Origin of the sequence: Streptomyces sp. NPDC085946, assembly GCF_044540485.1 — a bacterium.
Classification (GTDB): Bacteria; Actinomycetota; Actinomycetes; order Streptomycetales; family Streptomycetaceae; genus Streptomyces.
Genome location: NZ_JBITSF010000006.1, coordinates 56,566 through 114,236 on the forward strand (window position 1 = coordinate 56,566; position 57,671 = coordinate 114,236).

Consider the following 57,671-nt stretch of genomic DNA (forward strand, 5'->3'; position numbering starts at 1 on the left):
TCGCGGGCGAAGGTGTTCGCCAGGTGCTGGAGCAGTTCGTTCAGCGGGGTGGGGACGCCGTGCAGCCGCCCCAGCAGGACGATCTCCCCGTTGAGGTAGTCGGCCTCGATGGTGCCGGTGGCGCGGCTGAGGGACTGCCAGGAGGAGCCGCCGCCGCGCGGGGCGCCCGCCAGCGGCACCTCCCGGATCTTGTCGCCGCGCACCCGGCGCTGCTCCTCCGGGCTCGCGTGGGCGATCCCGGCGGCGTCCAGCACCGCCTCCCCCTCGGCCCGCACCCGCGCGTACAGCGCCCGGGCCTCCTCGCCGTCGCGGGCGCCGGCGACGGCCTCCAGCGCGTTGGCGAGGTTGCCCAGCAGTTTGGCGTACTGCCAGCGGGCCACGTCCGGCACGACCGGGGCCTCGAAGCGCGCCGCCTCCAGGTCGGCCGCGATCAGCCGGGCGGTGTCGTCCGTGCCGTGCGGGTGGCGGCCCAGGTGCAGCACACCGGTGAGCGGGGTGCCGGCGGCGGAGACGACGCCCGGTTCGACGTGGGTCGCCGGCAGCCAGACGCAGACGCCGTAGACGCGGCGGAAGCGGCGCAGGGCGAGGCGCTGGCTCTCCACGCCGTTCTGGGCGCAGACCAGGGGCAGGCGCTCGGCCGCCGTGCCGCCGCCCGCGACCGGGGCCGGGCCCCAGGCCCGCAGCGCGGCCTCGGTGTCCTGGGTCTTGACGGCGAGGACGAGGACGTCGTCGGGCCGCAGCGCGCCGAGCGCCCCGGGCCCGTCGACGGTGGGCAGCCGGTACGTCAGCTCCCCCTCCGGCACCCGCAGCCGCAGCCCGTGCTCCCGCAGCGCGTCGTGGTGCGCGCCCCGCGCGACCAGGACCACCTCGCGCCCGGCCTGGGCCAGCCGCCCGCCGACGGCACCGCCGACGGCCCCCGCTCCGATGATGATGTAGCGCATGGGACGAGCCTGGCACAGCCGGGTGTACCCTCCGGCAAATGATCGATCAAGTTTTCGCGCTCGGCGGCGAGTTGACGGTCCGGCGCCTCGGCTACGGCACGGCCCAGCTCACCGGCCCCGGCTACTGGGGCCCGCGGGGCGACGCCCGGGACGCGGTGGCGGTGCTGCGGCGGGCGGTCGCCCGCGGCGTCACCCTGATCGACACGGCCGACAACTACGGCCCGTCGCTCGCCGAGGAGCTGGTGGCCGAGGCGCTCCGGCCCGGTCCGCCCGGCGTGGTGGTCGCCACCAAGGGCGGGGTGGTGCGGACGAGCGAGCGCGCCTGGCACGTCGACGGGCGGCCGGAGCGGCTGCGGGCGATGTGCGAGGCGAGCCTGAGGCGGCTGCGGCGGGACACGATCGACCTCTACCAGCTGCACCGGCTGGACCCCGCGGTGCCGCTCGCCGAACAGCTGGGCGCGCTGCAGGAGTTGCGGGCCGAGGGCAAGATCCGGCACATCGGTCTGGACACCGTCACCGCCGAGCAGTTGTCCGCCGCCCTGGAGCTGGCGGACATCGCGTCCGTCCAGAACCGCTACCACCTCCTCGACCGCTCCTCCGAGCCGTTGCTGAAGCTGTGCGAGGCGCGCGGCATCGCGTTCCTGCCCTGGTTCCCGCTCGGCAACGGGGCGCTGACGGCCGACCCGGTGTGCGCCTCGGTCGCCGCCGCGCACGGGGCCACGCCGGGCCAGGTCGCCCTGGCCTGGCTGCTGCACCACTCCCCCGTGCTCTGCCCGACACCCGGCACGGGCTCCCTCGCGCACCTGGAGGAGAACCTGGACGCGGCGGCCCTGCGGCTCGCCCCGGAGGAACTGTCCCGCCTGGACGCGCTGGGGGCCTGAGGCGGAGGGCGGCCCCGGCCGGGCGGTCAGGTCCGCGGGGCGTCGAACGGCGTGGCCTGGTGGAAGTACAGCAGCCAGCCGTCCCCGGTCAGCCGCCACAGCGAGCTGCGGTGCGCCCGCCTGCCGTGGTGTTCGGTCGCGAAGGTCAGGTGGACGACGTCGGGGGCGAGCTGCACGCCCCGCGGGCGGGAGATGACGACGGGCGCGGTCCCCGGGCCGGTCTCCCCGCCCTCGGTCAGCGCGGCGATGACCGAGGCGCGGTCCCAGTGCCGCCCGGACGCGCCGAACTCGTGGAAGTCGGGGTGCAGCAGCGCTCCGAGCCGTGCGGGCGAGCGGCGCACCTGCGGGTCGAGCAGGGCCAGTTCGCGCCGGACGGCGGCGTCGACGGCCGCGGTGGGCTCAGGCACCGGTCATCTCCACGAGCTTGACGACGGTGTTCCAGTTGCGGGTGGTGGCGATCAGGCCCTCGGTCGTGCGGGGCCGGGCGAGGAGCCCGGCGAGCCGGGAGCGGCCGAGGCCGTCGGGCGCGTAGAGGTACAGCGCGCGGTCGCCGAGCCGGAACTCCTCGGGGAGGCAGGCGGCCCGGTCGATCTCCGCGAAGCGCCCGGCGTCGACGGGGGCGGAGAAGTAGGTGACGTGCAGTTGCCTGGGCCGCAGGTCGGCGGCCGGGAACGGGCAGGCGTCGGCCACCGCCTTCAGATAGGCGTGGTCGCGCACGATCACGTCGGCGCGGAAGCCGAAGTGCCGCTCGATCGCCCCGGAGATGCCGGCGGCCAGCGACGCCTCGTCGCCGCGGCCGGTGGTGAACACGGCCTGGCCGCTCTGCAGGTAGGTGCGGACGCCGCCGTGGCCGAGGCCCTCCAGGAGCGTGCGCAGCTCCGCCATCGGGACCTTCCTGCTGCCTCCGACGTTGATCCCGCGCAGCAGCGCCGCGTATGTCGTCGTCATCCGCCCACGATAGGCGGCCGTCGTGCCCCGTGGGGGCGGGCACGACGGCCGCCGTCCGCGCGGGGCGGACTCCCGGAAGCCTGGCCGACCGGCGGGGTGTGGATCAACCGCTTCACGCGCCTGTGACTTATTCAACAAGCCTGTGCAACGACAAAGAGGATCTTCGCCGCCGGACCGGACACCCCCGTCCGGCGGCCGTCCCTCACGCGCGGCCCCGAGGTGCCCGGATAGGTGTAAGGGGCTCCGGTCCTCCCCAGTGCTGAGGGCGCGGGGGCCGAGGGGATGACGAACGGCCGTGCCGGGTCACCGGGCAGCACGACGAGATGTCCTTATCCGGTCCCTACTGTCGGAACGGAGGGTGGCGGCAGGGGGCCGGCACCGCGGACGAGGGGGCAGCCCGTCATGGGGAACGGAGATACACGGGTGCGGGGCATCGCCGCGCGGGCCGGCGGTTGGAGCGCCCGGCACCGATGGGCGGCCGTCGGCATCTGGGTGCTGTTCGTGGTCCTGGCCATGGGGCTCGGTTCGGCGGCCGGCCGCGTCGACGTCAGCGACAGCGACCAGCTCAAGGGCGAGACGCACACCGCCGCGAAGATCGTCGAGGACGCGGGGATCGACGAGCCGGCCGGCGAGACCGTGCTGGTGCAGGCCAGGGACGGCGGCATGCGGGCCACGGACGCCGAGTTCCGGGCCGCCGTCACCGCGGTCGTGCGGGCGGTGGAGGAGACCGGCGAGGTCACGGACGTGGCGTCGCCGTACGACACGGGCACGATCTCCGAGGACGGGCACAGCGCGCTGGTGCAGTTCGACATGCGCGGCGACGCCGACACCGCGGGCGAGCGGGTCGAGCCGGTGCTGAAGGCCGTCGAGGACGTCCAGAAGGACCACGGGTCGCTGCGGATCGAGGAGATCGGCGGCGCCAGCATGATGAAGACGTTCGACGACGCGTTCGGCGACGACTTCAAGAAGGCCGAGTACTCCGCGGTGCCGGTGGCCCTCGGCATTCTGCTCATCGCCTTCGGCGCGCTGGTGGCGGCGCTGCTGCCGGTGCTCCTCGCGATCACCGCGATCATGGCGACGATGGGCCTGATGGGCGTGGTCAGCCACGTCATGCCGATGAGCGACACCGCCAACTCGGTGATGCTGCTGGTGGGTCTGGCCGTCGGCGTCGACTACTGCCTGTTCTACCTGCGCCGGGAACGCGAGGAACGGGCGGCCGGCCGGGACGCGCAGACGGCCCTGCGGATCGCCGCCGCCACCAGCGGCCGCGCGATCGTCGTCTCCGGTGTCACGGTGTGCGTGGCGATGGCGGGCATGCTGTTCACGGGGCTCGCCGAGTTCGAGGCGATGGGCCTGGCCTCGCTGATGGTCGTCGCGGTCGCGATGGTCGGTTCGGTGACCGTGCTGCCCGCGCTGCTGTCGCTGCTGGGCGAGCGGGTCGAGAAGGGCCGGCTGCCGTTCCTGCGCCGCCGCCGGACGAGCGGCAGCGGCGACAGCCGGTTCTGGACGGCGGTGCTGCGGCGCGTGCTCGCCAGGCCGGTGGTCTCGGTCGTCGTCGCGACCGGCGCGCTGCTGGCGGTCGCCGCTCCCGCGCTCGGCATGAAGACGCAGAACCTCACCCTGGACCAGGAGTTCGGCGACTCGCTGCCGATCGTCCAGACGTACAACCGGGTCAACGAGGCCTTCCCGGGCGGCTCGGAGCCCGCCGAGGTGGTCGTCAAGGCGGACGACATCAACGCGCCGGAGGTGAAGGCGGCGCTCGCCGACTTCCGTGAGCGGGCGATCGGTTCGGGCGCCTCGCGCGGCCCGGTGGAGATCAAGCTGCACGACGCGCAGAACGTCGCCTTCGTCTACGTCCCGCTGGTCGGCGGCTCCGACCAGGACAAGGCGGGCGCGAGCCTGGAGAAGCTGCGCGACGAGGTCCGGCCGGCCATGCTCGGCAAGGTCGAGGGGCTCCAGGCGCCGATCACCGGCCAGGTCGCGGGGTCGCACGACTTCAACGACCAGCTGGTCGGCTCGGTCGTCCCGGTCTTCGTCTTCGTCGTGGTCTTCGCCTTCCTGCTGATGCTGCTGTCGTTCCGCTCGCTGACCATCGCCGTCACGTCGATCGTGCTGAACCTGCTGTCGGTGGGCGCGGCGTACGGCATCCTCGTCGGGGTCTTCCAGCACGGCTGGGGCGCGTCGCTGGTGGGCGCGGAGGGCGTCGGCGCGATCATCACCTGGCTGCCGCTGTTCCTCTTCGTGATCCTGTTCGGCCTGTCGATGGACTACCACGTGTTCGTGGTCTCCCGGATCCGCGAGGCGCGGCTGCGGGGCCGGACGACCAGGGACGCCGTCCAGCACGGCGTGGTCACCACCGCCGGGGTCGTCACCAGCGCCGCGGTCATCATGGTCGCCGTGTTCGCGATCTTCGGGACGCTGTCGATGCAGTCCATGAAGCAGATGGGCGTCGGTCTCGCGGCGGCGGTGCTCATCGACGCGACGATCATCCGGGGCGTGCTGCTCCCGGCGGTGATGGCGCTGCTCGGCGAGCGCAACTGGTACCTGCCGAAGTGGCTGCACCGGCTGCCGGACCTCACGCACGACGAGACGCCGGAGGCCGTCGTCGCGGCACCCGGGGCACGCGGCGAGGGCGAACCGCTGAAGGTCTGATCCCGCCCCCTTTCCGAGGGCCCGCCGGTTCCTGCCGGAACCGGCGGGCCCTGCCGTGCGCTACGCCCTCCGGCGGCCGGGCAGTTCCGCCTCGATGAGGTCGGCGGCCCGCCGGGTGCCGCCCTCCCCGGCCATCCCCGCCCGGACCTCCGCCAGGCGGCGGGCGACCTCCGGGTCGTCGACGAGCGCGAGGGCCGCCGCGCGCAGCGCCTCGGCGGTGGCCTCCTCGGCGGGGAGGTGCCGGGCGACGCCGAGCGCCTGGAGCATGTCCGCGTTGCCGAACTGGTCCACGGCCTGCGGCACGGCGATCATCGGCGTGGCGGTCGCGAGGCCCTCCTGGCTGCCGCCCGCACCGGCGTGGGTGACGAACAGGTCGGCCTGCCTCAGGATCGCCAGCTGCGGGACCCAGGAGTGCACTTCGATGGTGTCCGGCACCTCCCCCAGCTCGGCCGGGTCGATGTGCCGGCCGATCTGGAGCACCACGTGCCAGCCCGGCAGCCCGCCGAACGCCTCGACGCACGCCCGGTAGAAGCCGGGCTGCTTGGTGAAGGCCGACCCGAGCGAGACGAGCACGACCTTCTCCGCGTCCGCGGGCCGCCGCCAGTCGCCCTCGGCGGCGCGGTCGCCCTGGCAGGCGCCGACGAAGGTGTACACGGTCTCGTCGACCCGGTCGGCGTGCGGCTGCAGCACCCTGGGGATCAGGACGAGGGAACGGGCGGGCCGGCCTACGAACGGGTCGGGGTGCTCGGTGATCCCGTTCTCCTCCAGCCACGCCCGGAAGCGGGCGTAGTAGGCGCGGCCGCGCTCGGTCTTCTTCGGCTCCGCCCACATCGGCTCGGCGACCTCCTCCTCGTACCCCTCCCAGGCCACCAGGTTCGGCGACAGGGAGACGGCGGGCACGCCCCAGCGGTGGGCGAGGACGCGGGCCGGGTACGAGGTGATGTCGTGCAGGACGAGGTCCGGCTCGTCCCCCTCGTACGCCTCGATCAGCTGCGGCAGCGCCTGGATCGCGTCGTCGAGGAAGGGCTCCACGTTGTCCAGCAGCGTGCTCCCCCACGCCTCGGGGTCGTCGTCGGGCGAGGGCAGGGTGGAGGTCCACAGCCGCGGCTCCGCCCCGGTGGCGGCGACCTTCTCCGCGAAGACGGGCGGGATCGCGTACGTCACCCGGTGGCCGCGCGCGACGAGCTCGCGGATCACCTCCAGACTCGGGTTCACGTGGCCGTGGGCGGCGATGGAGAACATGGCGATGTGCGCGGGACTGGTCATGCCTCCGACCGTAGACGAGACGATACGTCTCGTACAAATCTTTTTCGCGTCCGGTCCGCCGGCGTCTCGTGCGGCCGCAGCCAGGACCGCTGAGCCCCTCCTCGACGAGCCCGCCCGGGTCCGGGCGGGCGGCCCGGGACGCCGCGTCCACCCGGCGCCGGAGGAGCCCGGCTCGGCGAGGTCCCGCCGGCCGCGCAGGACGGGGCGTCCGGCAGGGGGTGCGGCGGCGTTCGCTGCGGAGGATCCCGGCGTCGGCGCGCGGCACCGGCCGGACCGCGTGGCGGCCGACCCGGCCGCCGGCCGTGGCGGGGCCAGGTCAGGACCGCGGGCAGCGTCCACCGGCCGTGGCCGCCGGTGCGCCCGCGGGCGTCCGCCGGCCGGGCGATCGGCGGGGCATCGGCCGGGGCGGGCGCGGGCCGGCGACGGGTCTTCCGGCGGGGGCGCCCCGCCGGGCGGGGGCGGCGCCCGTGCCGGCGGCGGGCTTCCCGTCCGGGCGGCGCCTCAGCGCTGGTAGCGGGCGAGCACCAGGTTGCCGTCCTCCTCCAGCCGTTCGCGCAGGCCGGCCAGGCCGATCGCCCCGCTGTAGTACTCCTGCAGGGCCGGGGTCGCCACCTTGTCCTTCCACTCGGGATAGCCCCGCACGGTCTGGGCGGGCGCCGGGCGCAGGTGGGCGGCGAGGGCGGTGCCGGTGGCCCAGCCGTGCTCGGCGGTGCGCAGCGCCGGGTCCCTCAGCGCCTCGGTGCCGGTGGGCAGCATCCAGTCGCCGAGGGCGAGGCGGACCATGTTGCGGGGCTGGAGCAGGAAGTCGAGGAAGGCGGCCGCCTCCTCCTTGTGGGGGCAGTCCTCGGCGATGGAGAGCGTCTGCGGGCTGACGCCCTGGGTGAGTCCGCCGGCGCCGGCCGGGGCGGGCAGCACCTGCCAGTCGAAACCCTCCGGGGCCTGCTGCACGATCTGCTGGCGGTAGGAGAAGCCGAGCGGGACCATCGCGTACCGGCCGCCGAAGAAGCCGGGCAGGGTGTCGGAGCCGCCGCTGCCCAGCGTCGACGGGGACGCGCTGCGGTCGGTGTTGACCTGGTCGTGCAGGGTGCGCGGCACCACCTGGTCGGCGGCCTCGAAACGGACGGTCACCTTTCCGTCGGGGCCGCGGTGGAAGAGCCGGCCGCCCGCCGACAGCGACAGGTTGAGCGTGGCGGACACGGGGTCCTTCAGCGGCCAGGCGATCCCGTACCGGCCGTTCCCGCTCAGGTCCTTGGTCACCTGCCGGAACTCCGCCCAGCTCCACGGCCGTTCGGGGGTCGGGATGCGCACGCCGGCCTCCCTGAGCCGGGTCGCGTCGGCAACGAGCACCCGCGGTTCCTGGAGGAAGGGCACGCCGTAGATCCCGTCCCCGAACGTGGTGGTCCGCCAACTGCGCTCGGGGATGGCGGACTTCAGCCGCGCGGGCAGCAGGCCGGTGAGGTCGGCGAGGTGACCGCCGTAGGCGAAGTCGGCGAGGTCGTCGGAGGCGTCGTGGATGACGTCGGGTGCCTCGCCGCCCTCGAAGGCGGTGAGGAGCTGGTCGTGGACGCTGTCCCAGCTGCCCTGGACGTACTCGACGCGGACGCCGGGACGGGCGGCGTTCCACTCGGCGACCAGTTCCTCGGTGACCCGGACCGACTCCTCCTGCCAGGCCAGGGACTGGAAGCGCAGGGTGATCCGGCCGTCGTCGGGCGCACCGCCCGGGGTGCAGCCCGCGAGCAGCAGCAGGACGGCGACCACCACGGCCGGCACGCGGGCGCGCATCAGCCCTTCACCGCCCCGGCGAGCAGGCCGCCCGTGATCCGCCGCTGGATGACCGCGAAGACCACCAGCGAGGGCAGGGTCGCGAGGAACGCGGCCGCCGCGAGCGGGCCGAGGTCCGCGACGCCCTCGGCGCCGATGAAGTGGGTCAGCACGACCGGCAGGGTCTGCTTCTCCGGCGTCTTCAGCAGCACCAGCGCGAAGAAGAACTCGTTCCACGCGGTGACGAACGCGAACAGGGCCGTCGCGACGATCCCCGGCGCGAGCAGCGGCGCGGTCACCGACACCAGCGTCCGCAGCCGCCCGGCCCCGTCGACCGCGGCCGCCTCCGCCAGCTCGGCCGGCACCGCCCTGACGTACCCGACGAGCATCCACAGCGCGAACGGCAGCGCCCACACCACGTACACCATGACCAGGCCGGGCACGGAGTCCACCAGCCGGAGGTTCTTCAGCACCAGGAACAGCGGGATGATCAGCAGCACGAACGGGAACGCCTGGCCGGCCACCACCCATCCGGTGGCCGCCCGGGCGAGCGCGGTGCGGTGCCGGGCCATGACGTACGCCATCGGGGTCGCGACGGTCACGGCGATCACCGCCGCGCCGAGCGCGGCGAGCAGGGAGTTGAACCCGGCGCGCAGCAGCGGCTGTTCGTCGAAGGCCTGCCGGAAATGGGCGAGGGTGGGGTCGCGGGGGATCCAGGCCGGGTGGAGGGCGGCGAGTTCGCGCGGCGGTTTGAACGCCGTGGAGATCAGCCAGAGGAACGGCAGGGCGAGGAACGCGAGGTACGCGAGCAGGGCGGCGTACTGGGCGACGCGCACGCCGGTACGGGTCCTCACGCGTCGTCACCTCCCTTCAGCCGGCCGGCGAGGAAGACGGCCAGCAGGACGGAGACCGCGGCGACCATGACGCAGCCCATGGCCGCCGCGTACCCGAACTGGCCGTAGCGGAAGGCCTCTTCGTAGGCGAAGAGCATGGGCAGGCGGGTGCGGCCGCCGGGACCGCCGCTGGTGAGCACGTACACCAGGGCGAAGGAGTTGAAGTTCCAGATGAAATTGAGCGCGGTGATCGCCAGGGCGACGGGGCGCAGGGCGGGCCAGGTGACCGCGCGGAAGCGGCGCCAGGCTCCCGCGCCGTCGACGGCGGCCGCGTCGTGGAGTTCGCGCGGGGTGTTCTGGAGTCCGGCGAGCAGCGCGACCGTCGTCTGCGGCATGCCCGCCCAGACGCCGACGACCACGACGGCGGGCAGGGCGGTGGCCAGGCCGCTGAGCCAGTCGCGTCCGCCGCCGAGGCCGAGGTCGCGCAGCGTCTCGTTGAGGACGCCCGCGTCCGGATGGTAGACGAGCCGCCACATCACGCCGACGACGACCTCGGGCATCGCCCAGGGGACGATCGCCAGCGCGCGGGCCAGCCAGCGCAGGCGCAGCTCCTGGCCGAGCAGCAGGGCGAGGCCGAGCGCGAGCAGGAACTGCGGCACGGTGACCCCGACCGCCCACACCAGGCCGATGCGGAACGACTCCCAGAACAGCGTGTCGTGCAGCAGGTCCCGGAAGTTGAGGAGGCCGATCCACCGCGTGGGCGTGGTGCGGCCGGACTGCGCGTCGGTGAACGCCAGCGAGACGCCGTACAGCAGCGGCCCGACGCTCAGCACGAGGATGGGGAGCAGGGCGGGCAGGACGAGGAACCAGGCGCCGAAGCCGGTGCCGGTGCGCCGCGCCCGGTCCGGGCCGGGCGCGGGGCGGGCCGACCGTCTCCGCTCGGTCAGCGGCGTCACGCGATCAGCCCTTCTGCGCGGCTCGGGCGGACCTCGTCATGGTCGTGAACGCCGGGTGCCCCGTCAAGGCACCGCGCACCGCTGCGACCTGTACGAATGCGACACTGGCCGTCGGATGGCCGGAACGTGACGGCCGTCCGGGCAGGGACGCGAGGTCGAGGACGGCACGGAGGCGGACGGATGGACGAGGCACGGGCCCGGGAGGTACTGGCCGTGGCCGGGGTGCTGCCCGGCGCGGCACGGGAGGCGCGGCTGATCGCCCTGGGCGAGAACGCGGTGTTCGCCGCCGGTGACCTGGTCGTCAAGGTGGGCCGGGACGCCGCGCTCCTGGAGCGGGCCCGCCGCGAGCTGGCCGTCGCCGCGTGGCTCGCCGAGGCGGGCGTGCCGGCGGTCCGGGCGGCCGCGCCCGAGGCACTGCTGGCTGAGGGGCACCCGGTGAGCGTGTGGCACCGCCTGCCCGATCCCGTACGGCCCGCCGAGCCGCGGGACCTGGCCGGACTGCTGCGGGCCGTCCACGCGCTGCCCGCGCCCCCGTTCGCGCTGCCGCCGCGCGATCTGCTGGGCGGGGTGGAGCGCTGGCTGCGGCTGGCGGGCGACGCCGTCGACCCGGCGGACGCGGCGTACCTGCGGGAGCGCCGGGACGGTTTCGCCGCCGCGGCCGCCGCGCTGACGCCGCATCTGCCGCCGGGCGTCATCCACGGCGACGCGCTGCCCCGCAATGTGCACGTCGGCCCCGACGGGCCGGTCCTGGTCGACCTGGAGACCTTCTCCGCCGACCTGCGCGAGCACGACCTGGTGGTCATGGCCCTCTCCCACGACCGCTACGGGCTCCCCGAGGAGGCCTACGACTCCTTCGTCGCGACGTACGGCTGGGACGTGCGCGGGTGGGAGGGCTGCCGGGTGCTGCGGGGCGCCCGGGAGACGGCCAGTTGCGCGTGGGTCGCGCAGCACGCCCCGGGCAACCCGAAGGCGCGGGCCGAGTTCGAGCGGCGCGTGGCGTCCCTGCGGGAGGGGGACGCGACGGTGCGCTGGTACCCGTTCTGAGCGGTCGTGCCGGGACGGCGTGCCCGGCACGCGGCGCCGCCCGCCGTCCCGCGCCGGGTGGCGGCGGGACGGCGGGCGGCGGCCGGGGTCACATGGTGTGCGGGCAGTTGCCGCGGTACTCCTCGATCGTCAGGCTCGGCCGCGGCAGCGGGCACAGGAACTGGTCGTAGCGGGTGTCGTTGTCGATGTACCGCTTCAGCCAGCTGATGCTGTACTTCGCGATCGTCGTGTCCGACGTGTTGGGCGTGAAGTGGGTGGCGTTGTTCAGCTCCAGGTACGCCCGGTCCAGCGAGGACGGCAGGGTCTGGTAGAAGGGCTCCGAGTGCGACGAGACCGGGGCGATGCTGTCGCCGTCCGCCCCGATGATCAGGGTGGGCGTCTGGATCTCCGGCCAGGTCTTGTCCAGGTTCCACGGCGTCAGCGGGATGGCGGCCTGGAGCGAGGGCCGGTCCTTGGCCGCCTCCAGCGAGCCGCCGCCGCCCATCGAGTGGCCCATCACGCCGAGCCGGGTGCTGTCCACCCGGCCGCGCACCGAGCTGCGCTGGGTGAGGTAGTCCAGCGCGGCCAGCAACTGGTCGCCGCGGGAGGCGGGCTGGTCGGAGGTGGTGTTGGTGTCGATGGTGAACACCACGAAGCCCTGCGAGGCGAGCCGCGGCCCCAGCCAGGCGATCGAGGACTGCCGCGCGGTGTACCCGGGGGAGATCGCCACGGCGCCGAACGTGCCGTCGGCGGTGCTGGTCGGGTAGTAGATGGTGCCGCCGCCAAAGCCGGTGACGGAGAGCGAGGAGACGCTGGTCTGGGAGACGGCGTACGGGCCGCGCGTGGCCGTGACGCTGCTCTCGGTGGGCGCCGGGCCCCGCTCGTAGGGGTTCTCGGCGGCGTTCGCGCCGCCGGTGAGCGTGGTCGCCAGGCCGGCGAGCGCCGCCGCGGACGCGAGGAGGCCCAGGAGCGGGCCGCGGGACCGGCGGCGGTGCCGCGCGGGGCCGTCCGCCGGGACGGGCGTGGACGACCGGGGAGTTGCCTGCATGAGCGGTTTCCTCTCACCTCGTCCCCTGACGGCGGGTGCGCGGGCGGGCCCGGAGCCGGGCGCCCACGGGTCGCTGACACGTGTCGCCGGCCGTGCACCGCGCCGTCGAGGAGGTCGAGGAGGACGGTGGTTCGTGGTCGTGCCGGCGTCCGGGCCGTACGCGGCGGCAGGGGCGTGGGGCGCCCCTGGTCCGCACGGGAGATCGCCCGGTCGGACGCCGTGCGGCCGGTTCCCGGGCCGTCCCGGGCCGACCGGCCGCGCTCAGCGTAGGAGCCCGGCCGCCTCCTGGGCATCGGTGGAATCACCGGTCTCACAGCCCACGCTCAGCGAACCGGCCGCGCGGCCCGGTCCCCGCCGGCTTCCGTCTCTTCCCGTGTGAGAAGCGGCCGTCCGCGCTGCGTACTTCTTCGCCGTACCTCCCTCTCGTTTTCACCGTGACGTCTCCGAACCCTCTGTTACGCTGCGCAAACGCAGGACAGAAAGCGGCGCTGAACGTGGACGATCAGACAGCCGGCGCGGTCTGCGACCGGGCCTCGCAGTTGCTGAGGGCCGCCGAGCGTGCCCGGCACGGCGGGAACACCCGCCGGGCGCTCGCCCTGGTCGTGGCCGCCCAGGGCACGGCCGGTGACGACGCCCCGCTGCGCGCCCGGGCCGAACTCCTGCGCGGCACGCTCCTGCTGGGCGACGGCCCCGCGGCCGACGCCCACCAGACCCTGCTGCTCGCCGCCGAGTCGCTGGCGCCGTACGACACCGAGGGCACGCGGCAGGCCCTCGCGGCGGCGGCCGAAGCCGCCTGGGCCGCGGGCGACCTCACCGGATACCTCCAGACACTGGACCGCTCCGCCGAACGTCCCGCGCACCCGGCGGCCGCCCGTCCCGAGGACACCGGCCCGGACGACGGGCCGTCGCCGTGGAGCGCCTTCCGCGCGGGCATGCGCCACGTGGTGCTCGGCGACTTCGCCCGGGCGGCGGTGGAGCTGGAGCCGCTGCTCGGCGCCGCGGCGCGGACCCGGGAGCCGGACGACCTGCTGGGCGCCGGCCGCGCGGCCCTGGTGCTGGGCGACATCCCCGCCGCGCGGCGGCTGCTCGGCCGGGCCCTGGCGGCCGCCGGCGCCCGGGGCGTGTCCTGGCCGGCCGCCCGCATCCTGGAGTACCTGGCCTACGCCGAACTGCGCGCCGGCCGCCACCAGCAGGCCCGCGCCCACGCCGAGGAGGGGCTGCGCGCCGCCCGCCGGCTCGGACAGCGCAACGTCGCCGCGCAGCACCACGCCCTGCTGGCCCTGGTCTTCTCCCTGGTGGGCGCCGACTCCGCCACGGAACACCACGCGAAGGCCGCCCTGTCGGTCGCCCGGCCGCACGGGCTGGTCCAGGTGAGCACCCTGGCGGAGTGGGCCCGCGCCCGCGCCGACCTGGGCCACGGCCGGGCCGAACAGGCCGCGGTCCGTCTCGCCCCGCTGCTCAGACCGGGGCCCCGGCGCGGACACTTCGGCTTGTGGATGCTCGCGGTGCCGTGCCTCGTCGAGGCGACGGTCCTGGCGGGGCTCGACGAGGACGTCACCGACATGGTCGACCTGTACGCGGGGTGGGCGGCCCTGGGCGCCGATCCGCAGGCCCCGGCCCAGCTGACCCGCTGCCGGGCCCTGACGGCGGCGCGGGACGAGGACTGCGACGCGCTGTACCAGCGGGCCCTGGCGGAGCACGAGGCCGCCGACGGCCAGTTCGAGCACGCCCGCACGCTCCTGTCCTACGGCATGTGGCTGCGCCGCCGGCGCCGGCCCCTGGAGGCCCGGCAGCGGCTGCGGGCCGCCCTCGTGGGCTTCGAGCGCTGCGGCGCCCTGCTGTGGGAGAAGCGCACCCGGTCCGAGCTGCGGGCCGCCGGCGACAGCGCGGCCGGCGACGACGCCGGCGCCCTGGGGCGGCTGACCCCGCAGCAGTTGCGGGTGGCGGAACTGGTGGCGTCGGGCGCCACCAACCGCGAGGTGGCCACGCGGCTGTCGCTCAGCCCCCGGACCGTGGACCACCACCTGCGCAACGTCTTCAGCCGGCTGGGCGTCCGCTCGCGGGTCGAGCTGGCCCTGCTGATGAACGGCGGCGCGGCGGACCGGGGCGGCGGCAGCGGGGCCGGGGACGCCTGACCGGCGGCGGCCCGCCGGGGCCGGCCGCCGGCGGCGCACCGGGGCTCGCCGGCCGCCGGAGCAGGATTCTCAGGAGCCGGGGCCGCAGGAGCCGGGGCCGCCGGGCCGGGACCGTCAGCCCTGTCGGATCCCCTGGTCCGCCAGCTCCCGCACCGGCCACGTCCCGTCCACGACCGCGTCCGCCTCTCCCTTGCCGCGCAGGAAGCTCTGGAAGTCCGCCGCCCACTGCGCGTACCACTCGATCTGGCGGCGGTGCAGCTCCGCCGGGCCGAGGGCCGCGATCTTGGGGTGGCGGACGGCTATCGCACCGGCCAGGCGGGCGGCGGCGAGCGCGTCGGCCATGGCGTCGTGCGCGGTGTCGAGGGCGACGCCGTACTCCGCGCAGACCGCTTCGAGGTTGCGCTTGCCGCGGCGGTAGCGGTCGACGGAGCGGTCGATGGTGTAGGGGTCGATGACCGGGGCGGGATCGACCCCGCCGAGGCGGTCGCGCAGCGACGGCAGGCCGTGGCGCCGCAGTTCGGCGGAGAGCAGGGTGAGGTCGAAGGCCGCGTTGTACGCGACGACCGGCACCCCGGTCCTCCAGTGGGCGGCGAGGACGTCGGCGATGGCGTCGGCGACCTGGTCGGCCGGGCGGCCGTCGGCGGCCGCCCGCTCGTTGCTGATGCCGTGCACCGCCACCGCGTCCGCCGGGATGGGCACCCCGGGGTCGGCCAGCCACTCCTGGCGCCCCATCGGCTCCCCGTCCCGGACCTCGATCACGGCGCCCGTGACGATGCGCGCCTCGCGCGGATCGGTCCCCGTCGTCTCCAGGTCGAAGCCGATCAGCAGCTCCCGGTGCCAGCCCATGGACGGCCCCCTTCTCGTGGTGCGTTCCCCCGGTGGCCTCCACCTTCGCACGGGCCACTGACAACCAGGGGGCCGCGCCCCGCTTGTGCCCCGGAACCACCGGATGGCACGGGCGGTTCACGACACCGGCCGCGAATCCGCCCACATCACTTCGAATTCCTCACGATAGGTGGGGAAAAGTCCGCCTTCGTCCACTTGATCCGATGTGACGACTCTGGTGCCGTTGCGCAGGACGAGGACGGGCGCCTCCATCCCCCGCGTACGGCGCAGGTAGTTCTGCACCACCGCGATGCCGTCCGCGCCGTCGCCGTCGACGAGGTACGCCGTGAAGCGGGGGGTCTCGTCGAAGACCTGGATCTCGAAGGCGCCCGGATCGCGCAGCCGGGCCCGGACCCGGCGCATGTGCAGGATGTTCATCTCGACCGCGCGGCCGAGCTCGCCGCGCTTGATGCCGAGTTCGCGCTCGCGCCGCTTGACCGCGCTGGAGGCCGGGTTGAGGAACAGCAGCCGTACCCGGCAGCCGGACTCGGCCAGCCGCACCAGGCGCCGCCCGGAGAAGTTCTGCACGAGCAGGTTGAGCCCGATGCCGATGGCGTCCAGGCGGCGGGCGCCGTCGAAGATGTCCTCCGCCGGGAACTGGCGCAGCAGCCGCACCCGGTCCGGGTGGACGGCGACCACGTCGGCGTACCGGTCGCCCACCAGGTCCTCGACGGCGTCGGTGGGCAGCCGGCGCGCGGAGGGCACGTCGCCGCCCGCGCCGAGCATCTCCAGCAGCCGGGCCGAGGCGCGCTCGGCCTGGCCGAGGACCGCCTCGGACAGGGCCCGGTTGCGGGAGACGACGTTGCGGGTGACCTCCAGCTCGTCCAGGGCCAGTTCGACGTCCCGCCGGTCGTCGAAGTACGGCGCGAAGCACGGCCAGTGCTGCACCATCAGCTCGCGCAGCTGCGGCAGGGTGAGGAAGCTGAGGACGTTGTCGTCGGCCGGGTCGAGCAGGTAGCCCTTGCGGCGGCTGACCTCGCGGACCGCGACCGCGCGCTGCACCCACTCCTGCCCGGCGGGTCCGGCGGCGGCGACCACCCAGTCGTCGCCGTGCACCGGTTCGTAGACGGGGCGCAGCACAGCGGCCACGACCGCGCGCAGCCGCTGTTCGACGAGGTTCAGCCAGATGTAGGCGCGGCCGGCCCGCTGGGCCCGGGTGCGCACCTCGCGCCAGGCGTCGGCGCCCCAGTCCAGTTCCGGACCGATCGAGCCCGCGTCCATCGGCCGCGCCAGGGACACGGCGCCGGGCGGGACGTCTGCGGAGTTCCCCTCGTGACCCTCGTCACCAGGGGGCAGCTCCAGCCCTCCCGAGCCCACCCGCGCACCGCCTTCCGCTCCCCCGAGCACCCACCGTCCCAACGATCAAGGAAGGGTACTCCGCGAGCGGTGCGCGGTGCAGCCCGATGGACAGGCTCGTTGCCTCAACTGCCGTCCCGGGGCCGTCCGTTCTGGTCCGCCAGCTCCTTCGGAGTGAGCGGATTCATAGCGGTGACGTCACGCGGTGCGAGGGAGAATCCCTGCCAGTGCACCGGCATCGGCTGCTGGTCCTCGTCCCGCGCGACGTGGTGGAAACCGATGTTCATCCAGACCACGGGGTGGGTGAGGGTCTGCCCGTCGACCCACTTGTCGACGGACCTGCCGTGCCCGGCGCCGCAGTTGCCGGGGTTGTTGCTGGCGTACTGCTCGCACTTGGCGTACTGGGTGAAGTACACGTCGTGCTTGGTGTAGCTGCGGCCGGGGTACTTGGTGGTGGCGCCGGGGACGAGTTCGTAGCTGCGCGGGTGGCCGTCCTTGTTCTTGCCGGTGCCGCTGACCACCCGCCACCAGCGCATGTTCTTCGCGTCGCCCGCGAGTTCCTTGGTGATCCTGGTCCGGGTGGTCTTGTTGGTCGGCGCCTCCTGGCCGCGCGCGGGCGGGCTGACCTTGGAGTCGTACTGCTCGATCTTCGTCTTGGAGGAGCCGTCCAGGGCGAAGTTGAGCCGCCAGAAGACGTTGTGGCTGTGGCTGGTGGCGTACGCCTCGGCACCCTTGCCGAGGGGCCAGCCGCGGCCGTCGCCGGCGTCGTAGTCCACCGGCGAGAGGCTGCCGGTCGCGCCGACGTTGGTGGTGATGGTGCCGTCGTCCTGGAAGCGCCACTCGGTGATGTACTCGTACCAGCCGACCTGGTTGACGGTGTAGACGAGCAGGTCCTTGCCCTGCGCCTGGTAGACCTTGGCCGCGCTGTCGCCCTGCATGCGGTAGGCGTGTCCCCGCGCACGCGTGGTGGTGCACAGGCCCTTGACGTCCGCGTCCTGCGGGTCCCAGGCGTCGGGGACCCTGACCGTCTTGATGGTGCCGCCGGGGCACTCGCCCGGCGCCAGGTCCATCAGGCCCTTGCCGAAGTCGTAGCCCGTGAGGTCGTCGTACTCGACGTTGCCGTCGTCGTACGGCACGTGGATCTGGGCGAGCTTGGCGCTGGTGAGGACCTTGATCGGGCGGGTCTCGCCGGGCGGCTGGTAGGAGATGTCCTCCAGGACGAGCCCGGCCTTGCTCTCGTAGTGCCAGCACATCCGCCAGGTGGTGCCGGAGGCGAGCTTGCGTTCGATGCGGTAGGCCGCGCTGCAGTCGGCGGCCGGGGCGGGGGCGGCCTGCGGGCGGGCGGGTGCCGCGGCCGGCTGGGCGGCGGCCGGTCCCGCGCCGGCGGCGGCCCCGGCGGCCAGCGCGCCCACGGCGAGGGCCAGGGCCGCCCGGCTGCGGGCACGGCTGGTTCTCGGCGCCCGGAGGGCGCCGGTGGAGGACTTCACGGGCATGACGGAGTGACTCCCCTGCAGGAGGTACGGACGGCGGACGGGGCGGGACCGCGGCTCAGCGGTCGAGGCGGGCGACCTTGCCCGCGCTCAGGTCGATCACCAGCGAGCGGGCGTCGATCCAGGGACCGTTCTTCACCTTCGGGAAGAGCCGCGCGCAGCGGTGCTCGCCGCACCGGGCGACGGCGGCGTCCCCGGCGCCGGGGACGGCCCGGTAGATCATGGCGGACAGCCGGAGCTGGTCCGGTGAGGTGAGCTCGTCGCCGGTGGCGTCCTGGTAGTCCGCCTTCAGGCCCGCGCCCAGCGGGTCGGCGATCAGCAGCCGGGCGGCCTCGGTCTGCTCGGCGCGGCTCAGCGGCGGCTGGACGCCGCGCTGGGTGCCGGTCCGCTCGACCTTGCCGGTGTCGAGGTTCACGGTCCGGGTGACGAGGGTGTCGTCGTCGTAGTCGTAGAAGGTCACGTCGGCCCGGCGGGGCGCGCCGGGCGTGTCGAGCTCGGCGGCCTCCGGTTCGGCCAGCTCGACGCCGAGCCGCTGCGGGCCCCGGTCCCCGTCCACGTCCTCGCTCGCCCGGAACAGCTCCCGGTTCAGGGCGATCTTCGCCACCCGTTCGATCTCGTCGCCGGTCAGCGGGTCGCGGCCGGTGCCGCGCTCGCCCTGCTCGGGCGGTGCCTCGACGACGCCGGGCGCGACGGCCGCGCCGTTCTCCCCGGCGGCGGCCCCGTCCGGGCCTCCCCGTTCCTGGTCCCCCCGCCCCTGGGCGGCCGGCCGGTCCGCCCGGCCCTGCGCGGGCCCGGTCTCGCCGGCCCCCGCCGTGCCCGGCAGGGTCACGGCGATCATCGCGGCGGTCGCCGCCACCGCGACGCCCGCACCGGCCACCACCTTGCCCAGGTGGCGGTGCACTATCGTGCGCACATCATCCCCCTACTTCCCGAATGCCCCGGAAGTGTCTTGTCGTCCCACTGGTTCGGCATACCGCGTATGCACTGGTCGATCGGTAAGAGGGATGTAAGTCATAGGTGGTTCCTTCACTTTCCGGGAGACTCGGGGTCAAGGCGTCCCCACCGGCGCCGCTCACCTGAAAGAGTCGTATCCATGCAGGTCTGGCCTGGAGAGGCGTATCCACTCGGTGCCACGTACGACGGCGCCGGCACGAACTTCGCGGTCTTCACGGAGGCCGCGGACCGAGTAGAGCTGTGTCTGCTGCACGACGACGGCTCGGAGACCGCGATCGAGCTGCGCGAGAGCGACGCGTTCGTCCGGCACGCGTACCTGCCCGGCGTGATGCCGGGGCAGCGGTACGGGTTCCGGGTGCACGGCCCGTACGCCCCCGAGCGGGGGCTGCGGTGCAACTCCGCGAAGCTGCTGCTCGATCCGTACGCGCGTGCGATCAGCGGTTCGATCCGCTGGGGCGAGGAGGTGTACGGCTACCACTTCGACGATCCCGACCGGCGCAACGATCTGGACTCGGCGCCGCACACGATGACATCGGTCGTGGTCAATCCGTACTTCGACTGGGGCGACGACCGGCTGCCGCGGATCGACTACCACCACACGGTGATCTACGAGGCCCACGTCAAGGGCCTCACCATGCGGCACCCGGGGCTGCCGGAGGAGCTGCGCGGCACCTACGCGGCCCTCGCGCACCCGGCGATCATCGAGCACCTGACGAAGCTCGGGGTCACGGCGCTGGAGCTGATGCCGGTCCACCAGTTCGTCAACGACCACCGCCTGGTCGACATGGGCCTGAACAACTACTGGGGCTACAACACCATCGGTTTCTTCGCCCCGCACAACGCGTACGCCTCCTGGGGCGACCGCGGGCAGCAGGTCCTGGAGTTCAAGTCGGCGGTCAAGGCGCTGCACGAGGCCGGGATCGAGGTGATCCTCGACGTGGTCTACAACCACACCGCCGAGGGCAACCACCTGGGCCCGACGCTGTCCTTCAAGGGCATCGACAACCCGCGCTACTACCGGCTCACGGACGACCCCCGTTACTACATGGACACGACAGGGACCGGGAACTCCCTGCTCATGCGGTCCCCGCACGTGCTCCAGCTGATCATGGACTCGCTGCGGTACTGGGTCACCGAGATGCACGTCGACGGGTTCCGCTTCGACCTGGCGGCGACCCTGGCCCGGCAGTTCCACGAGGTGGACCGGCTGTCGTCGTTCTTCGACCTGGTCCAGCAGGACCCGGTGGTCTCCCAGGTGAAGCTGATCGCCGAGCCCTGGGACGTCGGCGAGGGCGGCTACCAGGTGGGGAACTTCCCGCCGCTGTGGACCGAGTGGAACGGCAAGTACCGGGACACCGTGCGGGACCTGTGGCGGGGCGAACCGCGCGCGCTGGCGGAGTTCGCGTCCCGGCTGACCGGCTCGTCCGACCTGTACCAGGACGACGGGCGGCGCCCGCTGGCCTCGATCAACTTCGTGACCTGTCACGACGGCTTCACCCTGCACGACCTCGTGTCGTACAACGAGAAGCACAACGAGGCCAACGGCGAGGACAACCGGGACGGCGAGAGCCACAACCGGTCCTGGAACTGCGGCACCGAGGGCGAGACCGACGACCCGGACGTGCTGCGGCTGCGGGCCCGGCAGATGCGCAACTTCATCGCGACGCTGATGCTGTCCCAGGGCGTGCCGATGATCAGCCACGGCGACGAGTTCGCGCGCACCCAGCGCGGCAACAACAACGCCTACTGCCAGGACAACGAGCTGGCCTGGCTGGACTGGCCCGAGCTGCCCGACGACGAGGAGGCCCCGGGCGACCTGCGCGGGGACCTGCTGGCCTTCACGCGCGCGATGGTGTGGCTGCGCAGGGACCACCCGGTCCTGCGCCGCCGCCGCTTCTTCCACGGGCGGCCGGTGGAGGGCACCCACGACGACCTGTCCGACATCGCCTGGTTCACCCCCGAGGGCCGGGAGATGACCCAGCGCGACTGGGACTCGGCGCAGGCGTCGGCGCTGACGGTGTTCCTCAACGGCAACGCGATCTCGGAGCCGGGCCCGCGCGGGGAGCGGATCACCGACGACTCGTTCCTGCTGATGTTCAACGCCTCGCCCGAGCCGCTGGAGTTCGTGGTGCCGGTCAACCACGGCCGCCAGTGGGAGGTCGTGGTGGACACCGCCCGCGCGGACGGCGTGCCGCCCGGCACGAGTGCGAAGGTGCAGGCCGGGGACCGGCTGACCCTGACCGACCGGAGCCTGACCGTGCTCCAGCGGCCCGTGTAGCACGGAACGCGCGCGTACCCGGCGGGCACGCGCGCGCGACGGCCCTCCTTCCGCGCCGGCCGCCCCCGTGGCGGCCGGCGCGCCACTCGTCCGGGCGACGCGCGGCGCACCTGGAGCGGGCGATGACACGAAATCCGGCGGGGCGGGTACGTACGTCTGCATGACACCTGAGCGACCTGACCCGACGGTGCCCACGGCCACGTACCGGCTGCAGCTCCAGCCCGAGTTCCCCTTCGCGGCCGCGGCGGCGGCCGTGCCCTACCTGGCGTCGCTCGGCGTCTCCCACCTGCACCTGTCCCCCGTCCTGGAGGCCGTGCCGGGCTCGCTGCACGGCTACGACGTGGTGGACCACGCGCGCGTGCGCGCCGAGCTGGGCGGCGAGGAAGGGCTGCGCGCGCTGTCGCGCACCGCGCGGGAGCACGGCCTGGGCCTGGTCGCGGACATCGTCCCGAACCACATGGCGATGGCCCCGCGCCACAACCGCGCCCTGTGGGAGGTGCTGCGGGAGGGACCGAAGTCGCCGTACGCGCGCTGGTTCGACATCGACTGGGAGGCGCAGGGCGGGCAGGTGCTGCTGCCGGTGCTCGGCGGGCCGCTCGGCGAGGTGATCGGCGAGCTGCGGGCCGACGGCGACGTCCTGCGCTACTACGACCACGTCTTCCCGCTGCGCGAGGGCACCGAGGACCTGCCGCTGCCCCAGCTGCTGGACGCGCAGTGGTACCGCCCGGTGTGGTGGCGGCTGGCCCGCACCGAGCTGAACTACCGGCGGTTCTTCAGCATCTCGGAGCTCATCGGGGTGCGGGTGGAGGACCCGGAGGTCTTCGAGGCCACCCACGCCACGATCCTGCGGCTGCTGCGCGAGGGCGTGATCGACGGGCTGCGCGTCGACCACCCGGACGGCCTCGCCGACCCCGACGCCTACCTCACGCGGCTGCACGAGGCGACCGGCGGGCGCTGGACGGTCGTGGAGAAGATCCTGTCCGACGGCGAGCACCTGCCGGCCGCCTGGCCGGTGGCGGGCACCACCGGCTACGACGCCCTGCGGCACGTCGACGGGCTGTTCACGGACCCCGCGGGGCTCGGGGAGCTGCTGGACGGCTACCGGCGCTTCGCGGCCCCGCAGACGGACCGGGGCGGGCAGTGGGAGGCGACGGCGCGGCGGGCCGCCTACAAGGTGCTCACGCACGAGCTGGCCGCCGAGGTCGACCGGCTGGTCCGGGTGGCGAACCGGCTGTGCGCCACCTCGCCGGACCCGGCGCTGCGCGACCGGGCGCCCTGGGCGCTGCGCACCGCGCTGCAGGAGCTCCTGGTCCGCCTGGAGGTGTACCGGCCGTACGCCTCCGTCGACGCGGGGTCCGTCGTGACGGAGGAGGCGGCGGCCGAGGCCCGGCTGGCGTTCGTCGTGCCCGAGGAGGCCGGCGCGGTCGGCGTCGTGCGGGACCTGCTGCTGGGGCGGTACGGCGACGGGCCGCAGCAGGTGGAGTTCCGCACGCGGTTCGCGCAGACGGCGTCGGCGCTGCGGGCCAAGGCCGTCGAGGACACGGCCTTCTACCGCTACGTGCCGCTGCTGTCGGCGACCGAGGTGGGCGGCAACCCGGGCAGCCCGGCGGTGTCCCCGGAGACCTTCCACGCGTACTGCGCGCGCCTGCAGCGCGACTGGCCGGCCACCGGGACGGTCGTCTCCACGCACGACACCAAGCGCAGTGCCGACGTGCGGGCGGCCCTGCACGTGCTCACCGAGTGCCCGGACCGCTGGGCGGACGTCCTGGCGGAGGTCACCCGCGACGGCGAGGGCGTCCCGGACGCGCAGCTGGCGTGGGCGGCCTGGCAGACCGTGTTCGGGCTCGGGCCCGCCGACGAGGAGCGGGTGCAGGGGGCGCTGCTCAAGCACGTGCGCGAGGCGGGGCTGTACACGAGCTGGACCGAGCAGGAGCCGCCCTACGAGGAGGCGGTGGCGCGGTTCGTGGCGCAGGGGCCGTGCGGGGTGCCGGGCGAGCGGGTGGCCGCGTTCCGGGAGTCCCTGGAGCCGCACGTCCGGGCCAACGTGCTGGGGACGGCGCTGGTGCACCTGACGATGCCGGGGGTGCCGGACGTCTACCAGGGCTCCGAGCACGAGTACCGGGCGCTGGTGGACCCGGACAACCGGCGGAGCGTGCGCTTCCCGGCCGGGGCGGCCGACGAGGCGTCCGGCGGGACGGAGGGGACGTCCGCGCAGAAGGCGGCGCTGACCCGGGCGGCGCTGCGGCTGCGCGCGCGGCGGCCCGGCGTCTTCGGCGGCACGGCGACGTACGAGCCGCTGGCCGCCGAGGGTCCGGCGGCGGCGCACTGCGTGGCGTTCGTGCGCTCCGGCGAGGTGCTCACGGCCGTCACCCGGCTGTCCCTGCGGCTGGCGGAGGCGGGCGGCTGGCGGGAGACCCGGCTGTCGCTGCCGCCGGGCCGGTGGGCCGACGTCCTGGAACCGGGCCGGGAGTTCACGGGGCACGCCCGCGTGGAGGACCTCTTCGGCCGGCTGCCGGTGGTGCTGCTGGAACGGATCGGCGAGGGGTGAGGCCGGGCTGCCGGCGGGGGGCTGTCCACGGGGGACCGCCCCTGCCGCGCGGGTCTCACGGACCGCGCGGGGGCGTTCCTGCCGCGCAGACCCTGCGGCACCCCGGCGGACCACGCGGGCCCGCCCCGCCCGCCGGAAGCACGGCACCGGCGTCCGGGCGGGTGCTCGCCCGGCTGCTGCCGGCCGCCGAGGTGCGGGCGGACGGCGTACGGGCGGGCGGACGGCGTACGGGCGGACGGACGGCGTACGGGCGGACGGACGGCGTACGGGCGGACGGATGGCGTGCGGGCGGACGGCGTGCGCGCACACGCGCCCGCACCCGGCGCTGTCCGAGGCGGGCGGCGAGCTTTTCCCGGCACCGGCGGGGCGCGGGAGGGGTCGGCGGTGGGAGCGCCGGGGCGGACCCGGGCCTGGCGTCCGCGGGCGGAGTGCCGCCCGCCGCCTTCGTGGCGGCGGGCGCATCCGGGCGCCCCTTGGCGCCTCCCCCGCCGCGCCCTTGACAGCGCTCCGTGGCCATGGGGTACTGCGACTTGCGATGTCGGGCGGATGTGACGGGGGTGAGTCTCCTGCCGGAGCTGCGCTACCCGACGGTGGCCGAAACGGTCTCCTCCGCCCGGGCCCTGGCCGTGCAGCGGCCCGGCGCGTGCACGCTGAGACAGGTGGGTTCCTCGCGCGCGGGACGGCCCCTGTACCTGCTGTCGGTGGGACGCGCCCGGCGTGCGGTGCTGGTGGTCGCCGGGGCCCACGCCAACGAGCCGACCGGCGCCCGCACCTCGCTGTCGGTGGCGGAACGGGTGCTGGCGGAACGGGAGTTGCGCGACGGCGTGTCCTGGCACTTCCTGCTGTGCGCCGACCCCGACGGCGCGAGCCTGCACATGGCGCCGTCGCCGCGCAGCCTGTTCGACTACCACCTCGGCTTCTTCCGTCCGGCCGGCCCGGAGCAGCCCGAGTGGGCGCCGTCCCTGCTGCCGCCGGACCGGCTGCCGCCGGAGACCCGGGCCCTGACCCGGGTGATCGACGAGCTGCGCCCCTACCTCCAGGTCTCGCTGCACGGCACCGACCTGGGCGGCAGCTGGGTGCAGCTGACGCGGGACGTGCCGGGCCTGGCCGAGCCGTTCGCCAAGTCCGCGGCGGAGCTGCACATCCCGGTGGAGACGGGCGCCTCGGACGCCGCGGGCTGGCCCGCGACGGGGCCCGGGGTGCACGTGATGCCCGCCCCGGAGGTCCGGCCGGCCTACCCGAGCCTGCCGGACGACGCCCGGCACAGCACCTGGTACCACGCCCACCGGTACGGCGGGCTGACCGCGGTGGTCGAGGTGCCGATGTGGGCGAGCGACCTGGTGGACGACCCCGCGCCGCACCCGGCCCCGGCCGCGGCGATCCGGCGGCTCGCGCACCGGCTGCTGCGGGACACCCGGGAGGTCCGGCAGGTGTTCGAGGACGCGCTGCCCCGGCTGGAGGGCGTGGACGGCCCGCTGCTGCGGGCCGCCCGGTGGGGCATGGACCTGGTGCCGGGACTGGCCGCCGACCTGATCCACACCCCGCCCGCCGACGGCACGCGCGCGTACGTCGGCAGCGTGGACGCCTTCGTACGGCGGGTGCCGCTGCGGGTGGCGGCCATGCTGCGGCGGGTGCTGGAGCAGACCGACGAGGACGCGGCGGCCCGGCTGGAACGGCTCGTCGCCACCTGGAGCGACGCCTTCGCCGTGCGCTTCCGGGCCCGCTGGGTGCCGCTGGAGAACCAGGTCGAGCACCAGTCCCGCACGGTCGTGGCGGCGGCCCTCCACGCACGCGACACCGAGCCGTAGGCCGGGCCGGGCGCCGCCGGGGTCAGAGCGTGGTGCCGGACGCGAATACCTGTCCCGTCCGCGCCGCCATCACGCACGGGTTCGGGAACGTCCGGGTGTACTCCAGCGGCCGCCCCCGCCACTGTCCGGTGGCGTGCACGGTCACCGGCGCGTACGACATCGGGCAGAACACGTCCTTGGCCGGCACGGCGGCGATGTCGCCCCCCGCCGCGTCGAGCTCGGCGCACGCGCCGGTCGCGCGGCCGTGGCCCGCGGGCGGGTCGCACAGCAGCAGGGTGCCCCGCGCCGAGGCGGACGGGGTCTCGCCCGGGGTGACGGTGAAGTAGAGCCAGTTGGCCGGGACGGGCTCCCGGACGGCGGCCTGCGCCGGGGCGGCGCAGGCGACGAGGAGGGCGGCCGCCGCCGACAGGGCGCCGCCCGCCGTTTTCGCTGAGGTGTACGTCATTCCCGGTGCATCGGCACGGCGGCCCCGCAACCCCACCCCGGCTCACCCGAACGGGACCACGGGTGCGGGCCCCGTGCCGCCAGCTCGAAGGCGGCGAGCACCACGCGCGTCTGGTACTCGCACTGGCGTGCGACGGGTATCCAGCGGGCGGCGCAGCCGTCGCGGTAGTCGGCGCACCAGGCGTCGATGAGCCGGTCCAGCTCCGGCAGCACCCCGGCCGGGTCGTGGCCGGCGTGCCGGACGAGCTGGTGCAGCAGCCCGGCCGTCCGCAGCGCGAGCCGCCGCCCGGCGATGCGCAGGGCGGCCAGGCGGGCGGTGCTGAGCGGCGGGAGCGGGCGCCGCGCCGCGGCCCCGGCGTCGGGGTCCCAGGCGTCGGCCAGCCGCGGGCAGACCAGGAGGTAGTCGTCGACCGGCGCGAGCAGGCGGGCCGCGTCGGGCGCGGCGGCCAGGTGCGGCCGGACGAGGGCGAGCAGGTGCCGCAGGAGCGCGGTGTCGTGGCGCAGCGTGCCGCTGACGGTCCGCAGCGTCGCCTCCGCGTCGGCGGGCGGGGAGCCGTCCGCGACGGCCGCCACGCCCCACATGGGGGCCTCGACGACCGCCGTGACGGTGCCGTGCCGGTGCGGATGGAACCACGTCGACTCGACGGCGGCCTCGGTGATGGCCGCGGTGAGGTCGCCCCGGCGCGGCGGCGGGATGCGGTAGACGGCGGGCCCCAGGCCGGGCCAGTACAGGGCGTCGTAGGCGCCGAGCTCGCGGGGGACGCCCAGGCGGGCCGCGGCGTGGGCGAGGCGCCGGGCGATGCCGGGCAGGTCGCGGGTGAGCTCGACGAAGCCGCCGCCGACGTCGACGCCGTGCAGGGAGCACTGCAGGACCGGCCGCAGCTCGTCCTGGAGGCGGAGCAGGGCGCGGGTCTCGGGCAGCGCGGCGGCGGCCGCCCCGTCGGGCAGCCACTCGGGCTGCTCCAGGAAGCCGGGCCGGAAGAAGTTCCGGAAGTAGCGCCCGAGGGTGTAGGGGCCGGTCAGCCAGCCCTCGTTGCGGCGCAGGCCGTCGGGGTCGAGGCACAGCAGCAGGTTCCAGGTGGCGTCGGCACCCTCGGTGAGCCGCGGGTCGGCCAGGGCCCGCTCGGCCAGGCGGAGCACGGTGGCGCCGCCGACGGGTTCGTTGGCGTGCGGTCCGGCGACGACGAGCACCTGGCGGCCGCCGCGGCCGACGGAGAGCAGCCACAGGGGGGTGCCCGCGCGGGAGGTGCCGACGCGCCGCAGCCGGACGTCCCGGGGATGCCGGGCCGCGAGGTCGGCGGCCCGGGTGCCCAGTTCGTCGACGGTGGGGTAGCGCAGGAGGCGCGTCAGGGCACACCTCCGTGGCGCGGTGCCGTGGGTTCACTGGACGTGCAGGGTGCACGCACAGTCAGTCACGACTTGGGGGGTACGTCAACACCGCGCCCGTCACGGACGGGTGAAGCGGGCTCCCTGTTCACAGTGCGTGAAGTCCAGGGCAGGGGCGGGCTCTGTCCGGCCCGGCCGTGCCGGTCAGCCGCGGCCCGCGTCGAGCCGGAAGAGCATGTTCCCGAAGCCGACCTGGTCGCCCTCGCGGACGACGGCCGCGCCGACCACCCGCCGCCCGTTCACGGTGGTGCCGTTGGTCGAGCCGAGGTCCCGCAGGACCCACCGGCCGCCCTGGTGGCGGAGTTCGGCGTGCACGCGCGAGACCGTCTCGTGGTTGAGCCGCAGCCCGCTCGCGGGGTCGCGGCCGATGCGCAGCGGGTGGCCGCCCGCCGGGTGCGGCAGCAGCAGCTTGGGCAGCCGCTCGGCCCGCCAGGCGCTGCGCAGCCGTACCGTGAAGCCGGATATCGCCTCGACGCCGCCGAACACCAGGCGCGAGAAGCGGCCCTCGGTGGGCAGGTCGGCAGTGAGCGCGGCGAGCTCCTCGGAGCGCCGGGCGGCGAGCGCCAGCTCCATCCGGCGGACGAACGTGTCGTGGGACAGCCGTCCCAGGGCGACGCCGTCCCGGAGCACCTGCAGCGCCTTGTCGCGCTCCGCGTCGGAGAGCCGCGCGGGGTACGTGTTGAACTCGAAGGACGACGTCACGCACGTGATTGTCGGTCAGGAGCCCCGGGGTGTCCAGAAAGCGGGAAAAGGCCGCCGCGCGCGCGTGCCCGGCCGCACCGGTTGCGACACCGCCCGCAAAAGGGAAGATTCAAAAGCGGATTGATCTTTTTTGACGCACCATGGACGGGCTACATCACGGTGAGCAGACGAAGGGGAACCGTCCGTGCAGTTCGAGGTGTGGGCACCACAGGCCGGCCGCGTGACGCTCCAGTGCAACGGCGTCACGCGCGCGTTGGAGCGCGATCCCGGACGGGAGGGATGGTGGCGGGGGGAGGCCGAGGCGCACGACGGCTCCCGGTACGGCTTCGCGCTGGACGGCGGTCCCGTGCTGCCCGATCCGCGCTCGCGCCGGCAGCCGGACGGCCCGGACGGGCTGAGCGCGGTCGTCGACCACGCCCGGTACGCCTGGCGCACCGAGTGGGCGGGACGGCCCCTGCCCGGCGCGGTCCTGTACGAGCTGCACGTGGGCACGTACACGCCGCAGGGCACCTTCGACGCGGCCGCCGAGCGGCTCGGCCATCTCGCGGAACTGGGCGTCACGCACGTGGAGTTGATGCCCCTGTGCCCCTTCCCCGGCACGCACGGTTGGGGGTACGAGGGGGTGTCGCTGTGGGCGGTGCACGAGCCGTACGGCGGCCCCGAGGGACTGAAGCGCTTCGTCGACCGGGCCCACGAGCTCGGGCTCGGCGTGGTCCTCGACGTGGTGCACAACCACTTCGGCCCGTCCGGCAACTACCTGCCCGTCTTCGGGCCCTACCTCACGGACACCCACCACACCCCCTGGGGCGCCGCGGTCAACCTGGACGCGCCCGGCTCCGACGAGGTGCGCGCCTACCTGATCGGCAGCGCGCTGGCGTGGCTGCGGGACTACCGCCTCGACGGGCTGCGCCTGGACGCCGTCCACGCGCTGGTCGACACGCGCGCCTGCCACTTCCTGGAGGAGCTGTCCGAGGCCGTGGACGGGCTGGCCGCCGAGGTGGAGCGGCCGCTGTTCCTGATCGCCGAGTCGGACCTGAACGACCCGCGGCTCATCACCCCGCGCGAGGAGGGCGGCCTCGGTCTGCACGCGCAGTGGAACGACGACTTCCACCACGCCCTGCACACCGCGCTGACCGGCGAGGCGCAGGGCTACTACGCCGACTTCGCACGGGCTCCGTTCGCCGCGCTCGCCAGGACGCTGACCGGCGGCTACTTCCACGACGGCACGTACTCCAGCTTCCGGGGGCGGCACCACGGCCGCCCCCTGGACCGCACCCGGGTGGCCGCGCACCGACTGCTCGGCTACAGCCAGACCCACGACCAGGTGGGCAACCGCGCCCAGGGCGACCGCCTGTCGGCCCTGGTCCCGCCCGGGCTGCTGGCCTGCGCGGCCACGCTGGTCCTGACGGCCCCGTTCACGCCGATGCTGTTCATGGGCGAGGAGTGGGCGGCGGGCACGCCCTGGCAGTTCTTCACCGACCACACCGATCCCGAGCTCGCCGAGGCGGTCCGGCGCGGCAGGCGGCGGGAGTTCGCCGCGCACGGCTGGCGGGAGGAGGACGTGCCCGACCCGCAGGACCCGGCCACCCGCGACCGGTCCTGCCTGGACTGGTCCGAGCCGGAGCGCGAACCCCACGCGCGCGTGCTGGCCTGGTACCGGCGGCTGATCGCGCTGCGCCACGAGCAGCCGGACCTCACCGATCCCGACCTCGCCGACACCAAGGTGGCCTACGACGAGGAGCGGCGCTGGATCGCCTTCCGGCGCGGCGACGTCCAGGTGGCGGTGAACCTCGGCGAGGAACCGGCCGCGATCCCGCTCGGCGATCCCCACGCGCGCGTGCTCGCCGCCTGGGAGCCCGTGGACGGCCCGGGGGCGGACGGGGTGCTGCACGTGCCCGGGCGGTCGGGCGTGGTGCTGCTGCAGCCCTGACGGCCGCTCCTCGGCGAGGCCCGCACCGGCCCCGGCCGGGCCTCGCCCCTGGCCCGCTACAGGGCGTCGTCGGCGTCCCCGTCCCGCAGGTCCGTCACCCGCTCCAGCAGGATCGCCTCCCAGGCGTGGCGCAGCTGGGCGCGCAGCAGGGGCACGGGCCCGGGGGCGCGGCCCGCGAGGGCCTCGGCCAGGCGCAGGACGGTGTCGCAGCGGGCCAGCCACAGGCCGCGCAGGCAGGGGCGGGCGCCGTAGCCGGCGAGGGTGGCGGCGCGGACGGCGGCCGGTGAGCCGACGGCGCGGGCGAGCCCCGCGATGTCCTCGGCGGGGTCGCCGAGGACCGCGTCGGCCCAGCCGAGGACGCCGCGCACCCGGCCGTCGGCGCTGACCACGAGGTGGTCGCCGGTCAGGGCGTGGTGGACGAGGACCGCCGCGCCCGGCTGGGCGGCGAGCTGGACCGCGGCGGGCTGGGTGAGCTGGGCCAGCCGCACGGGGTCGAACTCGTCGGCCCCGGCGAGGCGTTCGGCGGCCCGTCCGGCGGCCCGGCGCAGCTGCTCCAGGGAGCGCGGGGCGACGCGCGGCACGCCGAGCCCCTCGGCCTGCCGGACCGGGACCTCGCGCAGTCCGGTGAGCAGCCCCGCCAGGTCGGCCTCGCCGACGGCGGACACGTCGTGCCGCTCCCCCGAGCCGCCGGGCACCTTGGTGTCCAGGGTGTAGGTCAGCCCGGGCGTCCACTCGCCCTGCGCCACGCTCACCGGCACCGCGACCGGCACGTGCGGGCGGACCAGATCGCGCAGCCGCAGCTCGCGGCGCTGGCGTACGGCGGCCTCGCGGTCGGGGGCGAGGCGCAGCACGTGGCGGGCGCCGACCCACCACGTGGCGTGCCCGGCGTCCCCCGTGACGGGCCGCACGTCCGGGCCGGCTCCGGAGGCCGGACCGTCCTGCCCGCCCCGGGCCGCCCGCGCGCCCCGGCCGCCCCCGGTGTCCTCGAGGAGCGCGCGGACGAGCCGGCGGACGGTGTCCGCGGTGGGGGTCGGTACCTGGGTCATGGTCGTGCCGTTGCCGTTCGGGAGGCGTGGTGGGGTCATCGGCGGCCTCTCACTCCACTATGACCAGCTCGCGGGTGGTGGTGTTCAGCCGCCGCCCGCCGTCCTCGGTCACGGTCACGATGTCCTCGATGCGCACGCCGAAACGCCCGGGCAGGTAGACGCCGGGCTCCACGGAGAAGCACATGCCGGGTACGAGGGGCTGCCGCTCGCCCTCGACCATGTAGGGCGGTTCGTGCGTGGTGACGCCGATGCCGTGCCCGGTGCGGTGGACGAAGAAGGCGCCGTACCCCGCTTCGGCGATGACCGCGCGGGCCGCGCGGTCGACGTCCTGGCAGGCGGCCCCGGGCCGCACCGCCCGGAAGCCGGCCTCCTGTGCTTCGCGCACGAGGTCGTGGACGCGGCGTTCCTCGTCGGTGGGTTCTCCGACGTGCACCGTGCGGGAGGTGTCGGAGCCGTAGCCGTCCTTGAGGCCGCCGAAGTCGAGGGCGACCATGTCGCCGCGCCCGATGACGCGGTCCCCGGCCTCGTGGTGCGGGTTCGCGCCGTTCGGGCCGGAGGCGACGATCGTGAAGTCGACCTGGGAGTGCCCGGTGCCGCGCAGCAGGCCGGCGAGGTCGGCGGCCACGTCGGCCTCCCGGCGGCCGGCGAAGCGGACCCGACGGATCTCCTCGAACGCGGCGTCCGCGGCGGCGCCCGCGGCCGCGAGGAGGGCGAGTTCCGCCGCGTCCTTGACGGCGCGCAGCATCGGCAGGGCCTCGGTGAGGGACGCGTAGGAGGTGCCGGGCAGCGCCTTCTGCAGGCCCAGCAGGTGCAGGGCCCAGGTGTTGTCGCTGATGCCGTAGCGGCCGGTGCCGTCGAGCAGGGCGGCGGTGGCGGCGTAGGGGTCCTCGCCGTCGGTCCAGTCGCGCAGCGTCAGGGCGGGCGCGCCCGCCGCCCGCCGGGCGTCCGGGGCCTCCAGCGTGGGCACGACGAGGACGGGGTCCCGTCCGGCGGTCAGGACCAGCAGGGTGAGGCGTTCGGTGACGGCGGTGGGCGTGTAGCCGGTGAGCCAGGCCAGGTCCGGCCCGGGCGCCACGAGCAGCCCGGCGAGCCCCGCCTCGGCGGCCGCCCGCGCGGCGCGCTCCCTGCGGGCCGTGTAGTCGGCGGCGGTGAAGGGCGCGGTACCGGTCATCCGGGCCTCCAGGGGCTGCGTGAGGACTACGGGCAGCATCCTGCCCGGCGGACGGGGGCGGCGCGAGCCGGTTCGCGGTGTTCGCACGGACGTCCTCGGGGACGGGCACGCGCCGATCGACCGTCGGCTCGACTGACCGGACGCGCGCTGTCCGTGGGCCGGCGGGCCGGTCGACAGCGTGCGCGGCTTCGACGGCGGCGCCGTGCCGGTGGGCGGCTCCGGCGTCCCGGGACGCGGCGACGGGGAGCCGGACGAGGAGAGGAGGCGTACGCCTTGATCGAGGCCGTCCCCGGCGACCTCGGCGGAGCCGTCCCGGTCCTGTTCGCCTTCCGCCACCCGCCGGTGGTCCCGCACCACCCGCCGCCCGGCTCCCGTCCGCCGCGCCGCCCGGACCGGCCGGCCGGGCTGCCGGCGCGCCGGCCCGGGGTCGCGGGACTCGTCACCGGCCGCGTGCACGGCCCCGCCGCCACACCGTCCGCGGGACGGCCGCCGGTGGTGGGCCCGCGGTGGCCCGGACGCTGCGGCTGCCCCGGGAGGGCGGGCAGGGCGCGGCCCGGGACGCGCCGGGCGGGGCCGCCTGCCACGTGCCGGACGGCGCGCGGCCCACCAGCCGCTCCCGGGCGGTCACGTGAGGATGCCCGGGACGGCCGTGATCTGCTGGTAGCCGCCGCTGCGGTGGCGCACCGTGAGCGTGACGGGCGTGCCGGGGCGGGCGGCCGCGACGGCCCGGGCCAGGTCGGCCGCCGAGTCGACGCGGGTCCTGCCGAAGACCAGGAGCACGTCGCCGCGGACCAGGCCCGCCGAGAACCCCGGCCCCGGCACGTGGACGCCCACGACGAGGGCGCCCGGCTTCCCGGCGTCCGCGACCTCCACGCCGAGCGTGGCGCGGACCGGCGCGGGCGGCGGGGACGACGGCGTGGCGCCGGGACGGGCCGAGGGGGACGCGACGTCCGGCCGGACCGCCTGCCGCTGCAGGTCGGCGAGCCGGCCGGTGCCGAGCACCGCGGCGCCCACCGCGCCCAGGCCCACCCCGGACAGGAGCAGAACCGTCCCGGCGAGGACGGCGCACAGCAGGCCGGCCGGCCGCCGGCCACGGCGCCGGACGGCGTGCGGACGCCGCCGGGGGCCGGGCCCGCCGGCACCGGCACCGGGTCCGCCGGTGCCGCCCGTGCCGCCGGCTCCGGTGCCGCCGGGGTCCTGGCCGGGCATCGGCCTGGGCCGCAACGCAGTCTGTTCCATGATCGCCTCCGGCTGGTGCTCTACCCGGCGCACCGGCCCGTGACGAGCCACGAAGGAGTGAGACTGACCGGCGGCCGGGGAGGGGAGGCCGCCGCGCGGACGCGGCCTCCCCTCCCCTCGCCTCCCCATCTCCGCGCGTCAGCCCGTGTGGCCCTCCCCGTGGCCGCCGTGCGCCCCGCCGTGGTCGAACTTCAGCGCCTCGGCGGGCATGACGACGAAGGGCCGCATCATGCCCATGTCCTCGTGCTCCAGCAGGTGGCAGTGGTACATGAACCGGCCGTACGCGCCGTCGAACCTGCCCATCACGCGCAGCATCTGGTTGCCGGGCACCCGGAAGGTGTCCTTCCAGCCGAGCTCGTTGGGCGCCAGGGGGATCGAGGTGCCGGCGTCGTACCGGATCGGGCCGACGGTGCCGCCCACCGCCGGGTCGAAGCCCGAGACGTCGTAGGCGTCGCGGCCCAGCGCCTGGAAGTCGGCCAGGTGGATGTGCATCGGATGCACGATCGGCGCGAGGTTGAGGAAGCTCCACTGCTCGTGGCTGCCCTCGGCGATGGTGTAGCCGAGGGCGTCGTTGAACGTGCGCGCCGTGCGCCGGTAGGTCCTGGTCGTCCCGTCCGGCCCGGTGATCTGGATGACGCCGTCCGTCGGGACCTGGACGCGGCCGGGGTCCGTGACCTCGGTCATCTCCCACATCTCCGGGTGCCCGCCCGAGCCCTTGGTGCCGGGCGGGGTGAGGACGACCAGGCGGTGGCCGTGGGGGATGTCGTGGGTCAGCCGGCGGAACGAGCCGGAGAGCACCTGGGGCAGCTCGAAGGTGTCCGGCTCGCAGGTCCCGCCGACCCGGAACTCCATGACGGCCGGGTAGGGCACGTCGCCCGCCGGGTCGGGCACGCCCGGCGGCTGGTTGCGGCCCTTGTTGACCAGGCGCAGCCGGCGGCCCGCCAGCCCCCGGAAGTCCACGAGCAGGTCGAACCGCTCGGCCGGGGCCGCGGTCAGCGTCGGCAGCTCCCCGTCGAAGTCGACCGGGACGGGCCGCGGCAGCAGCCCGCCGTCGCTGCCGATCTGGTGGACGACGCCCGGCACCGGGCGGTCGTCCTCGTCCACGAGGACCAGCTGGTAGATGCGCGCGTTGGACGCGTTGACCAGCCGGAAGCGGTACCAGGCGGCGTCGACGTCGGCGTAGGGCCAGATGCGGCCGTTGACCGTGGTGTACGGGCCGGTGAAGGGCAGCGAGACCGGCTTGCCCGTCTCCGGGTTCTTCTCCTGGACGACCACCGTCTTGTGCAGCAGCCGTCCGTTGAGCCGGCCGTCCTCGTCGGTGTCGAGGTTGCGGTCGGCGAGCAGCAGCGGGATCTCGCGCTCCCCGCTCGGCAGACGCAGGGCGTCCTCCTCGTCGTCGCGGACGAGGTAGGTGCCGTACAGGCCCGTCATCACGTTCCACCGCGTGATGTTCATGGCGTGGTCGTGGTACCACCACTGCACCGCCGCGTGGTCGTTCGGGTACTCGGAGAGCTGGGCGTCGCCGGAGCCGACCGCGTTGTCCGCCCAGCCGTCGTTGCCGCCGCCGGTCTGGGCGCCGTGCAGGTGGGTCACCGACCAGGCGGGCAGGGCCGCGACGTCCTTGTGGGGCTCGACGCCCTCGCGCCCGGGTTCCGTCGTGGCCGGCGGGCGGCCGTCGGTGCGCAGCGGCACCTCGACGGAGGTGACCGGGTACTCGGCGTCCCGCGGGATGCGGTTGGTCCACGCGATGCGGACCCGCTGTCCGCGCCGCACCTCAATGGTCGGGCCGGGCACCTGCCCGTCGTAGCCCCACATGAGGGTCGGCGGGAGCTGCGGGTGCAGGCGCACCCAGGTGGGGCGCAGGGCGATCTCGGTCTCGTGCAGGACGTCGCCGGACGCCGGGCGCAGGACGGACGGGACGGGCAACGGGGCCCGGTACGGCGCCAGTTCGTCCGTGGTCGGCGCGGACTCGAACGCTCCGCCGTCCGTCGGCCTCTCGATGATGTCGGTCACTGTGCACACCCCCGTGTGTTCTGTTCTGTGTCCCCCGTTGCTCAGTAGGACTCCCGGAACCCCCGCCGGAGTTCCGGGAATGCCCCATTCCGTACAGGAAGATGTGGAATCTGGCGGTCCGTGTCAGGTGAGCGGGGTGAGGACGGGCCGGGCGGGCGGCCGGTCCGGGAGGAAGCCGTGGGTGCGGCGGGCCAGGTACTCGGCCTTGTAACGGTCCACGGCGCGGTGCCAGTTGAGGATGCCGGCCATCCAATTCCGCAGGTCCGCCACGTACTCCCGCATGACCGCCCGGGCCTCGCCGGACAGCCGGAAGTCCTCGTACAGCACGGGCAGTTCGTGGTCGACGACGTGCTCGAACTGGCTCATGCGCTGGCTCATCAGGTCGTGGACGACGCCGAGGGCGGCCGGGTAGTCGCAGCCGAAGAAGTTCTGCACGACGAGGATCGCGTTGTGGATCTCGCCCTCGTACTCGATCTCCTTCTGGTACGAGAAGACGTCGTTGAGCAGGCAGGCGTAGTCGATGGCCGCGTTCTCCAGGGAGCGGACCGGGCCGCTGCGGTAGACCTCGGGCGGGACGGCCGGGCCGTGGCCCATCCGGCACAGGCTCAGCGTGAGGTCGGAGCCGAAGGTCCGGCGGCGCATCTCCAGGTAGTCGACCGGATCGGGGACGCGGTGCTGGAGCTGGTTGGACAGCTCCCACACCCAGGCCTCCGTCATGACGTTCACGGCGTCCTTCAGCGTGCGCCGCTGGTCGGGGGTCATGCCGGCGGTGGTGAGGGCCCACAGGTCGATCAGGCCGCGTTCCATGGCGTTGGCAGGGACCTGCGTCTGCCGCCCGTCGACGGGCATGCAGTCGGACAGGCGGGCCGTGGTCAGCCGGGCGGCGGCCAGGTCGCGGCGGTGGCCGTAGACGAGCGGGTAGTAGTCGTCGCCGTAGGTGCCCCAGGCCAGCCACCGCGCGCTGAGGTCGAGGGCCTCGGGGGTGGCGTCCGGGTCGAGGCCGGCGGAGCACAGCGCCAGGTCGTTGGCGGCGAGCTTGTCCTCGTCCCAGACCCCCTCGCCGAGCATGCCCATGGAGCGGGTCCAGTCGACGAGGTTGCGGCGGGCGGCGTCCAGGTGCGGGCTGAGCTCCAGCGGGAACGGCATGCGGATGTCAGGGATCCGGGACGGGCCGACCTGCTGGTAGGGCACGTGCGTGTAGGCCCGTGCGCGGGCGGCCCCGGTCGACGCGAGCAGCGCGCGCACGTCGGCCGCGGAGGTGCCGGGTCCGCTGATCCCCAGCCCCGTCCCCGGCCACGGCCGGGCGCCGCGCGCGTTCTCGTTCATGTAGCGGCTGGAGCGCATGTGCCACTCGTGGCCGCCGGACTGCCAGTCCTGCAGCCCCTTGGTGTACGCCGCCACGGCCGCCAGTTCGTCCGGGGTGAGGCCCTTCTCCAGGGCGAGGGCGGGCACTTCGGTGAACGCGGTGTGCTCGAACTGCTGGAGCCGGGAGGTGAGGATGTCGTTGACGGTGTCGGCGGCCTCCTGGGTGGTGCAGCCGAAGAAGGTCTCCAGGACCAGTACGCCGTTGCTGTTCTCGCCCTCGTCCTCGACCTCCCGCTGGTAGGAGAACAGGTCGTTGCGCAGGTGCACCGCGTCGGAGAAGGTCTCCATCAGCACCCTCAGGGGCCTGGACCCGGCGACGGCGGGGGGCACTTCGGCGGTGGCGTACTCCACGAGCCCCGCCGACCAGGGCGCGCCGCCCACCTTGCGGCGCATCTCGATGTACTCGACGGGGTTGGCGATCCGCCCCTCGTTGATGTTGGACAGCTCCCACAGGGACTCGTTGAGGAGGTGCTCGGTGGCCACGGCGAAGCGGCGGCGCCAGTCCGCCGACATCTTCGGCACGGTGCGCGCCCACAGGTCGGCGAGGCCCGCCTCCACCGGGTTCTCCGGCTCGGGCACGGGAGCGGACGGGTCCAGCGGCATGAACAGGGGCAGCCGGTCCAGGTGGGCCTTTCCGGCGGCGCGGTCCTGGGAGCGCTTGTACTTCTCCAGGAAGTGGTCGTCGAAGAAGAAGACCCACACGTACCAGTCGGTGATCAGGGAGAGGTCGGGTCCGTCGCAGTCGGGGTGGGTGTAGGCGCAGAGCAGGCCGTAGTCGTGGGCGTCGAGGTCGGCCTGCTCCCAGACCCCGGACCCCTCCAGCATGCCCATCGCGCGCGCCCACGCGGTCGAGTGGGCGCGGGCCTCCTCGACGTGCGGGTTCAGCCGCGCGGGGTGCGGCAGGTAGAAGTGCGGGAGTTCGAAGGGCTGCGTCATGGCCGGGCCCTACCCGGGGGCCCGCGACGGCATCCGCCGGGCCGGACATGATCACACCATCGCGTGAACCGGGGGCGCGGAGGGGAACGTTCCCGGCCGTCAGGCCCGTACCTGGATCAGCGCACGGGTCCCGCTGGTCCGCCAGCGCTGTCCCTCCGCCGCGACCAGCGCGGCCTCGGTGCGGGCGTCCAGGCCGGTGATCACGTCGGACTTCAGGGTGCGCAGGGCGGCGACCGGGCCGGGGAAGAAGGCGGTGACGTCCGCGAAGGGCGTGGTCGGCGGCCACCGCCGGTCCCCCACCAGCCGGCGGTAGTTGAGGTCGCCCTTGAGCACGGTGACGGTGGCCGAGGCGAACTCCGCGCGCAGGTCCCCGGGCATGTCCGCGTACGGCAGGGGCGCGCAGGAGAAGGGGTGGGCGCGGACCGTGAGGCGGCCGTCGGCCAGGGCGGACCACAGCAGGCGGCCGTGGCCGGCGGCCGCTCCCCCGGCGCCGGTGAGCCGGCGCAGCGCGTCGACCACGTCGGCCGTGGTGGCGTCGGAGACGTAGTACGGGGACGGCTTGACGTGCAGGACGGCCCGGCCGATGTGCCCGTGGTCCAGGAGGTGGGCGATCAGCAGCAGGTCGGGGACGAGTTCCCGGCCCGCGTTGTCGGCGACCAGGCACAGCGTGCCGGTGCCGGAGGCGCCGAGCAGCGCCCAGAGGGTGTCGCTGTCGTCGGCGACCAGACCGGGGACGGCGGCCGCGGCCTCGGCGCCCTCGGCGGACAGCCGGAAGCCGAGGTCGGCGCGGTTGCCCCACAGGGAGCCGTGCAGCAGGGCGCGCGCCCGTGCGTCGGCGGGGCGGCCGGCGAGGTCGTCGAGCGCGGCCAGTTCCTCGTCCGTCGCGGGGTCGTCGAGTTCGGCGAGCTTGAAGGGGCGGAAGGGGTCGATGCCCTGCCAGGGGCCGGGGCCGAAGTAGCCGACGGCGTCGAGGAGCCGGCGGTAGAAGTAGCTCTCGGACCAGAGCCAGGGCACGTCGTACCAGGAGCGGCCGGCGTAGGTCCGCATGCCCCACGTCTCCCACAGGCCGTGGTCGGGGGCGTCGGCGGGCAGGGGTTCGATCCGGCCCTCGGTGCAGGAGGTCAGCAGCGCGTCGAGCGCGCGGTGCTGCTCCGGTCCGTACGGGAAGGCGTCGCGCACCCGGCGGATGATCGCGGGGTGCCGCTCGGCGAGGACGCCGTGGGGGAAGGAGCCCGGCTCGTCGCCGAGGATCACGGGGGCGGTGGGGGTGTCGGGCATGCGGCTCACGGTAGCGGCCCGGGGGCGCGGGTCCGTCCGCCGGCTCCCCAGCGCCCCGCTCAGACCGGTGCGATCTCGCGTTCCAGGCGGGCCGCGAGGCTGAGGTAGCGGGCGCGGCGGGTCACGGGCACCAGGCCGCGGATGAGTATCTGCCACATCTCGGCCACCCGGCGGGGCTGGCGCGCGACGGGTTCGCGGGAGCGGCCCACGACACGGGTGCCGACGAAGAAGCAGACCAGGGAGTGGGCGACGGCGTCGGCGTCGACCTCCGGCGGGACGTCGGACTCCTTGACCGCGCCGAGGAGCCGGGCCGTGAAGATGTCCATCCACTCGGTGAACGGGTGGGGCAGCGGCGACCGCACGCGGATCCCGCCGGTGGCGAGGCGGAGTCCGGCCCGCAGCACCGGGTCCTCGACGGACAGCCGGGCGAGGCCGAACGTGAGGCGCATCAGCGCCTCCAGCGACGAATAGCCCCGGTTGTCGGTCTGGCGCACCAGCCGCCGGCACGTCTCGGACTGCAGCTCCAGGATGGCCTGGGCGAGGTCCTCCTTCGCCGCGAAGTGGAAGTACAGGGCGCCCTTGGTGACGCGGGCGTGCTCGACGATGTCGCTGAGACTGGTCGATTCGTAGCCGTGACGGTCGAACAGGTCGGCGGCGGCGGTGATGATCGTCGCTCGGGTCTGCTCGGCTCGCAGCTGCCTCGCCATCGACTGCTCTCTCCCGGAAAAGGAACGGGTCGTGCTGTTTGTTTTTACCCCCTGTACACGATAACTCACCGTACGGCGGCACTCATCACACCAGTATGCCGGAGTGCGGGCGTACTTCCGGCACATCAGGGAGAGTCGGGGAAAGAAAACGGCATGACCGGTATGGATTCCGGGGGTGCGGGGACGCGAAAACGGCGGGCCGGCCGGTGCCCCATCCGCACCGGCCGGCCCGCCTGTTCGGGTCCCGCCCCTTGTTCGGTCGTCCGTCAGAAGGTGAGCTTCCAGCTGTTGAGGGTGCCGGTGTCCTGCGCCGCCGTGTCCTGCACGCGCAGCTTCCAGGTGCCGTTGGCGACCTCGCCGGAGGCGTTCACCGTGTAGGTGGCGGTGACGTTGTCCGCGGAGTCCGAGGAGCTGGCGGACTTCAGGCGGTACGCCGAACCGTCCGGCGCGATCAGGTCGACGACCAGGTCGCCGCGGTAGGTGTGGGTGATGTCCACACCGACCTGGAGGGCGGAGGGCGCGTTGCCGCTGCGGCCACTGACGGTGATCGGGGACTCGACCGCCGCGCCGGCGTCGGGGATGGCGACCGCCGCGGTGCTGGAGAAGGTCGTGCCGGTGGACGTGCCGCCCTTGACCGCCTGGACGGTCTTCGCGGCGTCCGCCAGGCCCGCGCCGCAGCCGCCGGAGCAGGTGCCGGGCAGGGCACGGGCGTTGGCCTTGATCGCCGACTCGATCTGCGCCGGGGTGAGGGCGGAGTTGGCCGACTTCATCAGGGCGGCCAGGCCCGCGACGTGCGGGGTGGCCATGCTGGTGCCCTGGTAGTAGGCGTAGTTCTCGGTCGACGGCGTCCTGGTGCCGGAGTTCAGCGTGGAGAGGATGCCGTTGGACGTGGTGGTGCGGGTCTCGCCGCCGGGCGCGGCGATGTCCACGATCGTGCCGTAGTTGGAGTACGAGGCGCGGCTGCCCGCGCGGTTGGTGGCGGCGACCGTGATGACGTTGGCGCAGTTGGCCGGGGAGGAGTTGGCGGCGTTCTGGTTCTCGTTGCCGGCCGCGACGACCACCGTGGTGCCGCGGTTGACGGCCGCGGTGATGGCGCTCTGGGTGGCGGTGGAGCAGGCGCCGCCCCCGCCGAGGCTCATGTTGATCACCTTGGCGACGTTGGTGTTGGCGGGGACGCCGGAGACGGTGCCGCCGGACGCCCAGGTGATGGCGTCGATGATGTCGGAGTCGTAGCCGCCGCACTTGCCGAGGACGCGCAGCGGGGAGATCTTCGCGCCGTACGCGACGCCCGCGACGCCCTTGCCGTTGTGGGTGGCGGCGGCGATGGTGCCCGCCACGTGGGTGCCGTGCCAGGAGGAGTTGCCGCCGGTCGCCTGGCCGCACTCTCCCGCGGCGTACCAGTCGCCCGGGTCGGCCGGGTTGCTGTCGCGGCCGTTGCCGTCGACGGAGACGGCGGTGTCGGAGATGAAGTCGTAGCCGGCGACGACGTTCGCGGCGAGGTCGGAGTGGGCGACGTAGCCGGTGTCGATGACGGCCACGGTCACGCCGCTGCCGGTGGCGAGGTCCCAGGCGCCCGGCACGTTCATGCCCGCGGTGGCCTCGAACAGGTCCCACTGCTTGCCGTACTCGGTGTCGTTGGGGGTGGCCAGCGGCTTGTTCAGGCGGTCCGGGACGGCGTAGGCGACCTGCGGGTCGGCCCGGTACTCGGCGAGGACGTCGGCGACGTCCGCCGTGGTGGCGTCCGCGCCGAGGTCGACGAGGGCGGCTCCGGTGCCGAGGCGGCGCCGGAAGTCGACGTCCTCGCCGGTCTCCTCGGCCTTCGCGGCGGCGTCGGCGGCGGCGGCCCGGTTCGACTCGGCCTCGGCGGCGCCGGACTTGTAGCCGACGATGAGCCGCTCGGCCGGGGTGCCGGGGGCGGCCTCGGCCTGGGCCGCGGGGACGGCGGAGGGGGTGTCCTGCGCGACGGCGACCTGTGCGGCCGCGGCGGTCAGCAGGGCGGCGGAGACCGCGGCGGCGGATATGAGCGTCCGTCTCGGGGCGGGGTTCGGGGAGGAGGTGCGCAAGGGCTTGCCTTTCGTGCCGTGCCTCCGGCTGTGGGGCAGCGCGGAGTGGCGCTCGATTCGCTTCGTCCTCGAAGCGGAGGGGGGTGAAGAACCGAAAAGCGTCAGCGATGGCCGGCCAGGCGACAGCGACGACCCGTTCGGGGTTACCTGTGGGTCGGCTGTGCAGGAACAATAGGCAAACGCGAGGTCGGCGGGATACGGGGGAAACCCTCGATCCGGCCGGAAACCCACCCTCTGTGCAGCCCTGTTGTGCGGGAACGACCCGCTTCGGGCGGGCCGGTGACGCACCGAACGCGCCGGTGCGCACCGGCGCCCGGCGGGACGGCGCCGCGGTGCCCGGCGCACCGGCGGCGCCGCCCCGGTGGCACGCCCGCGTCGGCGTGCCGCCGTACGGCGGTCAGTTGACGTGGACCACCGCGCCCGAAGAGGTGGTCACCGGCGCGTACTTGGCGGTGAAGAAGGCGTTGGAGAAGCACAGGGACGAGCCGGACGCCTTCGTGAACTGCTGGTTGGTGAAGGAGATGCCGTTGCCGGCGTTGCTCGCGGTGCCGGACAGGCCGGCGGCCCGGTAGACGCAGGTGACGGTGCCGAGCAGGGTGCGCAGTTTGACCGTGGACTGGACGACGGAGCCCGCGGGCGGGCTGACGGTGAGGGCGCCGGCGGAGGAGACCGTGGTGGCGTAGGGCAGGTTGTCGACCGTGATGCCGCTGACGCCGAGCACGCCGGTGACGTTGGAGGTACAGCTCGCGGCGTCGAAGGTGTGCGCGGTCAGCGACTCGGTGGCCGTGCCGGGCGCGGTCGGGTTGCCGGTGACGGTGGCGGTGAACTTCGAGGCGGTGCAGGAGATGCCGCTGGTGCCGGTCGCGCTGGAGTAGAACGTGGCGGTGGTGCCGCCGGCCAGGTTCGCGGAGAGGACCTCCCCGACCGCGACGGGTGTGCCGCCGGCACCGCCGGTGGTGAGGACGGGGGTGTCGGCGGCGGAGGCCGGGCCGGCCGCCGGGAGCGTCAGCGCGCCGACGGCGGCGGTGAGGGCGAGGAGCGTGCGTGTACGCATGCGGGTGTACCTCTTCTCGGGAGTGGGGTACGGGGAGCCGGGACGCCGGCCGGTGTCCGCCGGTGTCCGGTCGCGGTTCCGTGACGGGGTTCCGGCCGGGCCGGGCCGGGGTGCCCGGGTGCGGGTGCGGGTCCGGGCGGACGCGGCCGTGCCGGTGCCGCGCGGGGCCGGACTCGCAGGTGCGGGGCCCGTGCGGGACGAGCAGCCGGGAGAGCGCGGGCGGTGCCGCGGGACGGATCCGGCGCCACGGATCCGGGAAACGAGGCAAGTTGTAGACCTGATGATTCGTCAACGTCAATACGGCATACGGGAGTTGGCACGCGGGTGAGGACTCGGCCCGGCGCGGCGGGCGGCGGTGCGCACCGCCGTCACAGGTTCACCACTTCGCGTTCACCGATGCCTTGACCGCCGGTGTAACCCCCGGTAACTTCCGGATTGGCTACTGCGGCGTCACGAGAAAGCCCTTGCATCCGCCGGGAGGCGCGAGGAGGCGTGCGCCGCAGCCGCTGTCCGCGCCAGGACACCGCGCCGCTGAACCCGACCCGCATGGACTATGCCCCTGGGAGCAGACATGGCCCCGTCCCCGGAACACCCCACGCCCGCCGAGCACCCCGTCGAGCCCTCGGCAAGCGATTCCGCACCCGCCGCCCCGGGCGGCCCGGACAGACGCGGCCGGGTCCGGCTGCGCCGCGCCGCGGTGCTCGCGGTGCCCGCCGCCGCGGTCGCCGCGGGGCTCGCGATCCTCACCGCGCAGGGCGCGCTCGGCGTGCAGTTCGCGATCTCCGGCATGCCCTTCACGGTCACCGCGACGGAGCTGAACGGCACCGGGTTCGCGCAGTTCGGCGCCCTCGACAGCATGGCGGAGGGCAGCCCCAACGAAGGCGACACCGGCGGGCAGGTGCTGGTCGTCACCTCCGTGATCAAGAACGCCACGCTCACCAAGCTGTGCCAGAGCGTCGACCTCGGCGGCACCAACCTGCTCATCACGGCGGGCGGCGGGAGCGAGAAGGTCACCGCCAGCGACCTGACCACCGACTCCACGCAGCTGTCCGGCGACGCCGCGTTCACCGGCATGGAGATCGGCAACGACGCCAGCACCCTGGACAAGGCCGGGCCGCTGGGCCGCGGGCCCAAGGGCGTGTTCAGCCAGCAGTCCGACACCGTGCGCATCGCCGACCTGCGGCAGACCAACTACGCCACCACGGCCGGGGTGTTCCGGCTGCCCGGCCTGAAGCTCCGCTTCAGCGAGTCGGGATGCTGAGGCCGGACGGCCCGCGGCACTCCTTCCGCACCTGGCGTCATCAGCGGCCGTTCTGGGGCGGGCTGCTGCTCGCCCTGGGCGGCGCGGAGATCCTGCTCACCCAGAAGGCGTCGCTGAAGGTGATCCTGCACGTCGGCATGCAGGGCCTGGCCGGGTACCTCCTGCCGGCGCTGATGCTGCTGTGCGGCCTGCTGATCCTGTTCAACCCCGCCCAGCGCCTGTTCTACTCGCTGACCGGTGTCCTGCTCTCGCTGGGCACCTGGCTCACCTCCAACCTGGGCGGGTTCTTCCTCGGCCTCCTGCTGGGCTGCGCCGGCAGCTGCCTGGCGTTCGGCTGGCTGCCGGACCAGGAGCCGCGCCGCGCCCGGCGGCGGCGCCGGACGGCCCGGCGGGGCGCGCAGGAGGCGCGGTCGCGGGTCACGGGGCCGACGGCGGAGCAGGGAGCCGGCGGGGTGGTCTGAGGGGCTCGGAGGGGCGCCGGGAGCGTTACGGAGGAGTGCGCGCCCGGAGCGGGCGCCGGGCTGGATCCGGTCGACCCGCGGTTCGCCCCTGGCGCGGCGCGGCCCGGGCGGCTTGCATGGACGTACGGCGCGTCGAGCGGTGCGGCGAGCGGCCCGGACGGCCGTCGCGCGCCCGCATGCCCCCGGCGCGACCGGAGAGCCGCGACCGCGAGGGGAGTGCGATGGACTTCACGCATCCGGTGGTGATCGACCCGACCGGCCGCGACATCCACGGGGAGGCCGCCCGGATCCGCGCCCGCGGACCCGTCACGCCCGTCGAGCTCCCGCACGGCGTCCCGGCCTGGGCGGTCAGCGACACCGCCCTGCTGCGGCGACTGCTCGCCGACCCCCGGGTGTCGAAGGACCCGCGCCGGCACTGGCCCCGGTGGACCGCCGGGGAGGTCTCCCCGGAGTGGCCGCTGTACACCTGGGTCGCGGTGCGGAACATGTTCACGGCCTACGGCGACGAGCACAAGCGGCTGCGGTCCCTGGTCTCCACGGCGTTCACCGCCCGCCGCACGGCCGCGCTGCGGCCCCGGATCGAGGAGATCACGGCGGCGCTGCTCGACCGGGTCGCCGAGGCCGGCGCGGCGGGCCGCCCGGTCGACCTGCGCCAGGAGTTCTGCTATCCGCTGCCCATCCGGGTCATCGGCGAACTGCTCGGCCTGCCCGAGAACCTGGGCGCGGAGCTGCGGGCCGTCGTGGACGGCGTCTTCCACACGTCGGCCGACCCGGCCGAAGTCACCGGCACCACCGCCCGGTTCTACGCCGTCCTCGACGAACTCGTCGCCCTGAAACGGGCGGTGCCCGGCGACGACCTGACCAGCGCGCTGATCGCGGCCCGCGACGAGGAGAGCGGCACCCGGCTCGGCGAACAGGAGCTGCTCGACACGCTGTTGCTGCTGATCAGCGCCGGCCACGAGACGACGGTCAACCTCCTCGACAACGCCGTGCACGCCCTGCTCGCCCACCCCGGCCAGCTCGCCCACGTCCGCGCCGGACGCGCCACCTGGGAGGACGTCGTCGAGGAGACGCTGCGCGCGGAGGCGCCGGTGGCCAGTCTGCCGCTGCGGTACGCGGTGGAGGACCTGCCGCTGAGCGGCCTCGGCGGCCCGCCGGACACGGTGATCCGCAAGGGCGAGGCGATCCTCGCCGCGTACGCCGCCGCGGGGCGCGACCCGGCGCACCACGGCCCGGACGCCGACGACTTCGACGTCACCCGCCCCCGGAAGGACCACCTGGCGTTCGGCCACGGCGTGCACCACTGCCCGGGCGCCCCGCTCGGCAGGCTGGAGGCGCGCGTGGCCCTCCCGGCGCTCTTCGGCCGCTTCCCGGGGCTGGAACTCGCCGTCCCGCCCGGCGGGTTGGAACCGGTCGACTCGTTCATCTCCCACGGCCACAGGTCGCTGCCCGTACGCCTGGGCTGACCTGCGGTCCACGGGCACCTCCCCGTTGTCCGACCGGCCGTACGGATCATCACGATGCGGCAGCGGCACCTCACGTCACGTGGTCGTTCACTTGACGACCGGTGGCCTCGCACGGTTGGCTCCGGCCAGCGAGAGTCACCCGGTCGGTGCACAGCACGCGGTTCCGTCTGCGCTCTCCCCCTGCTCTTGCTCGGCCGCACAGCGAGGTGCCGCACCCCCATGACCACGTCCGCCCCGTCCCACCGCCCTCCGGGACCGCGCCGCGCCGCGGCCCTCGTCGCCGTCGTGAGCCTGCTGACGGGCGGCTGCTCCGCCCTCGGCGCGGCCGGCGAGGCGGCCGACGGGCGCCCGGCCGGCGCCGCCCGGCTGAAGGTCGCCCTGGTCGCGCACGGCGGCGAGGGCGACGCCTTCTGGGACCTGGTGCGCAAGGGCGCCGAGGCGGCGGCCGCCAAGGACGGCGTCGAGCTGGCCTTCGCCAGCGACTCCGACGCGACGGCGCAGGCCGAACTGGTGCGGGACGCGGTCCGCGACGGGGTCGACGGCATCGCGGTGACGCTCGCCAAGCCGCAGGCGATGAAGGGCCCGGTCGCCGAGGCCCGGCGGGCCGGGATACCCGTGGTGGGACTCAACTCCGGCATCGACGCCTGGAAGTCCGCGGGCCTGCTGGAGTACTTCGGCCAGGACGAGAGCCTGGCCGGCCGGGCGGTCGGCGACAAGCTGAACGGCCTCGGGGCCGAGCACGCCCTGTGCGTCGTCCACGAGCGGGGCAACGTGGCGATGGAGGCCCGCTGCGCCGGCGTGAAGAAGACCTTCCGCGGCGAGACGGAGAACCTCTACGTCGAGGGCACCGACCTGGACGCGGTGACCGGCGCCGTCACGGCGCGGCTGCGCCAGGACCCCACCATCGACGAAGTCGTCACGCTGGGCGCGCAGTTCGCGCTGGCCGGCGTCGAGTCCGTGGAGCGGGCGGGCAGCAGGGCCCGCGTGGCCACCTTCGACCTCAGCGAGGAGCTGGTCGCGGCCGTGCGGAAGGGCGACGTGCAGTTCGCGGTGGACCAGCAGCCCTACCTCCAGGGCTACCTCGCGGTGGACGCGCTGTGGCTGTACCGGACCAACGGCAACGTCAGCGGCGGCGGAGTGGCCCCGGTGCTCACCGGGCCCGCGTTCGTGACCCGGACGAACGTCGCCGCGGTGGCCCGGTTCGCGGCCAACGGCACCCGCTGACCGGGCGGGCCCCGTGCCGGCGCAGCAGCACCACCCCGCTCCCCCCGCTCCCCCCGCTCCCGCTGATCGCCCCAGGACGACGATGTCCCCACGCACCCGGGCCCGGCGCCGCCTCGGCTCCATACGCCTCTCCCTGATCCTGCTGGCCCTGGTGCCCAGCGTCACCCTCACCGCGATGTGGGGCGTGACCACGATCCAGATGTTCTCGGAGGGCCTGCGGCTGCGCGCCCAGACGGAGCTGAGCCGGTCGACCGGCGCCATGGGCACCGAGGCGACCCTGGCGCTCCAGCGGGAGCGCCGCCTGTCGGCGGCGTGGCTGGCCGCCCCGCACGGCTCCCGGGCCGCCCTCGACGCGCAGCGCGCCAGGACGGACGCGGCGGTGGCGAAGCTCGCCGGGCAGGCGGACGCGGTCGGGCGGGCTCCGGCGCGCGTCTCGGACCGGCTGTACTCGGTCCTCGGCGGGGTGGGCAGCCTGGAGTACTACCGGGACCAGGTGGACCACCCCACCGACATCACCGCCGAGCAGGTCCTGGAGCAGTACACCTCGATCATCGACGAGCAGATCCACGCCTTCCACGAGCTGTCCCAGGTCGACGACGGCGACCTCACCTCGCAGGCCGACCCGCTGGTCGCGCTGGCGGAGGCGGCGGAGCTGGTCTCCCAGGAGGACGCGCGGCTCACCCTCGCGTGGGCGTCGGGCGGCTTCGACGAGCGGGCGTGGACCGAGTTCGTCCAGCTGGTCAACACCCGCCGCTGGCTGGTCGAGGACCAGATCGTCCCCGCGCTGCGCGGCGGCGTGAAGACGCGGACCGAGCGGATCCTGCGGAGCCCGCAGTGGCGGACGCTGCTGCGCGTGGAGGACCGGATCGTCGCCGCACGCGCCGGGGACCGCGGCGGGCTCGTCCCGCTCCCGGACGCGCGGCGGCAGTGGACCGCCGCGCTGGAGGAGGTGTCCGAGCAGTACACGGACCTGATCCGGGGCCAGACCGCGGAGCTGCTCGACCGCAGCGCCGACGAGGCCCGCGGCCTGCTGGTCACGGCGGCCTCGCTGAGCGCCGGCGGGCTGGTCGCCGTGGTGCTGTGCGCGGTGATGTCCTGGCGGATCACCCGCTCGCTGTCCCGGCGGCTGCGCGGCCTGCGGATGGCCACCCTGAGCCTGGCCGAGGAACGGCTGCCCGACGTGGTGGCCCGGCTGGAGCGGGGCGAGACGGTCGACCCGGGGTCCGCGACGACGCCGCTGGACTACGGTGACGACGAACTCGGCCAGGTGGCGCACGCGTTCGACATCGCCCAGCGCACCGCGGTGCACACCGCGGTGGAACTCGCCGACACCCGGCGCGGTTTCCAGAAGGTCATCCTCGGCATCGCCCGGCAGAGCCAGAACCTGGTCAACCTCCAGCTCGGCAAGCTGGACGCGCTGGAGCGCCGGCACACCGACCCGGACGTCCTGGCGGGCCTGTACGAACTGGACTCCACGGCCAGTCAGTTGCGCCGCTACCAGGAGAACCTCGTCATCGTCAGCGGCGAGCGGCCCGGGCGCAGCTGGAGCGAGCCGGTCGCGCTGATCGACATCCTGCGCGGCGCCGTCGGCGAGGTCGCCGAGTACCAGCGGGTGGAGGTGCACACCGAGGAGGAGGTGTACCTCGCCCCGCCCGCGGTGGCCGACGTGATCCACCTGCTGGCCGAGCTCATCGACAACGCCACCGCGTACTCCCCCGCGCCGAGCCCCGTCGGGGTGCGGGCCGCGATGGTGGCCAAGGGGCTGGCCGTCGAGATCGAGGACCGGGGCCTGGGCCTGACGGAGGAGGACTACGCCTCGTTCAACGCCCAGTTGGCGGTGGACCCGCAGTTCGACGTGGTGGCGCTCGCCGGCGACCTGCGGCTGGGCATGTTCGTGGTCGGCCGGCTCGCCCACCGGCACGGCATCACCGTCACGCTGCGCCCGTCGCCGTACGGCGGGACGACGGCGATCGTCCTCGTCCCGCACGACGTGGTGGTCCGGGAGGTGCCGGGCGACGGCCTGCCGGAACCGCGGCACGGCGAGGACGCAGGGGCACTTGAGCACGGCGAGGACGCACGGGCACCCCGGCACGGCGAGGACGCAGGGGGTGCGGCGAGCGCGCCGGACGCGGAACACGCCGGGGCCGCCGCGCCGGAGCCGGGGGAGCCGGCGGCGGCCCGGGAGTCCCGGCCGCGCACCCCCGTGCGGCCCGCGCCCGCGCTCCGGCCGGACGGGCTCGTCCCGCTCCCCCGCCGGGTGCCGCAGACCAGCCTGGCCGCCGAGCTGCGCGAGGAGGCCCCGCCCGCCGGGGACGACGACGCCCTCGACGACTTCACCGCGGAACGCGCCGCCTCCTCCCTCGCCGGCTTCCAGCACGGCACGCTCCGGGCGCGGGACGAGGCGCAGGACGCGGTGCGGGACGCGGTGCGGGACGAGGCGCAGGACGCGGTGCGGGACGAGGCGCGGGACGAGGCGCGGGACGGGACGCACGGCGACACGCGGGACGGGCGGGCCGGTGGCCGGACGGACGACCGGGCCGGTGACCGGGCCGGTGCCCTCGCGGACGGCCCCGGTGGCGGGCACGGTGACGAACGCCGGGCCCGCGAGCCCGGCGCCGGTGCCGGGCCGCCGCACGGCCACGGGGACGCGGACGGCCCGGAGCGGGCCGCCGCCGACCCCGCCCCCTCGCCCCCGCCCACCGATCACTGACTCCTGGCCCCCGGCCCCTGGCCTCTGGCCCCCGAGCCCCGTTCCGAAGACCGACCGCCGACGAAGGAAACACCGCCATGACACGCCCCACCCCCGCCACGCACACCCAGCTGGACCAGTTGCTCACCGGACTCGTGGAACGGGTCGCCGACGTGAACCACGCCGTGGTGCTCTCCGAGGACGGACTGGTCGTCAGCAAGTCCACCGGTTTCCTGCGCGACGACGCCGAGCGGCTCGCGGCGACCGCCTCCGGCCTGATGAGCCTCAGCAAGGGCGTCAGCATGGACTTCCGGGGCGGCCCGGTGCGGCAGGCCCTCATCGAGATGGCCCACAGCTACCTGATCCTCACCTCGGCGGGGCCGGGCGCCCACCTCGTGGTGCTCACCGGGCCGGGCGCGGACGTCGGGGTGGTGGCGTACCAGATGAACATGCTGGTGAAGAAGATCGGCGAGCACCTGAGCGCGGCTCCGCGGGGCGCGGCCGGCTCCGGCGCGTGAGGTGACCGCAGGCGACACCCCGGGCCGGCTCGTGCGGCCGTTCACCCTGACGGGTGGCCGGACCCGGCCGAGCCGCTCGGACTTCACGCTCATCACGACGGTGACGGCCGTGGACCCGCAGCCCGCGTCGGCCGCCCGGCCGCAGCCCGAGCACCTGCGGATCCTGCGGCTGTGCGCCGAGCCGGTCGCCGTGGCGGAACTCGCGGCCCGTCTCGACCTGCCGGTGAGCGTGGTCGTCATCCTGCTCTGCGACCTGCTGGAGGCCGGCCGGATCACCGCCCGCCCGCCGCGCCGCGTCTCCCGTACCGCCCCGGACCTGGACCTGCTGCAGAAAGTGAGGGACGGCCTTGGCCGGCTCTGACACCGCCGACGCGGCCGCGGCGCCCGACGCGGCCACCCCCGACGCGGCCGCCCCCGACGCGGTCAAGATCCTGATCGCCGGCGGCTTCGGCGTCGGCAAGACGACCATGGTCGGCTCGGTCAGCGAGATCGTGCCGCTGCGCACCGAGGAACCGCTGACCACGGCGGGCCTGGACGTCGACGACCTCGACGGCATCGAGGAGAAGCGGGCCACCACCGTGGCCCTGGACTTCGGCCGGATCACCATCGCCGACGACCTGGTGCTGTACCTGTTCGGCACGCCGGGCCAGCAGCGGTTCTGGTTCATGTGGAACGACCTGGCCATCGGCGCCCTCGGGGCGGTCGTCCTGGTCGACGTGCGCCGGCCCGGGTCCAGTTTCGCGGCGATCGACTTCTTCGAGCGCCGGGGCATCCCGTTCGTCGTCGGCGTCAACGGCTTCCACGGGCGGCACCCGTACCCGCCCGAGGACGTCCGGGACGCCCTCGCGCTGCCGGAGGACGTCCCGGTGCTGCTGTGCGACGCGCGGGAGCGGGAGTCGTGCCGGGACGTGCTGGTCGCGCTGATCGACCGGCTGATCGCCACCGCGGCCCGCGCGTAGCCGGGGTCAGGCCAGGCCCACCGACTTCAGCCACGCCTTCGCCACGTCCAGCGGATCCTTCTTCTCCAGCTGCACCTGGGCGTCGAGTTCCCTCAGCGTGTCCGTGTCCAGCTTCGCGGAGACGGCGTCGAGGGCGTCGACGCCCTTCTTCGGCAGCTCGCCCTTGCGGACCAGCGGCTGCACGTTCTGGAAGCCGAAGAGGTTCTCGGGGTCCTTCAGGACCACGAACTTCTCCCGGGCGATGGCCGGGTCCGTGGTGAAGACGTCCGCGACCTGCACGGTGTTCTTCTGCAGCGCCGAGCGGGTGAGCGGGCCGCCCGCGTCGAGGGCCTTGAACGACTTGAACTCCAGCCCGTACACGGACTTCAGGCCGGCCAGGCCCTGGTGCCGGGTCTGGAACTCCGGCGAACCGCCGAAGACCAGGTCCTGGGCGACGTCCTTCAGGTCGCCGATGCCGGACTCGGCGGTGAGCCCGTGCTTCCGGGCGGTGACCGCGTTGACGGTGACGGAGTCCTTGTCCTGCGCCGGGGCGGGCCGGAGCAGTTCGAGCCGGGCGTCCAGCTTGGCGTTGATGGCCGCCGTGGTCTCCTCGACCGTGGCCGGCTTGGCCTTGGCGTCGAGGTAGGCCAGCAGGGAGCCGTTGTACTCGGGTATGAGTGTGAGGGAACCGTTCTTGATCAGGCCGTAGGTGGTCTCGCGGCTGCCGATGTTGGGCTTGTACTCGACCTTGATGCCCTTGGCCTTGAGGGCCTCTCCGTAGATGTCGGCCAGCAGGATGCTCTCGGCGAAGTTGTTGGAGCCGACGACGACGGTCCCGCCGTCGCCCTTGTCCTCGGCGAGCGGGTCGCTCGTCCCGCCGGACCCACAGCCCGCGAGCAGCGCCGTCGCGGCGGCGAGTGCGACGGCGGCCGCACCGGGGCGCCTCGTTCTGAACCAGCTGCTTCTCTTCGCGGAAGTAGTCACCCACCGATCCAAGCCAGCCGCTTGACGATCAGTCAAGGGCGACCCGGTCACCGATTGGCGTCGATGTGCCGCCGGCCGCGCGGGGACCGGCGGCACCCGTCACCTCCCGCGGACGCCCGGCGACACCACGATCCGCGCGACCAGGCGGAACACCGCGAGCGTGGCCAGCGCCAGGGCGGCCACCAGCGTGGCGCCGCCCACCACCTTCTCGTAGTCGCGCTGGTAGAGGCCGTCGACGATGTACCGGCCGAGGCCGCCGAGGCTGACGTACGCGGCGATGGTGGCCGTCGACACGATCTGGACGGCCGCCGAGAGCAGGCCGCCCAGGATCAGCGGCAGAGCGACGGGCAGTTCGACCCGGAACAGGATCCGTCCCTCACGCATGCCCAGGCCGCGGGCGGCGTCCACCGGCGCGGGGTCGACGGAGCGGACCGCCTCGTAGGTGGTGACGAGGATCGGCGGGACGGCGAGGACGACCAGCGGGATCATCACGGGCAGCAGGCCGAGGCCGAGCAGCACGAACATCAGCACCAGCAGGTTGAAGCTGGGCAGGGCGCGGGCGGCGGTGGCGAGGAAGGCGAGCGCGTTGCCGCCGCGCCCGGTGTGCCCGGTGAGCAGGCCGACGGGCAGCCCGATCCCGGCGGCGAGGCCGAGCGCCAGCAGCGAGTACCCGACGTGTTCGAGGAGGCGCTGCGGGATGCCGTCGTGACCGTGCCAGTGGGCCGGGTCGCCGAAGAAGGCCTGGACGAAGTTCAGTACGTTCACCGGGCGGCGCCCTTCGTGTGCGGCCCGCCGGTCTCCGCGGGCCGGGGTCGCGCGGCGCGCGGCATCCAGGGCGTCAGCAGGGTGCGGACGCCGACCAGCAGCGCGTCGCAGGCGATCGCCAGCGCGGCGGTGGTGACCACGGAGTTCACCGCCAGCTCGGGCCGGTTGTAGAACATGGCGTCCGCGAGCAGGTTGCCGAGGGCGCCCTGGTTGCCGATCAGGGTGCCGACGCTGACGAGGGAGATGCTGGAGACGGTGGCCACCCGCAGCCCGGCCACGAGGGCGGGCACGGCGATCGGCAACTGCACGGCGAGGTAGCGCCGCAGCGGCCCGAAGCCCATGGCGGTGGCCGCGGCCAGGGTCTCCTGGGGGACCGAGCGCACGCCGTCGACGATGGCGGGGACGAGCACCACCAGGCTGTAGACGGTCAGCGGGATCATCACGGTGAGCTCGGTCTGGCCGGTGTAGTCGATGAGGACGACGAAGAACGCCAGCGAGGGGATGGCGTACAGCACGGTCGTGACGCCGAGCACGGGCGGGTACAGCCAGCGGTACCGCACGCACAGCTGGGCGATCGGCAGCGCCAGCAGCAGTCCGGCCGCGACGGGCAGCAGGGCCTCCCGCAGGTGCAGTCCGATCAGGCCGAGGTAGCTGTGCTGGAGGTCGCTCGGGATGTCGAAGAAGCCGTTCACGGGGCGACCTCGGCGTCCGTCCGCGCCGCCGCCTTCTTCGGGTCCTCGGCGGCTTCCGCGCCCTTCGCGCTCTCCCCGTTCTCCCCGTTCTCCGCGTTCTCCCCGTCCGCGCGCGCCCCGGCGTGCGCGCCGCGGATCGCCTCGCCGATCGTGTGCTGCGAGACGACGCCCGTGACGGTGCCGTCGGCGTCCACGGCGACGGCCCAGCCGGTGGGCGAGAGCACGGCGCCGTCCAGGGCGGCCCGCAGCGAGTCGGTGCCGGGTACGAAGGGCCGGCCGAAGGGGAGCAGCCGCTCGGGCCTGATGTCCCCGGCGGTCAGGCCGCCCGGCTCGCCCCAGCCGAGCGGCCGGCCCTGCGCGTCGGTGACCAGGAGGTGCGGCGCGGTCGCCGCGGCGGCGGCGATCCGCTCGGCGCCGGCGTCGACGGGGATCACCGGGCCGGTCGTCAGCTCCAGCCCGGCGGAGGAGAAGAAGGACAGCCGGCGGATGCCGCGGTCGGCGCCGAGGAAGTCCTCGACGAAGGCGTCCGCGGGGGCGGACAGCAGCTCGGCGGGCGGCGCGAACTGGGCGAGCCGGCCGCCGGTGCGCAGCACGGCCACCCGGGTGCCCAGCTTGATCGCCTCGTCGATGTCGTGGGTGACGAAGACGATGGTCTTGGCCAGCTCCCGCTGGATGCGCAGCAGTTCGTCCTGGAGTCCCTTGCGCACCACCGGGTCGACGGCCGAGAACGGCTCGTCCATGAGCAGCACGGGCGGGTCGGCGGCCAGCGCCCGGGCCACGCCGACGCGTTGCTGCTGTCCGCCGGAGAGCTGGTACGGGTACCGCCGGGCGAGCGAGGCGTCCAGGCCGACCCGCTCCATCAGCTCGTGGGCCCGCGCCCGGGCCTTGTGCCGGCCCCAGCCGAGCATGCGGGGCACGGTGGCGATGTTGTCGACGATGGTGCGGTGCGGGAAGAGGCCGGCGTTCTGGATGACGTAGCCCATGGAGCGGCGCAGCTCGGTGACCGGCCGGCGGGTGACGTCGACGCCGTCGAGGAGGATGGTCCCCTCGCTGGGCTCGACCATCCTGTTGATCATCCGCAGGGTGGTGGTCTTGCCGCATCCGGACGGTCCGACCAGGACGGTGATCGACCGGTCGGGTATCTCCAGGGAGAGCCGGTCGACCGCGACCGTGCCGTCCGGATACCGCTTGGTGACTGATTCCATCCGTATCAAGACGCCGAATACCCTTCGGGTGGGCGGACTTCTGGCCAAGGTCGTGCGATCTGTCGCCGGTCGAGTCTAGACGGCGGCGGCCGCGCGTCCCGGGGATCCGGGTCCTGCCGGCGGGCCCGCCGACGCGAACTCCCCTGCGCCGCCGGTGCCGTGGGAGCCGGACCGGACCCGCGGCGAACCGGTCGGGAGTACCGCCGCGTGGCACGCGGCGTCCGCCCCGGCCACCGGACGCGGCCGGTCCGCAAGGAGCGCCCGGCCCGTGAAGAGCGGCCGGCCCGGTCGGTGTGACCGGCCGTCACCGGTGGGCGGGGACCGGTCCGTTCAGCGGGAGGCGGACAGTAAAGGCGGTCGTGCCCGGGGCGCTGCTCAGGGTGATCGCGCCGCCGTGCGCGCGGACCAGGGACTGGGCGACGGCCAGGCCGAGGCCGCTGCCGCCGCGGTCGCGGCTGCGGGCCTTGTCGACGCGGTAGAAGCGGTCGAAGACCCGCTCCCGGTCCTCGGGCGGTATGCCGGGGCCCGCGTCGGCGACCCGGACCAGGGCGGTGCCGCCGGACACGGCGACCTCGACGCGGACGTCCGTGCCGGGCGGGGTGTGCACGGCGGCGTTGGTGAGGAGGTTGTCCAGGACCTGCCGGACGCGCTGGGGGTCCAGGCGCAGCGTGAGCGGGGCCTCGCCGCAGCGCACCGCGAGCGGGTGGTCCGGGTGGCCCGCCCGGAACGCGTCGGCGGCCTGCCGGACCAGCTCCGCCAGGTCCGTCTCCTCGGGACGCAGCGGGGCCTCGACCTCCGCCGCGTCGAGCCGGGCGAGCAGCAGCAGGTCGTCCAGCAGGACGCCCATGCGCGCGGCCTCCGCCCGCAGCCGGGCCAGGTGCCGGTCGCGTTCCCCGGGGGCGTTGGCGGCGGCGTACTGGAACAGGTCCGCGTAGCCGCGCACCGACATCAGCGGGGTGCGCAGCTCGTGGGAGGCGTCCGCGACGAAGCGGCGCAGCCGCCGCTCGGCCGCCGCGCGCACGGCGAGGGAGTCGTCGATGTGCTCCAGCATCGTGTTGAACGCGGTGCGCAGCTCCTCGACCTCCGGGCCGCCGCCGGGGCCGTCGGCGCGCAGCGGCAGCCGGGCCGCCGACTCGGTCAGGTCGTGCGAGGCGATGCCGTGCGCGGTGTGCGCCATGTCGCTGAGCGGTTGCAGGCCGCGCCGCAGCATGGTCCGCCCGGCGAACACCAGGGCCAGCAGCGCGAGCGCGAAGACGACCACCTGGACCGTGATCAGCTGCTGCACGGTCGCCTCGACGGCCGCCATGGGCGCCGCGCTGACCAGCACCACCCCGGGCTCGACCTCGCAGGCCCGCAGCCGGTACCGGCCCTCCCCCTCGATCCGCGCGGTGCGCAGCAGCGGGTCGTCGTCCGAGCGGGCCAGTTCCCGGGCGAGGGCGGTGAACGGGCGGGTGTCGGCGGGGACGACGGCCCGGGCGCGCAGGCGGGGCGCGGCGCCGCCCCGGACGTCGTACACCGCCGTGTACCAGCCGTAGTACGACTGCTTCCGGACGGTGCCGTGCACCGCCGCGTCCTTCGACTGGGTGACCTGGACCAGCTTCAGCTGCTCGCCCTGCTGCCGCTCCAGGTAGTCCCGCATGTACGTGGTCAGGGCCGTGCCGACGACCGCGAACACCACCAGCGACAGCACGCCGAGGCCCAGGGCGAGCCGGGTGCCCAGCCGCAGGCGCCGGTAGGCCGCGCGCAGCCGCCGGGTCACTCGGCGGCCTGCCGTACGACGTACCCGAAGCCGCGCACGGTGTGGATGAGCGGGGGGCCGGTGTCGTCGAGCTTGCGGCGCAGCCGGCTGACGACCAGCTCGACGACGTTGGAGCGGCCGCCGAAGCCGTACTCCCACACGTGGTCGAGGATCTGGGCCTTGGTGAGGACGGTCGGCGACTTGCGCATCAGGTAGCGCAGCACCTCGTACTCGGTCGGGGTGAGGGTGAGCGTCCTGCCGTCGCGGCGGACCTCGCGGGTGTCCTCGTCCATCGTCAGGTCCCCGACCCGCAGCACGGAGCGCTGGAAGCCGGGTCCGGCGCTGCGCCGCAGCACGGTCCGCAGCCGGGCCATGAGCTCCTCCACCGCGAACGGCTTGACCAGGTAGTCGTCCCCGCCCCGGGTGAGCCCGGCCACCCGGTCGGCGACCCCGTCGCGGGCGGTGAGGAACACCACGGGCACCATCGCGCCGGAGCGCCGCAGCCGGTCCAGGACGCCGAAGCCGTCGAGGTCCGGGAGCATCAGGTCGAGCACCACGATGTCCGGCCGGAACTCGGCGGCGCGGCGCAGCGCCTGCTCGCCGGTGTGCGCGGTGACGGCCTCCCAGCCCTCGTAGCGGGCGACCGTGGCGACCAGGTCGGCGATGGGCGGGTCGTCGTCCACGACGAGGAGG

46 protein-coding genes and 1 pseudogene (2 of these 47 only partly in view) are annotated in these 57,671 nt (G+C 74.7%); 17 read left to right on the forward strand and 30 right to left on the reverse strand.

The features are described 5' to 3' along the window. A protein-coding gene (locus ACIF8T_RS14560) for a ketopantoate reductase family protein (RefSeq protein ID WP_400034818.1) crosses the window boundary here: on the reverse strand, positions 1 to 941 show its 5' portion. 73 nt of this gene lie to the left of the window's left edge; the window shows 941 of its 1,014 coding nt (coding positions 1-941); it begins with the start codon at positions 939 to 941; the stop codon falls past the left edge of the window. A 38-nt stretch (positions 942 to 979) separates the two neighbouring features. On the opposite strand from ACIF8T_RS14560, the gene ACIF8T_RS14565 reads away from it, so the two are divergent. Next, positions 980 to 1,822, forward strand: a complete 843-nt coding sequence (locus ACIF8T_RS14565; protein ID WP_400034820.1) for an aldo/keto reductase — start codon at positions 980 to 982, stop codon at positions 1,820 to 1,822. Between the two features lie 26 nt (positions 1,823 to 1,848). On the opposite strand, the gene ACIF8T_RS14570 is transcribed toward ACIF8T_RS14565, so the two are convergent. Both ACIF8T_RS14570 and ACIF8T_RS14575 read right to left on the reverse strand, forming a co-directional pair. After that, complete coding sequence (locus ACIF8T_RS14570) at positions 1,849 to 2,229, reverse strand: DUF4440 domain-containing protein (protein WP_400034822.1); 381 nt, start codon at positions 2,227 to 2,229, stop codon at positions 1,849 to 1,851. After that, positions 2,222 to 2,770 (reverse strand): DUF1697 domain-containing protein, encoded by a 549-nt coding sequence (locus ACIF8T_RS14575; protein ID WP_400034824.1) that lies wholly within the window; start codon positions 2,768 to 2,770, stop codon positions 2,222 to 2,224. The genes ACIF8T_RS14570 and ACIF8T_RS14575 overlap by 8 nt, the downstream gene beginning before the upstream one ends. Before the next feature lie 402 nt (positions 2,771 to 3,172). On the opposite strand from ACIF8T_RS14575, the gene ACIF8T_RS14580 reads away from it, so the two are divergent. Further along, the gene (locus ACIF8T_RS14580) at positions 3,173 to 5,422 is read left to right on the forward strand and encodes an MMPL family transporter (protein WP_400034826.1); all 2,250 of its coding nucleotides are present in this window, start codon (positions 3,173 to 3,175) and stop codon (positions 5,420 to 5,422) included. A 60-nt stretch (positions 5,423 to 5,482) separates the two neighbouring features. Here ACIF8T_RS14580 and mgt read toward each other — a convergent pair. The 4 genes and pseudogenes from mgt to ACIF8T_RS14600 form a co-directional block, all read right to left on the reverse strand. After that, positions 5,483 to 6,725: pseudogene (mgt, locus tag ACIF8T_RS14585) on the reverse strand (macrolide-inactivating glycosyltransferase). Between the two features lie 464 nt (positions 6,726 to 7,189). Continuing rightward, positions 7,190 to 8,470, reverse strand: a complete 1,281-nt coding sequence (locus tag ACIF8T_RS14590) for an ABC transporter substrate-binding protein (protein ID WP_400034828.1) — start codon at positions 8,468 to 8,470, stop codon at positions 7,190 to 7,192. Next, complete coding sequence (locus ACIF8T_RS14595; RefSeq protein WP_400034830.1) at positions 8,470 to 9,303, reverse strand: carbohydrate ABC transporter permease; 834 nt, start codon at positions 9,301 to 9,303, stop codon at positions 8,470 to 8,472. The genes ACIF8T_RS14590 and ACIF8T_RS14595 overlap by 1 nt, the downstream gene beginning before the upstream one ends. Then, the gene (locus ACIF8T_RS14600) at positions 9,300 to 10,238 is read right to left on the reverse strand and encodes a carbohydrate ABC transporter permease (RefSeq protein ID WP_400034832.1); all 939 of its coding nucleotides are present in this window, start codon (positions 10,236 to 10,238) and stop codon (positions 9,300 to 9,302) included. The genes ACIF8T_RS14595 and ACIF8T_RS14600 overlap by 4 nt, the downstream gene beginning before the upstream one ends. A gap of 180 nt (positions 10,239 to 10,418) precedes the next feature. Here ACIF8T_RS14600 and ACIF8T_RS14605 point away from each other — a divergent pair, with 180 nt between their 5' ends. Further along, positions 10,419 to 11,282 (forward strand): phosphotransferase enzyme family protein, encoded by an 864-nt coding sequence (locus tag ACIF8T_RS14605; protein WP_400034834.1) that lies wholly within the window; start codon positions 10,419 to 10,421, stop codon positions 11,280 to 11,282. 88 nt (positions 11,283 to 11,370) lie between these two features. Here the strand turns inward: ACIF8T_RS14605 and ACIF8T_RS14610 are convergent, their stop codons facing one another. Beyond that, on the reverse strand, positions 11,371 to 12,309 hold the full coding sequence (locus ACIF8T_RS14610; protein WP_400034836.1) for an alpha/beta hydrolase: 939 nt from the start codon (positions 12,307 to 12,309) through the stop codon (positions 11,371 to 11,373). 494 nt (positions 12,310 to 12,803) lie between these two features. Here ACIF8T_RS14610 and ACIF8T_RS14615 point away from each other — a divergent pair, with 494 nt between their 5' ends. Beyond that, complete coding sequence (locus ACIF8T_RS14615; RefSeq protein ID WP_400034838.1) at positions 12,804 to 14,444, forward strand: LuxR C-terminal-related transcriptional regulator; 1,641 nt, start codon at positions 12,804 to 12,806, stop codon at positions 14,442 to 14,444. A 114-nt stretch (positions 14,445 to 14,558) separates the two neighbouring features. Here ACIF8T_RS14615 and ACIF8T_RS14620 read toward each other — a convergent pair whose 3' ends face one another. The 4 genes from ACIF8T_RS14620 to ACIF8T_RS14635 form a co-directional block, all read right to left on the reverse strand. Continuing rightward, the gene (locus ACIF8T_RS14620; RefSeq protein ID WP_400034840.1) at positions 14,559 to 15,290 is read right to left on the reverse strand and encodes a 3'-5' exonuclease; all 732 of its coding nucleotides are present in this window, start codon (positions 15,288 to 15,290) and stop codon (positions 14,559 to 14,561) included. A 117-nt stretch (positions 15,291 to 15,407) separates the two neighbouring features. Continuing rightward, a complete protein-coding gene (locus ACIF8T_RS14625; RefSeq protein ID WP_400034842.1) occupies positions 15,408 to 16,646 on the reverse strand; it encodes an SAV2148 family HEPN domain-containing protein in 1,239 nt (412 codons plus the stop codon). A 104-nt stretch (positions 16,647 to 16,750) separates the two neighbouring features. Next, on the reverse strand, positions 16,751 to 18,118 hold the full coding sequence (locus ACIF8T_RS14630) for a copper amine oxidase (RefSeq protein ID WP_400034844.1): 1,368 nt from the start codon (positions 18,116 to 18,118) through the stop codon (positions 16,751 to 16,753). A 55-nt stretch (positions 18,119 to 18,173) separates the two neighbouring features. Beyond that, positions 18,174 to 19,028, reverse strand: a complete 855-nt coding sequence (locus ACIF8T_RS14635; RefSeq protein WP_400034846.1) for a Tat pathway signal sequence domain protein — start codon at positions 19,026 to 19,028, stop codon at positions 18,174 to 18,176. Between the two features lie 180 nt (positions 19,029 to 19,208). Between ACIF8T_RS14635 and glgX the strand changes: the two genes are divergently transcribed. From glgX to ACIF8T_RS14650, 3 genes are all read left to right on the forward strand, one after another. Next, positions 19,209 to 21,347, forward strand: a complete 2,139-nt coding sequence (gene glgX, locus ACIF8T_RS14640; RefSeq protein ID WP_400034848.1) for a glycogen debranching protein GlgX — start codon at positions 19,209 to 19,211, stop codon at positions 21,345 to 21,347. A 160-nt stretch (positions 21,348 to 21,507) separates the two neighbouring features. Then, positions 21,508 to 23,895, forward strand: coding sequence for a malto-oligosyltrehalose synthase (treY, locus tag ACIF8T_RS14645; RefSeq protein WP_400034850.1), 2,388 nt, complete (start codon positions 21,508 to 21,510; stop codon positions 23,893 to 23,895). A gap of 557 nt (positions 23,896 to 24,452) precedes the next feature. Beyond that, on the forward strand, positions 24,453 to 25,703 hold the full coding sequence (locus ACIF8T_RS14650) for a M14 family zinc carboxypeptidase (protein ID WP_400034852.1): 1,251 nt from the start codon (positions 24,453 to 24,455) through the stop codon (positions 25,701 to 25,703). 22 nt (positions 25,704 to 25,725) lie between these two features. On the opposite strand, the gene ACIF8T_RS14655 is transcribed toward ACIF8T_RS14650, so the two are convergent. The 3 genes from ACIF8T_RS14655 to ACIF8T_RS14665 form a co-directional block, all read right to left on the reverse strand. Further along, positions 25,726 to 26,148, reverse strand: coding sequence for an SSI family serine proteinase inhibitor (locus ACIF8T_RS14655; RefSeq protein WP_400034854.1), 423 nt, complete (start codon positions 26,146 to 26,148; stop codon positions 25,726 to 25,728). Further along, the gene (locus ACIF8T_RS14660; RefSeq protein WP_400035323.1) at positions 26,145 to 27,497 is read right to left on the reverse strand and encodes a M14 family zinc carboxypeptidase; all 1,353 of its coding nucleotides are present in this window, start codon (positions 27,495 to 27,497) and stop codon (positions 26,145 to 26,147) included. The genes ACIF8T_RS14655 and ACIF8T_RS14660 overlap by 4 nt, the downstream gene beginning before the upstream one ends. Before the next feature lie 180 nt (positions 27,498 to 27,677). Then, on the reverse strand, positions 27,678 to 28,235 hold the full coding sequence (locus ACIF8T_RS14665) for an FHA domain-containing protein (RefSeq protein ID WP_400034855.1): 558 nt from the start codon (positions 28,233 to 28,235) through the stop codon (positions 27,678 to 27,680). Between the two features lie 184 nt (positions 28,236 to 28,419). Between ACIF8T_RS14665 and treZ the strand changes: the two genes are divergently transcribed. Next, positions 28,420 to 30,165: a malto-oligosyltrehalose trehalohydrolase gene (gene treZ, locus ACIF8T_RS14670; RefSeq protein WP_400034856.1), complete on the forward strand. Its 1,746-nt coding sequence runs from the start codon at positions 28,420 to 28,422 to the stop codon at positions 30,163 to 30,165. 56 nt (positions 30,166 to 30,221) lie between these two features. Here treZ and ACIF8T_RS14675 read toward each other — a convergent pair whose 3' ends face one another. After that, positions 30,222 to 31,211, reverse strand: coding sequence for an aminoglycoside phosphotransferase family protein (locus ACIF8T_RS14675; RefSeq protein WP_400035325.1), 990 nt, complete (start codon positions 31,209 to 31,211; stop codon positions 30,222 to 30,224). A gap of 49 nt (positions 31,212 to 31,260) precedes the next feature. Further along, positions 31,261 to 32,382: an aminopeptidase P family protein gene (locus tag ACIF8T_RS14680; protein WP_400034858.1), complete on the reverse strand. Its 1,122-nt coding sequence runs from the start codon at positions 32,380 to 32,382 to the stop codon at positions 31,261 to 31,263. Between the two features lie 506 nt (positions 32,383 to 32,888). Here ACIF8T_RS14680 and ACIF8T_RS14685 point away from each other — a divergent pair. Next, entirely contained in the window at positions 32,889 to 33,014 is a 126-nt protein-coding gene (locus ACIF8T_RS14685) for a hypothetical protein (RefSeq protein WP_400034861.1), read from the forward strand. Here the strand turns inward: ACIF8T_RS14685 and ACIF8T_RS14690 are convergent. From ACIF8T_RS14690 to ACIF8T_RS14720, 7 genes are all read right to left on the reverse strand, one after another. After that, complete coding sequence (locus ACIF8T_RS14690; protein WP_400034863.1) at positions 33,007 to 33,621, reverse strand: PDZ domain-containing protein; 615 nt, start codon at positions 33,619 to 33,621, stop codon at positions 33,007 to 33,009. The genes ACIF8T_RS14685 and ACIF8T_RS14690 overlap by 8 nt on opposite strands. 138 nt (positions 33,622 to 33,759) lie before the next feature. After that, positions 33,760 to 35,634, reverse strand: a complete 1,875-nt coding sequence (gene phsA / locus ACIF8T_RS14695) for an O-aminophenol oxidase PhsA (protein WP_400034865.1) — start codon at positions 35,632 to 35,634, stop codon at positions 33,760 to 33,762. Positions 35,635 to 35,757: 123 nt separating this feature from the next. Continuing rightward, the gene (gene cyc2 / locus ACIF8T_RS14700) at positions 35,758 to 37,935 is read right to left on the reverse strand and encodes a germacradienol/geosmin synthase Cyc2 (RefSeq protein WP_400034867.1); all 2,178 of its coding nucleotides are present in this window, start codon (positions 37,933 to 37,935) and stop codon (positions 35,758 to 35,760) included. A gap of 99 nt (positions 37,936 to 38,034) precedes the next feature. Further along, positions 38,035 to 39,213 carry a damage-control phosphatase ARMT1 family protein gene (locus tag ACIF8T_RS14705; protein ID WP_400034869.1) on the reverse strand — a complete coding sequence of 393 codons (1,179 nt, stop codon included), beginning with the start codon at positions 39,211 to 39,213 and terminating at the stop codon, positions 38,035 to 38,037. Between the two features lie 59 nt (positions 39,214 to 39,272). Continuing rightward, on the reverse strand, positions 39,273 to 39,920 hold the full coding sequence (locus tag ACIF8T_RS14710) for a ScbR family autoregulator-binding transcription factor (RefSeq protein WP_400034871.1): 648 nt from the start codon (positions 39,918 to 39,920) through the stop codon (positions 39,273 to 39,275). 266 nt (positions 39,921 to 40,186) lie between these two features. Further along, positions 40,187 to 41,983: a S8 family peptidase gene (locus tag ACIF8T_RS14715; RefSeq protein ID WP_400034873.1), complete on the reverse strand. Its 1,797-nt coding sequence runs from the start codon at positions 41,981 to 41,983 to the stop codon at positions 40,187 to 40,189. A gap of 397 nt (positions 41,984 to 42,380) precedes the next feature. After that, the gene (locus tag ACIF8T_RS14720) at positions 42,381 to 43,037 is read right to left on the reverse strand and encodes a Tat pathway signal sequence domain protein (RefSeq protein ID WP_400034875.1); all 657 of its coding nucleotides are present in this window, start codon (positions 43,035 to 43,037) and stop codon (positions 42,381 to 42,383) included. Positions 43,038 to 43,608: 571 nt separating this feature from the next. On the opposite strand from ACIF8T_RS14720, the gene ACIF8T_RS14725 reads away from it, so the two are divergent. The 8 genes from ACIF8T_RS14725 (at position 43,609) to ACIF8T_RS14760 (ending at position 51,615) form a co-directional block, all read left to right on the forward strand. Continuing rightward, a complete protein-coding gene (locus ACIF8T_RS14725; RefSeq protein ID WP_400034877.1) occupies positions 43,609 to 44,298 on the forward strand; it encodes a DUF6230 family protein in 690 nt (229 codons plus the stop codon). Further along, positions 44,292 to 44,759 carry a DUF6114 domain-containing protein gene (locus ACIF8T_RS14730; RefSeq protein ID WP_400034879.1) on the forward strand — a complete coding sequence of 156 codons (468 nt, stop codon included), beginning with the start codon at positions 44,292 to 44,294 and terminating at the stop codon, positions 44,757 to 44,759. The genes ACIF8T_RS14725 and ACIF8T_RS14730 overlap by 7 nt, the downstream gene beginning before the upstream one ends. A 221-nt stretch (positions 44,760 to 44,980) precedes the next feature. Next, positions 44,981 to 46,225: a cytochrome P450 gene (locus ACIF8T_RS14735; RefSeq protein ID WP_400034881.1), complete on the forward strand. Its 1,245-nt coding sequence runs from the start codon at positions 44,981 to 44,983 to the stop codon at positions 46,223 to 46,225. A gap of 219 nt (positions 46,226 to 46,444) precedes the next feature. Beyond that, entirely contained in the window at positions 46,445 to 47,449 is a 1,005-nt protein-coding gene (locus ACIF8T_RS14740) for a substrate-binding domain-containing protein (RefSeq protein ID WP_400034883.1), read from the forward strand. 82 nt (positions 47,450 to 47,531) lie between these two features. Next, complete coding sequence (locus ACIF8T_RS14745; RefSeq protein WP_400034885.1) at positions 47,532 to 50,159, forward strand: nitrate- and nitrite sensing domain-containing protein; 2,628 nt, start codon at positions 47,532 to 47,534, stop codon at positions 50,157 to 50,159. 77 nt (positions 50,160 to 50,236) lie between these two features. Beyond that, positions 50,237 to 50,656: a roadblock/LC7 domain-containing protein gene (locus ACIF8T_RS14750; RefSeq protein WP_400034887.1), complete on the forward strand. Its 420-nt coding sequence runs from the start codon at positions 50,237 to 50,239 to the stop codon at positions 50,654 to 50,656. A gap of 1 nt (position 50,657) precedes the next feature. Next, positions 50,658 to 51,017 (forward strand): DUF742 domain-containing protein, encoded by a 360-nt coding sequence (locus tag ACIF8T_RS14755; RefSeq protein ID WP_400034889.1) that lies wholly within the window; start codon positions 50,658 to 50,660, stop codon positions 51,015 to 51,017. Then, positions 51,004 to 51,615, forward strand: a complete 612-nt coding sequence (locus ACIF8T_RS14760) for a GTP-binding protein (RefSeq protein WP_400034891.1) — start codon at positions 51,004 to 51,006, stop codon at positions 51,613 to 51,615. The genes ACIF8T_RS14755 and ACIF8T_RS14760 overlap by 14 nt, the downstream gene beginning before the upstream one ends. Positions 51,616 to 51,621: 6 nt before the next feature. Here the strand turns inward: ACIF8T_RS14760 and ACIF8T_RS14765 are convergent, their stop codons facing one another. The 6 genes from ACIF8T_RS14765 to ACIF8T_RS14790 all read right to left on the reverse strand — a co-directional run. Next, a complete protein-coding gene (locus ACIF8T_RS14765) occupies positions 51,622 to 52,578 on the reverse strand; it encodes an ABC transporter substrate-binding protein (protein WP_400034893.1) in 957 nt (318 codons plus the stop codon). A 99-nt stretch (positions 52,579 to 52,677) separates the two neighbouring features. Further along, the gene (locus tag ACIF8T_RS14770; protein ID WP_400034895.1) at positions 52,678 to 53,343 is read right to left on the reverse strand and encodes an ABC transporter permease; all 666 of its coding nucleotides are present in this window, start codon (positions 53,341 to 53,343) and stop codon (positions 52,678 to 52,680) included. Further along, positions 53,340 to 54,035: an ABC transporter permease gene (locus ACIF8T_RS14775; RefSeq protein ID WP_400034897.1), complete on the reverse strand. Its 696-nt coding sequence runs from the start codon at positions 54,033 to 54,035 to the stop codon at positions 53,340 to 53,342. Before ACIF8T_RS14775 ends, ACIF8T_RS14770 begins: the two co-directional genes overlap by 4 nt. After that, a complete protein-coding gene (locus ACIF8T_RS14780) occupies positions 54,032 to 55,249 on the reverse strand; it encodes an ABC transporter ATP-binding protein (RefSeq protein ID WP_400034899.1) in 1,218 nt (405 codons plus the stop codon). The genes ACIF8T_RS14775 and ACIF8T_RS14780 overlap by 4 nt, the downstream gene beginning before the upstream one ends. A 295-nt stretch (positions 55,250 to 55,544) precedes the next feature. Then, positions 55,545 to 56,999 (reverse strand): ATP-binding protein, encoded by a 1,455-nt coding sequence (locus tag ACIF8T_RS14785; protein ID WP_400034901.1) that lies wholly within the window; start codon positions 56,997 to 56,999, stop codon positions 55,545 to 55,547. Then, positions 56,996 to 57,671, reverse strand: the 3' portion of a protein-coding gene (locus tag ACIF8T_RS14790; protein WP_400034904.1) for a response regulator transcription factor. Its footprint extends 14 nt past the window's final position; only the last 676 of its 690 coding nucleotides appear in the window; the start codon falls outside the window, past its right edge; its stop codon occupies positions 56,996 to 56,998. The genes ACIF8T_RS14785 and ACIF8T_RS14790 overlap by 4 nt, the downstream gene beginning before the upstream one ends.

Bases quoted from the DNA above. Each gene is read 5' to 3' on its own strand.
- ACIF8T_RS14655 (WP_400034854.1), bottom strand. From the start codon at position 26,148: ATGACGTACACCTCAGCGAAAACGGCGGGCGGCGCCCTGTCGGCGGCG.
- ACIF8T_RS14750 (WP_400034887.1), top strand. From the start codon at position 50,237: ATGACACGCCCCACCCCCGCCACGCACACCCAGCTGGACCAGTTGCTC.
- ACIF8T_RS14735 (WP_400034881.1), top strand. From the start codon at position 44,981: ATGGACTTCACGCATCCGGTGGTGATCGACCCGACCGGCCGCGACATC.
- ACIF8T_RS14675 (WP_400035325.1), bottom strand. From the start codon at position 31,211: ATGACCCAGGTACCGACCCCCACCGCGGACACCGTCCGCCGGCTCGTC.
- ACIF8T_RS14740 (WP_400034883.1), top strand. From the start codon at position 46,445: ATGACCACGTCCGCCCCGTCCCACCGCCCTCCGGGACCGCGCCGCGCC.
- ACIF8T_RS14565 (WP_400034820.1), top strand. From the start codon at position 980: ATGATCGATCAAGTTTTCGCGCTCGGCGGCGAGTTGACGGTCCGGCGC.
- glgX (WP_400034848.1), top strand. From the start codon at position 19,209: ATGCAGGTCTGGCCTGGAGAGGCGTATCCACTCGGTGCCACGTACGAC.
- ACIF8T_RS14680 (WP_400034858.1), bottom strand. From the start codon at position 32,382: ATGACCGGTACCGCGCCCTTCACCGCCGCCGACTACACGGCCCGCAGG.
- ACIF8T_RS14620 (WP_400034840.1), bottom strand. From the start codon at position 15,290: ATGGGCTGGCACCGGGAGCTGCTGATCGGCTTCGACCTGGAGACGACG.
- ACIF8T_RS14720 (WP_400034875.1), bottom strand. From the start codon at position 43,037: ATGCGTACACGCACGCTCCTCGCCCTCACCGCCGCCGTCGGCGCGCTG.
- ACIF8T_RS14710 (WP_400034871.1), bottom strand. From the start codon at position 39,920: ATGGCGAGGCAGCTGCGAGCCGAGCAGACCCGAGCGACGATCATCACC.
- ACIF8T_RS14745 (WP_400034885.1), top strand. From the start codon at position 47,532: ATGTCCCCACGCACCCGGGCCCGGCGCCGCCTCGGCTCCATACGCCTC.
- ACIF8T_RS14610 (WP_400034836.1), bottom strand. From the start codon at position 12,309: ATGCAGGCAACTCCCCGGTCGTCCACGCCCGTCCCGGCGGACGGCCCC.
- treY (WP_400034850.1), top strand. From the start codon at position 21,508: ATGACACCTGAGCGACCTGACCCGACGGTGCCCACGGCCACGTACCGG.
- ACIF8T_RS14605 (WP_400034834.1), top strand. From the start codon at position 10,419: ATGGACGAGGCACGGGCCCGGGAGGTACTGGCCGTGGCCGGGGTGCTG.
- ACIF8T_RS14705 (WP_400034869.1), bottom strand. From the start codon at position 39,213: ATGCCCGACACCCCCACCGCCCCCGTGATCCTCGGCGACGAGCCGGGC.
- ACIF8T_RS14575 (WP_400034824.1), bottom strand. From the start codon at position 2,770: ATGACGACGACATACGCGGCGCTGCTGCGCGGGATCAACGTCGGAGGC.
- ACIF8T_RS14725 (WP_400034877.1), top strand. From the start codon at position 43,609: ATGGCCCCGTCCCCGGAACACCCCACGCCCGCCGAGCACCCCGTCGAG.
- ACIF8T_RS14690 (WP_400034863.1), bottom strand. From the start codon at position 33,621: ATGGAACAGACTGCGTTGCGGCCCAGGCCGATGCCCGGCCAGGACCCC.
- cyc2 (WP_400034867.1), bottom strand. From the start codon at position 37,935: ATGACGCAGCCCTTCGAACTCCCGCACTTCTACCTGCCGCACCCCGCG.
- ACIF8T_RS14630 (WP_400034844.1), bottom strand. From the start codon at position 18,118: ATGCCCGTGAAGTCCTCCACCGGCGCCCTCCGGGCGCCGAGAACCAGC.
- ACIF8T_RS14590 (WP_400034828.1), bottom strand. From the start codon at position 8,470: ATGCGCGCCCGCGTGCCGGCCGTGGTGGTCGCCGTCCTGCTGCTGCTC.
- ACIF8T_RS14730 (WP_400034879.1), top strand. From the start codon at position 44,292: ATGCTGAGGCCGGACGGCCCGCGGCACTCCTTCCGCACCTGGCGTCAT.
- ACIF8T_RS14580 (WP_400034826.1), top strand. From the start codon at position 3,173: ATGGGGAACGGAGATACACGGGTGCGGGGCATCGCCGCGCGGGCCGGC.